The organism is Niallia sp. Kr1 (genome assembly GCF_050389805.1).
Taxonomy (GTDB): Bacteria; Bacillota; Bacilli; order Bacillales; family Cytobacillaceae; genus Bacillus_BD.
The window spans coordinates 110001-166292 of sequence record NZ_CP130945.1 but is presented as its reverse complement, the minus strand read 5'-3'; the positions used below and the strand labels follow the sequence as shown (position 1 = coordinate 166292).

The 56292-nt window shown below is 38.4% G+C and carries 70 protein-coding genes, 2 rRNA genes and 2 other annotated features (2 of these 74 running past the window's edge); all 72 genes read right to left on the bottom strand.

What is annotated here, in order from left to right; translation table 11 throughout:
- A protein-coding gene (locus tag Q5760_RS00865) for an ATP-binding protein (RefSeq protein ID WP_428910422.1) crosses the window boundary here: on the bottom strand, positions 1 to 231 show its 5' end (the start). The gene continues 1308 nt to the left of window position 1, outside the view; only the first 231 of its 1539 coding nucleotides appear in the window; its start codon is at positions 229 to 231; its stop codon lies beyond the left edge, outside the window.
- Positions 197 to 589 (bottom strand): ATP-binding protein, encoded by a 393-nt coding sequence (locus Q5760_RS00860; RefSeq protein WP_428910421.1) that lies wholly within the window; start codon positions 587 to 589, stop codon positions 197 to 199. The genes Q5760_RS00865 and Q5760_RS00860 overlap by 35 nt, the downstream gene beginning before the upstream one ends.
- Positions 590 to 771: 182 nt before the next feature.
- A complete protein-coding gene (locus Q5760_RS00855) occupies positions 772 to 1836 on the bottom strand; it encodes a branched-chain amino acid aminotransferase (RefSeq protein ID WP_428910420.1) in 1065 nt (354 codons plus the stop codon).
- Between the two features lie 115 nt (positions 1837 to 1951).
- Positions 1952 to 2833: a LysR family transcriptional regulator gene (locus Q5760_RS00850; protein ID WP_428910419.1), complete on the bottom strand. Its 882-nt coding sequence runs from the start codon at positions 2831 to 2833 to the stop codon at positions 1952 to 1954.
- A 96-nt stretch (positions 2834 to 2929) separates the two neighbouring features.
- Entirely contained in the window at positions 2930 to 3322 is a 393-nt protein-coding gene (gene rpsI, locus Q5760_RS00845; protein ID WP_428910418.1) for a 30S ribosomal protein S9, read from the bottom strand.
- A 21-nt stretch (positions 3323 to 3343) separates the two neighbouring features.
- Complete coding sequence (gene rplM, locus Q5760_RS00840; RefSeq protein WP_428910417.1) at positions 3344 to 3781, bottom strand: 50S ribosomal protein L13; 438 nt, start codon at positions 3779 to 3781, stop codon at positions 3344 to 3346.
- A 198-nt stretch (positions 3782 to 3979) separates the two neighbouring features.
- Positions 3980 to 4726, bottom strand: coding sequence for a tRNA pseudouridine(38-40) synthase TruA (gene truA, locus Q5760_RS00835; protein ID WP_428910416.1), 747 nt, complete (start codon positions 4724 to 4726; stop codon positions 3980 to 3982).
- 12 nt (positions 4727 to 4738) lie between these two features.
- Complete coding sequence (locus tag Q5760_RS00830) at positions 4739 to 5536, bottom strand: energy-coupling factor transporter transmembrane component T family protein (RefSeq protein WP_428910415.1); 798 nt, start codon at positions 5534 to 5536, stop codon at positions 4739 to 4741.
- Positions 5533 to 6402, bottom strand: a complete 870-nt coding sequence (locus tag Q5760_RS00825) for an energy-coupling factor ABC transporter ATP-binding protein (RefSeq protein WP_428910414.1) — start codon at positions 6400 to 6402, stop codon at positions 5533 to 5535. Before Q5760_RS00825 ends, Q5760_RS00830 begins: the two co-directional genes overlap by 4 nt.
- Entirely contained in the window at positions 6378 to 7217 is an 840-nt protein-coding gene (locus tag Q5760_RS00820; protein ID WP_428910413.1) for an energy-coupling factor ABC transporter ATP-binding protein, read from the bottom strand. The genes Q5760_RS00825 and Q5760_RS00820 overlap by 25 nt, the downstream gene beginning before the upstream one ends.
- A gap of 584 nt (positions 7218 to 7801) precedes the next feature.
- Positions 7802 to 8164, bottom strand: a complete 363-nt coding sequence (gene rplQ / locus Q5760_RS00815) for a 50S ribosomal protein L17 (RefSeq protein ID WP_428910412.1) — start codon at positions 8162 to 8164, stop codon at positions 7802 to 7804.
- 53 nt (positions 8165 to 8217) lie between these two features.
- Positions 8218 to 9162 carry a DNA-directed RNA polymerase subunit alpha gene (locus Q5760_RS00810; RefSeq protein WP_428910411.1) on the bottom strand — a complete coding sequence of 315 codons (945 nt, stop codon included), beginning with the start codon at positions 9160 to 9162 and terminating at the stop codon, positions 8218 to 8220.
- 163 nt (positions 9163 to 9325) lie between these two features.
- On the bottom strand, positions 9326 to 9715 hold the full coding sequence (gene rpsK, locus Q5760_RS00805; protein WP_150441760.1) for a 30S ribosomal protein S11: 390 nt from the start codon (positions 9713 to 9715) through the stop codon (positions 9326 to 9328).
- A gap of 21 nt (positions 9716 to 9736) precedes the next feature.
- Positions 9737 to 10102 (bottom strand): 30S ribosomal protein S13, encoded by a 366-nt coding sequence (gene rpsM, locus Q5760_RS00800; RefSeq protein WP_428910410.1) that lies wholly within the window; start codon positions 10100 to 10102, stop codon positions 9737 to 9739.
- Between the two features lie 23 nt (positions 10103 to 10125).
- Positions 10126 to 10239 carry a 50S ribosomal protein L36 gene (gene rpmJ, locus Q5760_RS00795; protein ID WP_003156543.1) on the bottom strand — a complete coding sequence of 38 codons (114 nt, stop codon included), beginning with the start codon at positions 10237 to 10239 and terminating at the stop codon, positions 10126 to 10128.
- Positions 10240 to 10277: 38 nt separating this feature from the next.
- Entirely contained in the window at positions 10278 to 10496 is a 219-nt protein-coding gene (gene infA / locus Q5760_RS00790; protein WP_019244399.1) for a translation initiation factor IF-1, read from the bottom strand.
- Positions 10497 to 10703: 207 nt separating this feature from the next.
- On the bottom strand, positions 10704 to 11357 hold the full coding sequence (locus Q5760_RS00785; RefSeq protein WP_428910409.1) for an adenylate kinase: 654 nt from the start codon (positions 11355 to 11357) through the stop codon (positions 10704 to 10706).
- A gap of 53 nt (positions 11358 to 11410) precedes the next feature.
- Positions 11411 to 12706, bottom strand: coding sequence for a preprotein translocase subunit SecY (gene secY, locus Q5760_RS00780; protein WP_428910408.1), 1296 nt, complete (start codon positions 12704 to 12706; stop codon positions 11411 to 11413).
- Positions 12706 to 13146, bottom strand: coding sequence for a 50S ribosomal protein L15 (rplO, locus tag Q5760_RS00775; RefSeq protein ID WP_428910407.1), 441 nt, complete (start codon positions 13144 to 13146; stop codon positions 12706 to 12708). The genes secY and rplO overlap by 1 nt, the downstream gene beginning before the upstream one ends.
- Before the next feature lie 31 nt (positions 13147 to 13177).
- Positions 13178 to 13360, bottom strand: coding sequence for a 50S ribosomal protein L30 (gene rpmD / locus Q5760_RS00770; RefSeq protein WP_428910406.1), 183 nt, complete (start codon positions 13358 to 13360; stop codon positions 13178 to 13180).
- A gap of 14 nt (positions 13361 to 13374) precedes the next feature.
- A complete protein-coding gene (gene rpsE, locus Q5760_RS00765; protein WP_428910405.1) occupies positions 13375 to 13875 on the bottom strand; it encodes a 30S ribosomal protein S5 in 501 nt (166 codons plus the stop codon).
- A 24-nt stretch (positions 13876 to 13899) separates the two neighbouring features.
- Positions 13900 to 14262 carry a 50S ribosomal protein L18 gene (gene rplR, locus Q5760_RS00760; protein WP_428910404.1) on the bottom strand — a complete coding sequence of 121 codons (363 nt, stop codon included), beginning with the start codon at positions 14260 to 14262 and terminating at the stop codon, positions 13900 to 13902.
- A gap of 34 nt (positions 14263 to 14296) precedes the next feature.
- Entirely contained in the window at positions 14297 to 14833 is a 537-nt protein-coding gene (gene rplF / locus Q5760_RS00755) for a 50S ribosomal protein L6 (protein WP_428910403.1), read from the bottom strand.
- Positions 14834 to 14863: 30 nt separating this feature from the next.
- Positions 14864 to 15262: a 30S ribosomal protein S8 gene (gene rpsH / locus Q5760_RS00750; RefSeq protein ID WP_428910402.1), complete on the bottom strand. Its 399-nt coding sequence runs from the start codon at positions 15260 to 15262 to the stop codon at positions 14864 to 14866.
- Between the two features lie 29 nt (positions 15263 to 15291).
- Positions 15292 to 15477: a 30S ribosomal protein S14 gene (gene rpsN, locus Q5760_RS00745; protein WP_428910401.1), complete on the bottom strand. Its 186-nt coding sequence runs from the start codon at positions 15475 to 15477 to the stop codon at positions 15292 to 15294.
- Between the two features lie 24 nt (positions 15478 to 15501).
- Positions 15502 to 16041 carry a 50S ribosomal protein L5 gene (rplE, locus tag Q5760_RS00740; protein WP_428910400.1) on the bottom strand — a complete coding sequence of 180 codons (540 nt, stop codon included), beginning with the start codon at positions 16039 to 16041 and terminating at the stop codon, positions 15502 to 15504.
- A 26-nt stretch (positions 16042 to 16067) separates the two neighbouring features.
- Positions 16068 to 16379: a 50S ribosomal protein L24 gene (gene rplX / locus Q5760_RS00735; RefSeq protein ID WP_428910399.1), complete on the bottom strand. Its 312-nt coding sequence runs from the start codon at positions 16377 to 16379 to the stop codon at positions 16068 to 16070.
- A 34-nt stretch (positions 16380 to 16413) separates the two neighbouring features.
- The gene (gene rplN / locus Q5760_RS00730) at positions 16414 to 16782 is read right to left on the bottom strand and encodes a 50S ribosomal protein L14 (protein ID WP_428910398.1); all 369 of its coding nucleotides are present in this window, start codon (positions 16780 to 16782) and stop codon (positions 16414 to 16416) included.
- A gap of 39 nt (positions 16783 to 16821) precedes the next feature.
- Positions 16822 to 17085 (bottom strand): 30S ribosomal protein S17, encoded by a 264-nt coding sequence (gene rpsQ, locus Q5760_RS00725; protein ID WP_428910397.1) that lies wholly within the window; start codon positions 17083 to 17085, stop codon positions 16822 to 16824.
- A gap of 18 nt (positions 17086 to 17103) precedes the next feature.
- On the bottom strand, positions 17104 to 17307 hold the full coding sequence (gene rpmC, locus Q5760_RS00720) for a 50S ribosomal protein L29 (RefSeq protein WP_428910396.1): 204 nt from the start codon (positions 17305 to 17307) through the stop codon (positions 17104 to 17106).
- Positions 17297 to 17731 (bottom strand): 50S ribosomal protein L16, encoded by a 435-nt coding sequence (gene rplP / locus Q5760_RS00715; RefSeq protein WP_428910395.1) that lies wholly within the window; start codon positions 17729 to 17731, stop codon positions 17297 to 17299. Before rplP ends, rpmC begins: the two co-directional genes overlap by 11 nt.
- A gap of 1 nt (position 17732) precedes the next feature.
- The gene (gene rpsC / locus Q5760_RS00710) at positions 17733 to 18389 is read right to left on the bottom strand and encodes a 30S ribosomal protein S3 (RefSeq protein ID WP_428910394.1); all 657 of its coding nucleotides are present in this window, start codon (positions 18387 to 18389) and stop codon (positions 17733 to 17735) included.
- A 3-nt stretch (positions 18390 to 18392) separates the two neighbouring features.
- Positions 18393 to 18734: a 50S ribosomal protein L22 gene (gene rplV, locus Q5760_RS00705; protein WP_428910393.1), complete on the bottom strand. Its 342-nt coding sequence runs from the start codon at positions 18732 to 18734 to the stop codon at positions 18393 to 18395.
- An 18-nt stretch (positions 18735 to 18752) separates the two neighbouring features.
- Positions 18753 to 19031 (bottom strand): 30S ribosomal protein S19, encoded by a 279-nt coding sequence (gene rpsS, locus Q5760_RS00700; RefSeq protein ID WP_428910392.1) that lies wholly within the window; start codon positions 19029 to 19031, stop codon positions 18753 to 18755.
- A gap of 60 nt (positions 19032 to 19091) precedes the next feature.
- On the bottom strand, positions 19092 to 19922 hold the full coding sequence (rplB, locus tag Q5760_RS00695; RefSeq protein WP_428910391.1) for a 50S ribosomal protein L2: 831 nt from the start codon (positions 19920 to 19922) through the stop codon (positions 19092 to 19094).
- Between the two features lie 28 nt (positions 19923 to 19950).
- The gene (gene rplW / locus Q5760_RS00690) at positions 19951 to 20235 is read right to left on the bottom strand and encodes a 50S ribosomal protein L23 (protein ID WP_428910390.1); all 285 of its coding nucleotides are present in this window, start codon (positions 20233 to 20235) and stop codon (positions 19951 to 19953) included.
- Complete coding sequence (rplD, locus tag Q5760_RS00685) at positions 20235 to 20858, bottom strand: 50S ribosomal protein L4 (protein WP_428910389.1); 624 nt, start codon at positions 20856 to 20858, stop codon at positions 20235 to 20237. The genes rplW and rplD overlap by 1 nt, the downstream gene beginning before the upstream one ends.
- 26 nt (positions 20859 to 20884) lie before the next feature.
- Positions 20885 to 21514: a 50S ribosomal protein L3 gene (rplC, locus tag Q5760_RS00680; protein WP_428910388.1), complete on the bottom strand. Its 630-nt coding sequence runs from the start codon at positions 21512 to 21514 to the stop codon at positions 20885 to 20887.
- A gap of 44 nt (positions 21515 to 21558) precedes the next feature.
- On the bottom strand, positions 21559 to 21867 hold the full coding sequence (rpsJ, locus tag Q5760_RS00675; RefSeq protein ID WP_428910387.1) for a 30S ribosomal protein S10: 309 nt from the start codon (positions 21865 to 21867) through the stop codon (positions 21559 to 21561).
- Positions 21868 to 22238: 371 nt separating this feature from the next.
- Positions 22239 to 23426 (bottom strand): elongation factor Tu, encoded by a 1188-nt coding sequence (gene tuf, locus Q5760_RS00670; RefSeq protein WP_428910386.1) that lies wholly within the window; start codon positions 23424 to 23426, stop codon positions 22239 to 22241.
- Positions 23427 to 23545: 119 nt separating this feature from the next.
- On the bottom strand, positions 23546 to 25624 hold the full coding sequence (gene fusA / locus Q5760_RS00665) for an elongation factor G (RefSeq protein WP_428910385.1): 2079 nt from the start codon (positions 25622 to 25624) through the stop codon (positions 23546 to 23548).
- A 59-nt stretch (positions 25625 to 25683) separates the two neighbouring features.
- Positions 25684 to 26154, bottom strand: a complete 471-nt coding sequence (rpsG, locus tag Q5760_RS00660; protein WP_428910384.1) for a 30S ribosomal protein S7 — start codon at positions 26152 to 26154, stop codon at positions 25684 to 25686.
- A gap of 38 nt (positions 26155 to 26192) precedes the next feature.
- The gene (gene rpsL / locus Q5760_RS00655) at positions 26193 to 26615 is read right to left on the bottom strand and encodes a 30S ribosomal protein S12 (RefSeq protein ID WP_428910383.1); all 423 of its coding nucleotides are present in this window, start codon (positions 26613 to 26615) and stop codon (positions 26193 to 26195) included.
- Between the two features lie 96 nt (positions 26616 to 26711).
- Entirely contained in the window at positions 26712 to 26963 is a 252-nt protein-coding gene (locus Q5760_RS00650) for a 50S ribosomal protein L7ae-like protein (protein WP_428910382.1), read from the bottom strand.
- 132 nt (positions 26964 to 27095) lie between these two features.
- The gene (rpoC, locus tag Q5760_RS00645) at positions 27096 to 30695 is read right to left on the bottom strand and encodes a DNA-directed RNA polymerase subunit beta' (protein WP_428910381.1); all 3600 of its coding nucleotides are present in this window, start codon (positions 30693 to 30695) and stop codon (positions 27096 to 27098) included.
- Between the two features lie 125 nt (positions 30696 to 30820).
- Positions 30821 to 34378, bottom strand: a complete 3558-nt coding sequence (gene rpoB, locus Q5760_RS00640; protein WP_428910380.1) for a DNA-directed RNA polymerase subunit beta — start codon at positions 34376 to 34378, stop codon at positions 30821 to 30823.
- 308 nt (positions 34379 to 34686) lie between these two features.
- Positions 34687 to 35289: a class I SAM-dependent methyltransferase gene (locus Q5760_RS00635; protein WP_428910379.1), complete on the bottom strand. Its 603-nt coding sequence runs from the start codon at positions 35287 to 35289 to the stop codon at positions 34687 to 34689.
- Positions 35290 to 35401: 112 nt separating this feature from the next.
- Positions 35402 to 35764, bottom strand: coding sequence for a 50S ribosomal protein L7/L12 (gene rplL, locus Q5760_RS00630; protein ID WP_428910378.1), 363 nt, complete (start codon positions 35762 to 35764; stop codon positions 35402 to 35404).
- Positions 35765 to 35808: 44 nt separating this feature from the next.
- Complete coding sequence (gene rplJ, locus Q5760_RS00625; RefSeq protein WP_428910377.1) at positions 35809 to 36312, bottom strand: 50S ribosomal protein L10; 504 nt, start codon at positions 36310 to 36312, stop codon at positions 35809 to 35811.
- Between the two features lie 35 nt (positions 36313 to 36347).
- Positions 36348 to 36501, bottom strand: a sequence feature (ribosomal protein L10 leader region).
- A gap of 233 nt (positions 36502 to 36734) precedes the next feature.
- Positions 36735 to 37424, bottom strand: coding sequence for a 50S ribosomal protein L1 (rplA, locus tag Q5760_RS00620; RefSeq protein ID WP_428910376.1), 690 nt, complete (start codon positions 37422 to 37424; stop codon positions 36735 to 36737).
- Between the two features lie 123 nt (positions 37425 to 37547).
- Entirely contained in the window at positions 37548 to 37973 is a 426-nt protein-coding gene (gene rplK / locus Q5760_RS00615) for a 50S ribosomal protein L11 (protein ID WP_428910375.1), read from the bottom strand.
- 181 nt (positions 37974 to 38154) lie between these two features.
- Positions 38155 to 38688, bottom strand: a complete 534-nt coding sequence (gene nusG / locus Q5760_RS00610; protein ID WP_428910374.1) for a transcription termination/antitermination protein NusG — start codon at positions 38686 to 38688, stop codon at positions 38155 to 38157.
- Positions 38689 to 38873: 185 nt separating this feature from the next.
- Complete coding sequence (secE, locus tag Q5760_RS00605) at positions 38874 to 39056, bottom strand: preprotein translocase subunit SecE (RefSeq protein ID WP_428910373.1); 183 nt, start codon at positions 39054 to 39056, stop codon at positions 38874 to 38876.
- Between the two features lie 54 nt (positions 39057 to 39110).
- Positions 39111 to 39254 carry a 50S ribosomal protein L33 gene (rpmG, locus tag Q5760_RS00600; protein WP_428910372.1) on the bottom strand — a complete coding sequence of 48 codons (144 nt, stop codon included), beginning with the start codon at positions 39252 to 39254 and terminating at the stop codon, positions 39111 to 39113.
- A gap of 77 nt (positions 39255 to 39331) precedes the next feature.
- Positions 39332 to 40018, bottom strand: coding sequence for an RNA polymerase sporulation sigma factor SigH (gene sigH / locus Q5760_RS00595; RefSeq protein ID WP_428912466.1), 687 nt, complete (start codon positions 40016 to 40018; stop codon positions 39332 to 39334).
- A 46-nt stretch (positions 40019 to 40064) separates the two neighbouring features.
- The gene (locus tag Q5760_RS00590; RefSeq protein WP_428910371.1) at positions 40065 to 40571 is read right to left on the bottom strand and encodes an NYN domain-containing protein; all 507 of its coding nucleotides are present in this window, start codon (positions 40569 to 40571) and stop codon (positions 40065 to 40067) included.
- A 2-nt stretch (positions 40572 to 40573) separates the two neighbouring features.
- Positions 40574 to 41317: a 23S rRNA (guanosine(2251)-2'-O)-methyltransferase RlmB gene (gene rlmB / locus Q5760_RS00585; protein WP_428910370.1), complete on the bottom strand. Its 744-nt coding sequence runs from the start codon at positions 41315 to 41317 to the stop codon at positions 40574 to 40576.
- Between the two features lies 1 nt (position 41318).
- Positions 41319 to 41738, bottom strand: coding sequence for a Mini-ribonuclease 3 (locus tag Q5760_RS00580; RefSeq protein WP_428910369.1), 420 nt, complete (start codon positions 41736 to 41738; stop codon positions 41319 to 41321).
- A gap of 3 nt (positions 41739 to 41741) precedes the next feature.
- Positions 41742 to 43139 carry a cysteine--tRNA ligase gene (gene cysS / locus Q5760_RS00575; RefSeq protein ID WP_428910368.1) on the bottom strand — a complete coding sequence of 466 codons (1398 nt, stop codon included), beginning with the start codon at positions 43137 to 43139 and terminating at the stop codon, positions 41742 to 41744.
- Positions 43120 to 43791 carry a serine O-acetyltransferase EpsC gene (gene epsC / locus Q5760_RS00570; protein ID WP_428910367.1) on the bottom strand — a complete coding sequence of 224 codons (672 nt, stop codon included), beginning with the start codon at positions 43789 to 43791 and terminating at the stop codon, positions 43120 to 43122. The genes cysS and epsC overlap by 20 nt, the downstream gene beginning before the upstream one ends.
- A 393-nt stretch (positions 43792 to 44184) precedes the next feature.
- Positions 44185 to 44409: a binding site (T-box leader), on the bottom strand.
- A gap of 45 nt (positions 44410 to 44454) precedes the next feature.
- Positions 44455 to 45909 (bottom strand): glutamate--tRNA ligase, encoded by a 1455-nt coding sequence (gltX, locus tag Q5760_RS00565; RefSeq protein WP_428910366.1) that lies wholly within the window; start codon positions 45907 to 45909, stop codon positions 44455 to 44457.
- Between the two features lie 41 nt (positions 45910 to 45950).
- Entirely contained in the window at positions 45951 to 46427 is a 477-nt protein-coding gene (ispF, locus tag Q5760_RS00560) for a 2-C-methyl-D-erythritol 2,4-cyclodiphosphate synthase (protein WP_428910365.1), read from the bottom strand.
- Between the two features lie 20 nt (positions 46428 to 46447).
- On the bottom strand, positions 46448 to 47134 hold the full coding sequence (gene ispD / locus Q5760_RS00555) for a 2-C-methyl-D-erythritol 4-phosphate cytidylyltransferase (protein ID WP_428910364.1): 687 nt from the start codon (positions 47132 to 47134) through the stop codon (positions 46448 to 46450).
- A gap of 25 nt (positions 47135 to 47159) precedes the next feature.
- Positions 47160 to 48242 carry a PIN/TRAM domain-containing protein gene (locus tag Q5760_RS00550; protein WP_428910363.1) on the bottom strand — a complete coding sequence of 361 codons (1083 nt, stop codon included), beginning with the start codon at positions 48240 to 48242 and terminating at the stop codon, positions 47160 to 47162.
- 222 nt (positions 48243 to 48464) lie between these two features.
- Positions 48465 to 49508 carry a DNA integrity scanning diadenylate cyclase DisA gene (disA, locus tag Q5760_RS00545; protein ID WP_428912465.1) on the bottom strand — a complete coding sequence of 348 codons (1044 nt, stop codon included), beginning with the start codon at positions 49506 to 49508 and terminating at the stop codon, positions 48465 to 48467.
- A 34-nt stretch (positions 49509 to 49542) separates the two neighbouring features.
- A complete protein-coding gene (radA, locus tag Q5760_RS00540) occupies positions 49543 to 50919 on the bottom strand; it encodes a DNA repair protein RadA (protein ID WP_428910362.1) in 1377 nt (458 codons plus the stop codon).
- Between the two features lie 165 nt (positions 50920 to 51084).
- The gene (clpC, locus tag Q5760_RS00535; RefSeq protein WP_428910361.1) at positions 51085 to 53535 is read right to left on the bottom strand and encodes an ATP-dependent protease ATP-binding subunit ClpC; all 2451 of its coding nucleotides are present in this window, start codon (positions 53533 to 53535) and stop codon (positions 51085 to 51087) included.
- A gap of 20 nt (positions 53536 to 53555) precedes the next feature.
- The gene (locus Q5760_RS00530) at positions 53556 to 54626 is read right to left on the bottom strand and encodes a protein arginine kinase (RefSeq protein WP_428910360.1); all 1071 of its coding nucleotides are present in this window, start codon (positions 54624 to 54626) and stop codon (positions 53556 to 53558) included.
- 1 nt (position 54627) lies between these two features.
- On the bottom strand, positions 54628 to 55173 hold the full coding sequence (locus Q5760_RS00525) for a UvrB/UvrC motif-containing protein (RefSeq protein WP_428910359.1): 546 nt from the start codon (positions 55171 to 55173) through the stop codon (positions 54628 to 54630).
- Positions 55174 to 55193: 20 nt separating this feature from the next.
- Entirely contained in the window at positions 55194 to 55655 is a 462-nt protein-coding gene (locus tag Q5760_RS00520; protein ID WP_428910358.1) for a CtsR family transcriptional regulator, read from the bottom strand.
- A gap of 345 nt (positions 55656 to 56000) precedes the next feature.
- Positions 56001 to 56116: ribosomal RNA gene (rrf, locus tag Q5760_RS00515) — 5S ribosomal RNA — on the bottom strand.
- 73 nt (positions 56117 to 56189) lie between these two features.
- A 23S ribosomal RNA gene (locus Q5760_RS00510) occupies positions 56190 to 56292 on the bottom strand; it runs 2833 nt beyond the window's last position.

The window sequence follows — 56292 nt, the reverse complement described above, 5'->3', positions numbered from 1 at the left end:
TTTAGACACATTGAGTAGATTCTGCATCGTTAATAACGCACGTTCCAACTCTTCTACTGCAATGTCTATGTAATCATGAGGATTTTCCTCCTTTAATAAATCAAGAAAACCTTTTACAGCTGTTAGGGGATTTCTAACTTCGTGGGCAATGCCTGCTGCTATTTGCCCGACTGCTGCTAATCGATCCAGTGTAATATCATCCGAATTTTTTCCCTTTCCATTTAACTGCAATGATCTTCGTCCCTTCTTTAGAAGTATCTATGGTGAATTCATCCATTAATCTCTTAGCCCCTAACAAGCCAAGTCCAAGACCTTTTTGAGAATAAACCTTATGCCCCTGCAAAATTCGTTCCAATTGGTCAATCCCTTTGCCTCGATCCTCAACCACGATCCTAATCCCTCTTGTCCCAATGGCTTCAAACTTTACAATTCCAATTGTACCAGAGTGGTCTAAAATATTTTGGGTAAGCTCTGACACCGCAACAATGATCTTTTGCATGTCCACATTAGAAAAATCAAGAGACTTAGCCAATAAACGAATAGAATTAATCGCAATGCGAATATCATTTTCAGACTTTATTACAACCATTTTTAACATGCATATATTATAAAGCATTTTAACCTTATTTTGGAATAATTTTTACAATATTTAAACATTTTCTATTTTCCAAATACTAACAGACTGATGATTTAAATGGTACATAACAATCACAAATAATTTCTGAGATATAAAAATACCCTCTCCACATAAAGTGAAAAGAGCACTAAAGTTTATAATTTGACGGTCCAACCAAATGAATCTTCTACTGTACCATATTGAATGCCAGTTAATGTTTCATAAAGCATTTGAGTTACTTCTCCCATTTCTCCTTGGTTAATGAGGATTTTTTCGTTCTTCCATTTTAATTCACCAATTGGTGAAATGACTGCTGCTGTTCCTGTGCCAAACGCTTCTTGAAGTGTTCCCTTATGATAAGCGTCTACAACCTCATCAATAGAAATGCGACGCTCCTCGATTGGGATATTTTTTGATTGCAACAATTGAATCATCGAATCTCGTGTTATGCCTGCTAGAATACTGCCGTTTAACTCAGGGGTTACGATCGTTCCATTTATTTTGAAAAAGATGTTCATACTCCCCACCTCTTCCACGTAACGATTTTCTTTCCCATCTAACCATAATGTTTGAGAATATCCACCCTTATTCGCTAGCTCTTGTCCTTTCAAGCTTGAAGCATAGTTACCGGCTGTTTTCGCTCCCCCCGTTCCTCCAGGGACAGCACGAACATAATGCTCCTCAACTAGAATTTTAACTGGTAAAATTCCTTCTTTATAATAAGAACCTACTGGACACATAATCATAATAAATTGGAAACTCTTCGAAGAAGCCACCCCTAAGCACGGATCTGTGGCGATGATAAATGGACGAATATATAAAGAGGTTCCTGGTTCATTCGGAATCCATTCACGATCTACAGCAATTAATTTCTTAAGAGCTTCTAATGCAAGAGCTTCATTAATTACTGGAATGCATAAGCGATCATTTGATGAATTCAAGCGTTTAAAGTTACTTTCTGGTCGAAATAATTGGACTTGATTTTCTTTTGTTATATACGCCTTTAATCCCTCAAATACCGTTTGACCATAATGGAACACTTTTGCCGCTGGGTCTAAGGAAATGGATTGATACGGAATAATGCGCGGGTCATACCAGCCTTTTCCTTCTGTATAATCTACGATAAACATATGATCAGTGAAAAAATTTCCAAACCCTAGTTTGTTAGCAGCAGGTTTCTCTTTTTTATTTGCAGTAAATTCTATTTTAATATTTAACATAGTGAAAGCCCCCATGAATTACGTTTTCAAAAAAGAATGAATCATTTGTATTCATTCTACTCATGGTATTTTAATTCGTAAAATATATATAAACTATAAATACTATGCACAAAAGTTATAGTAACTTTAACTGTATATACTGAATGAACTCCCGTGCTGCAAAGGAAAGATATTTATTCTTTCGATAAATGAGCACTAACTCCCACTCAATAAGGGGTTCGGAAATAGAAATCGCATGAATCTTCCGATTGTTAAATCGGCTAACCATCGATCTAGGAATTAACGAAATGCCTATTTTGCTTGCTACCATTTCACCGATTAAATCCCACATTGAGCTTTTATAAGTAACAATTGGCTGGAATCCTGACTGCATACATGCCTGTGTGACAACATCATGAAGGACATAGTCCTCGGTTAAGAGGATAAAGGACTCGTCTTTTAAATCTGACAAACGTACAGCCTCTCGATCGACGAGTTCATGGTCACGGTCAACAAGGACCACTAGTTCTTCAGATAACAAGGGAAGCGTTTCAAAAAGCTGAGAATTAGCCGGACGGACGGTTATTCCTAAGTCGATTTCACCTTGTTCAACCATATGGTTTAGTTGTTTAGCACTATATTCGAGCATTTTGATTTCGATTTCTGGATACTCCATCTTAAATCCAGCAAGTACATTAGGAAAAAGTAATACTCCCGTTGTCGGCATGAGCCCTAACTTGATTGTTCCTTTTTTAACTTGAACCAGTTCATTGATAGAACTATAAACATCTTCGACTGATTGCAAAATTTTTACCGCTTGTTCATAAACAAGGACTCCAGCATCCGTTAATTTAATTTGCCTCTCTGAACGATCTAATAATGTGACATTCAATTCCTCTTCAAGACTCTTGATCATCTTACTAATAGATGGCTGTGAAACAAGTAAAATTTGTGAGGCTTTTGTAAAATTTCTTTGTTTGGCGACTTCCACAAAATATTTAAGGTGTAGAATATCCATTTTATAACTCCCTCAATTTATAGGATTCATTATGTTTCATTATAAACATAAAAAAGGCTCTTTCCACATAAAGTGAAAAGAGCCTTGTAATAATAATTAACGCTTTGAGAACTGAGGAGCTCTACGTGCGCCTTTAAGACCGTATTTCTTACGTTCTTTCATACGTGGGTCACGAGTTAAGAACCCAGCGCGTTTTAAAGTTGGACGGTATTCTGGATCAGCTTGAAGTAACGCACGAGCGATACCATGGCGAATTGCGCCAGCTTGACCAGTGTAGCCACCACCATTAACATTTACAAGCACATCATAGCTGCCAAGAGTTTCAGTAGCTACTAAAGGTTGTCTTACAACCTCACGTAATGCTTCGAATGGGATATAGTCGTTAACGTCACGACCATTGATAATAACTTTGCCATCGCCTGGTACTAAGCGTACACGAGCAACGGAACTTTTACGACGACCAGTACCGATATATTGAACTTGTGCCAAGATAATAACCTCCTTTATAAATTATCCACGAAGTTCGTAAACTTCAGGTTGTTGTGCTTGATGCGGATGTTCGCTTCCAGCATATACGTGCAATTTTTTACCAATTTGACGTCCAAGAGAGTTCTTAGGAAGCATGCCTTTAATTGCTTGTTCTAACATTCTTTCAGGGTAGTTAGTACGCATTTCAAGAGCCGTTCTTTGTCTTAAACCGCCTGGATGTCCAGTGTGACGATAGTAAATTTTATCATGTAATTTATTACCTGTTAATTGGATTTTAGAAGCATTTAAAAGAATAACATGATCACCAGTGTCAACATGTGGTGTGTAAGTTGGTTTATGTTTACCACGTAGAATTGATGCAACTTCAGTAGCTAGACGACCTAAAGTTTTGCCTTCAGCATCAATCACGTACCATTTACGCTCAATATTTTGGGCATTTGCCATAAATGTTGTACGCATGAGTTTCCCTCCTATAATTAGCATTTCATTAATTTAATTTCTTACGTTCATTTCAATCTCATATTTAATCACAATAAGTTCCGGGGCTTATCGTGGGATTAAAAATCATACCATATAATAATAAATCCTCCAGTGCACAATGTCAAGAAAATGTTACACCAGGTTTAGTTGTTTTATAAAAAGCTTTGCAGTTCAGCTTTAATCACTCTCATAATGGACTTTCCACAAGTACAAACCATGAGGTGGTGCTGTTTTTCCAGCTTGATTGCGGTCCTTTGCATGAAGGATTTCCAGCATTTCTTCTGGTTTTCTGAGTCCTCTTCCAACTTCTAAAAGAGTACCGACTAAAATTCGTACCATATTGTAAAGAAAGCCATTGCCGACGAATCGAAACATGAGTGTGTCTTCATCTTCAACAATTTCAATCTCTTTGATGGTTCGGATACGATCCTCTACTTCAGTCTTCGCTGAGCAAAAACTTGTAAAGTCATGAGTTCCCATTAAATGATGGGCAGCCTCCTGTATTGAATCCTTATCTAATTCATAAGAATAATGGTATTGATAGTTTCGCGAAAATGGATCTTTTAATGCTGTTCGCTTTATAAAATAACGATATTCTTTTCCTTTTGCATCAAAGCGGGCATGGAAAGATCGGTGAATTTTCTCCACCTTTATAACAGAAATATCCTCTGGTAATTGACTTTGAAGTGCCATTCGCCATTTATTATCTGGAATGATTAATGGCGAATCAAAGTGAATCACCTGCCCCTTCGCATGTACACCCGCATCAGTTCGACCAGATGCTGTAACTTTAACAGCTTGCCCCTTATGAATCTTCATTAAGGCTGCTTCCATTACACTCTGAACAGTTCTAGCATTTGGCTGTATTTGATAACCTGAAAACAAAGTACCATCATAGCTTATCGTACATTTATACCGCTGCATCTATAAACCTCATTATGTTCTAAATATAATTAGCAATACCGTTACGGCCAGTAGTAACATTATCATCAGGGTGTCGGAGAAACCCCAACTTAATTGACGATATTTCGTTCTTCCCTCACCGCCGCGGTAGCCTCTTGCCTCCATGGCCACAGCCAATTCTTCGGCCCGTTTAAAGGAACTAATAAATAAAGGAATAAGAAGAGGAATGATAGCTTTGAGACGATCCTTTATAGGTCCACTTGTAAATTCAACCCCACGCGCACTTTGAGCTTTCATTATAATATCTGTTTCTTGCATAAGCGTCGGAATAAAACGCAGAGCAATAGACATCATTAAAGCCAGTTCGTGAACAGGAAATTTCACTTTTTTCAGTGGTGCTAACAGATACTCAATTCCATCTGTAATTTCAATCGGTGTTGTCGTCAAGGTTAATAAGGATGTTACTAAAATCAACAAAAAGAACCGTAACGAAATAAAAACCCCTTGCCTTACGCCCTCTTCATGAATTTTAAACCATCCCCACTCTACCAAGACATCCCCTTCACGAGTAAAAAACAGATGAATAAGCAAGGTAAAGAGTACTAGCCATAAGACAGGCAAAAGACCATTAATAATAAAGCGAAATGGAACTTTCGAAAAAGCAATCATCAAGAGAGTATAGGCTAGTAAAATCCCATACGTAAGTACATTATTTGCAAGAAATACAATAATGACAAATAAAAAGATGATGATTAACTTTGATCTTGGATCCATTCGGTGTAGTAGTGAGTCAACTGGAACATAGCGGCCTAAAATCATTTTATCCATCATTTTGGCACACCTCTTTTCAGGCTCTCAGCTACAGCCTCTGCTAACTGTTCAGTTGTTAGGCAAATCCGATTTAATTTTGTATGGAAAGCTTCTTCAAACCTTATTTGAAAGCGAATGACGTCAGGTACATCTAATCCCATTTCTATTAAGCCTTCTGGATGAGCAAAAATTTCCTCTGGGGTCCCTTTTTTGTAGACTTCGCCTTTATGCATAATGACAATTTGATCGGCATACCTAGCCGCATCCTCCATGCTATGTGTTACGAGAATCGTCGTTAAACCATTATCCTTATGAAGCCCATAAAACATATTCATAATTTCTTTCCGACCTCTTGGATCAAGACCTGCTGTCGGCTCATCTAATACAATCACGTCAGGTTCCATCGCTAGAACACCCGCAATGGCGACCCGTCTCATTTGCCCACCAGAAAGATCAAATGGAGATTTCTGCAAGAGTTCTTCAGGTAATCCAACCTGCTTTATCGCTTCCCTAGCCCTGCGTTTAGCTTCCTCTTCTGAAACTCCAAAGTTCATGGGACCGAAACAAATATCCTTTTCAACGGTTTCCTCAAATAACTGATGTTCAGGGAATTGAAAGACAATTCCTACCTTCTGACGTACCTTTTTTAAATCCTTTGGTTTAACTCCTGCCTTAATCTCTGTGTCACCGATAACGACCTTCCCTTTTGTTGGTCGTAATAAAGCATTTAAATGCTGAAGCACAGTCGACTTCCCAGAACCAGTATGTCCGATAATGGAAAGATACGTTCCCTCAGGAATATCAAAGGATACATTTAGTAAGGCAAGTCTTTCAAACGGAGTATTTACTTGATAACGAAATTCTACCTGTTGAAGTGAGATGTCCATAACTCTGCCACCAACTCTTCTTCTGTTAAGTAGGGCTTTTCAAGATTAAGGCCCTTTTCTTTTAATAGTTTGCTCATTTTTACAGGGAAAGGCATATCAAGCCCTAATGAAATCAATTCTTCATCCAATAGAAAAATTTCTTCTGGCGTTCCTTCACGGTATAACTTTCCTTTATTCATGACAATAATTCGATCTGCCTTTGCGGCTTCTTCTAGATCATGTGTAATGGAAATAACCGTCATCTGATGATCAGCCTTTAATTCCCTTACCGTGTTTAATACTTCTTCCCTTCCACGTGGGTCAAGCATGGATGTCGCTTCATCTAAGATAATAACTTGCGGTCTCAGAGCGATAACACCCGCAATCGCAACTCTTTGCTTTTGACCACCAGAAAGATTATAAGGTTCTGAATTTAAGAAACTCCCCATCTGTACTTTTTCAAGGGCAGATTCCACTCTTGGGACCATCTCTTCTCTTGGAATTCCATTATTCTCAAGCGCAAAAGCAACATCATCCTGTACGGTTGCTCCGACAAATTGATTATCTGGATTTTGAAATACCATCCCTACCTGTTTTCGAATGTCCCAAACTGTGTCATGAGTTAATAGAATTCCATTAACATGGATGGATCCCTGTTGTGGAAATTGTATCCCATTTAAAAGCTTAGCCAATGTCGATTTCCCTGAACCATTATGACCCACAATGGCCAGCCATTCAGAATGATATACTTCCAATGAAACATCATCAAGTGCAGGGGCTGATTGTCCATCATACTGGTAGGTTATATTTTGTATTTGTATTAGAGGCTTCTGCATGCTAGTCCTCCCCTCGGCTATAATCTAACTAACCTATTGAGCTCTTAACTCTTTGCATTCAATATCTTGTTAAAAAAAATACCCGCCAATTGGCGAGCTTTGAAATTGTGAGCAACCGGAATAGCCGATTTACCTATTATGAACTGAATGAATTCAGATCGAATTATACAGTTGGTAAACTGCTAACTTCTTTGAATTGCCCCAATATCATTGCCCTAAAAGAAAAGTTAGCATTAGAAATCATGACCTCGCTTGTATAAGCAAAGGACTACGACTTTCCCATACTTTACTCCTGAAAAAGAAAAAAATGCAAAAAAGCCTGCGCCCTTCTCACATCAACAAAATGCAATATTGTGAGAAGGCGCATGAGCTAAACGAGACATGTCATCGCTGTGTTAGAATTTAAATAACACAGGAAATAATGAAGCACATTATTACCATCCACTTATCGAAGGGATAATGGGGGACATGCTCATCATAACACTCTTTTTTGGCTGAGAGATTCTCTTCTCCCCTACGTTTTTAAAAAAAGGGCATCGAACACAACTGTCCATATGCCCTTGTTGTTTCATACTACTGTCCGATTATACAAGCTCAATGATAACCATTGGAGCTCCGTCTCCACGACGAGGACCCATTTTCATAATGCGAGTATATCCGCCTTGACGTTCTTCGTAACGTGGTGCAATATCACTGAATAGCTTTTGTAGTGCGTCTTGGTTCGTTTCAACATCTGCTACTTCATTACGAATAAAAGCTGCAGCTTGACGACGAGCATGAAGATCGCCACGTTTACCTAAAGTAATCATTTTTTCAACTACAGAGCGTAATTCTTTCGCACGAGTTTCAGTTGTTTGAATGCGCTCATTAATAATTAAGTCAGTAGCTAAATCACGTAGCATTGCTTTACGTTGTGAGCTAGTACGTCCTAACTTTCTGTATCCCATGAAAGTTTCCCTCCTTTTTTGAAGTTAGTTAGTAAACCAGGTAGTGAAAAGAATCAATCGTCTTTTCTTAAGCCTAGTCCGAGTTCTTCTAGTTTGTTTTTTACTTCTTCAAGAGATTTTCTACCAAGGTTTCGTACTTTCATCATATCTTCTTCAGTTTTATTTGCTAATTCCTGAACAGTATTGATTCCCGCACGTTTTAGGCAGTTATAAGAACGAACAGAAAGATCTAATTCTTCAATTGTCATTTCAAGAACTTTTTCTTTTTGATCTTCTTCTTTTTCAACCATAATCTCAGCATGTTGAGCTTCGTCAGTCAATCCAACAAAGATATTTAAATGCTCTGTTAAAATCTTTGCACCAAGAGCAATTGCATCTTGTGGACCTGTACTGCCATCTGTCCAAACATCAAATGTTAACTTATCAAAGTTTGTTAATTGCCCAACACGGGTATTTTCAACTTGATAAGAAACACGTGAAACTGGAGTATAAATAGAATCGATAGGAATGACACCAATCGGCTGGTCTTCCCTTTTGTTTTGATCTGCTGGAGTATATCCTCTTCCGCGTCGAGCAGTGAGTCGCATACGTAAATGACCATTTGATGAGAGTGTTGCAATGTGAAGATCTGGATTTAGAATTTCAACATCACTGTCATGGGTTACATCGGATGCTCTTACAACACCTTCACCCTGTACATCAATTTCTAGAGTCTTTTCTTCATCAGAATAGATTTTTAGTGCCATTTTCTTAATGTTCAAGATGATTGTAGTTACATCTTCAACTACACCTTCAATTGTAGAGAATTCATGAAGAACCCCATCAATTTGAATAGATGTTACAGCAGCGCCAGGGAGTGAGGATAATAATATACGACGTAAGGAGTTACCTAATGTAGTACCATATCCACGCTCAAGTGGTTCCACGACGAACTTCCCGTACTTGACATCATCGCTGATCTCAATCGTTTCGATTTTTGGTTTTTCTATTTCGATCATCAAAATATACCCTCCTTCAAAACGTCGAAACCTCGGCTAGGTCTTAACCGAAATTCCCCCAGTATACATTCCTATTGTCAGATTACTGGATAATTATTCCGTATATATCATAACTTGTATCATAACCCATTATAGACAATGTTACAAATTCTATACAGAAAAATTACACACGACGACGTTTTGGTGGACGGCAACCATTATGAGGAACAGGTGTAACGTCTTTAATTGCAGTTACTTCTAAACCAGCTGCTTGAAGAGCACGAATTGCTGCTTCACGACCAGCACCAGGTCCTTTTACTGTAACTTCTAAAGTTTTCATTCCATGTTCCATTGAAGCCTTAGCAGCTGTTTCTGCTGCCATTTGTGCAGCGAATGGAGTTGATTTACGAGAACCTTTAAATCCTAAAGCACCTGCACTTGACCATGAAAGAGCGTTCCCATGTACGTCAGTGATCGTTACAATTGTATTGTTAAAAGTTGAACGGATATGTGCAACTCCTGATTCTATATTCTTTTTCACACGACGTTTACGTGTATTTGTTTTACGAGCCATTTATATAACCTCCTTTACCGATTATTTCTTCTTGTTCGCAACAGTCTTACGAGGACCTTTACGAGTACGAGCGTTGTTTTTAGTATTTTGTCCACGAACAGGTAAACCACGACGGTGACGAAGACCGCGGTAACAACCGATTTCCATTAGACGTTTGATGTTAAGGGAAACTTCACGACGAAGGTCACCTTCTACTTTCAATTTGTCAATGATGTCACGGATTTTATTTAATTCGTCTTCAGTTAAATCACGAACACGAGTATCTTCAGAAACACCAGCCTCAGCTAAAACTTGTTGAGCTGTCTTTTTACCAATTCCATAGATGTAAGTTAAAGAGATAACAATACGTTTTTCACGTGGAATATCTACACCAGCAATACGTGCCATTAAATATGCGCACCTCCTTCTATTTATCCTTGTTTTTGTTTATGTTTAGGGTTTTCGCAGATAACCATAACTTTGCCTTTTCTACGAATAACTTTACATTTTTCGCAGATCGGTTTTACTGATGGTCTTACTTTCATTATCCTAACCTCCTTAATAGTACGGAGTGCAATGAGATTTATTTAAAACGGTAAGTAATTCTTCCGCGAGTTAAATCATATGGAGAAAGTTCAACAGTTACTTTATCACCTGGTAGAATACGAATGAAATGCATTCTAATTTTCCCAGATACATGAGCCAAAATGGTGTGACCATTTTCTAGTTCAACTTTAAACATAGCATTTGGTAATGTTTCAGTAACTGTACCCTCTATCTCGATTACATCGTCTTTCGCCACCTGAACACTACTCCCTTCTTTTTTCAAATAGTATCTATTTTAAGGCTTTACCTAAACTGAGCGCAACTTATCCTCATGTAAGTCTTTCCCGAATCTAATTCCCACATACTTCGTGCGCTGGTAAAAAGCCAAATGATTGTGTATACGACTTGAATTTGTGGGAGATGTTCGATAAACGTTCACCTAGTTGATGCGCAAACTTGAGGATCATGCATTCAAGCTCCCAAGTAATTGGTCAAGATCGTCAAAGACTTTGTGAATATCTTGTTGCCCATTGATATTACGTAAATAGCCCTTCGTTTCGTAAAAATCAAGCAATGGTTGTGTTTGCTTTAAGTTTACTTCTAAACGGTTTTGTACGGTTTCTGAATTATCATCTGCACGTTGATACAATTCACCGCCACAACGATCACACACACCAACATTAGCAGGTGGGTTAAAAACAAGATGATAGGTGGAACCACAAGACTTACAAATACGTCTGCCTGTTAAACGCTCCATAAGGATTTCTTTATCCACATCAATGTTTATAACAAAATTTATCTTTTTATTCAAATCAGAAAGGATGTTTTCAAGTGCTTCTGCTTGAGCTACCGTTCTTGGAAAACCATCGAGCAAGAAACCTTTATTGCAATCATCCTTACTCAATCTCTCACGTACAATCCCAATTGTCACTTCATCTGGAACTAAATCCCCTTTATCCATAAAGGATTTAGCTTGTAAACCTAGTTCAGTACCTTCTTTAATTGCAGCACGGAACATATCCCCAGTGGAAATATGAGGGATACCGTATTTTTCAACGATTTTCTCTGCTTGTGTGCCTTTTCCAGCACCAGGGAGTCCCATTAATACTAGATTCATTCGTATTCCCCCTACTTAACTATACGATCAACCTATTAAGGCGATTAGTTTAGTTATTTAATAAATCCTTTATAATGACGCTTTACTAATTGTGATTCCAACTGTTTCATGGTTTCTAGCGCTACACCAATAACAATCAAAAGACTAGTACCACCGATTTGTGCTGATTGTGGAAGTCCAGCAATGGATGTAAATAAAATTGGCAGAATAGCAACCACAGTTAAGAAAATAGCGCCAACAAAGGTTAATCGGTATAGGGTACGAGTTAAATATTTTTGAGTATTAATACCAGGACGAATACCAGGTATATATCCACCTTGCTTTTGTAAGTTCTCTGCTACTTGTTCAGGATTTACCTGAATAAAAGCATAGAAATAAGTAAAAGCAATAATCAATATCGCATAAACAACCATACCAATTGGATGCGTATAATCAAATACTCTTTGAATCCAAAGAGTTACATCATTTTGTTCAAAGAAGGATGCAATCGTTCTTGGAGTTACAATAAACGAAACAGCGAAGATAACTGGAATGACCCCTGCAGCATTTACCTTTAACGGTAAGTGTGTAGATTGACCACCAACAGGATTACGACCTGCCGCCATACGTTTTGCATATTGAATTGGAATTTTTCTTAATGCTTGTTGAACAAAAATGACACCTACAACAATCGCAATAATCGCAATAACAATTAATAGTACAGTAATGATATTAATAAATAAATCATCTCCTGCATTTACAAACCGTTGTGCATATATTTGCTGTATCGTAGTTGGAACTCCTGCAACAATCCCAGCAAAGATGATAATTGAAATCCCATTGCCAACACCTTTAGAGGTGATTTCCTCACCTAACCACATTAAAAATGCAGTTCCAGCTGTTAATACAACGGCAATGATTAGATAAGTACCCACTCCAGGATTCTCGATTAAGGTTCCACCAGCCAAATTGTTAAAACCATATGACATCGCCAATGCTTGAATAAAACCAAGTACAATTGTAAAGTATCGAGTAAATTGAGCCAATTTACGTCTTCCTACTTCACCCTCTTTTGCCCATTCTGTAAACTTTGGTACAACATCCATTTGTAATAATTGAACGATAATGGAAGCTGTAATATATGGCATAATACCCATTGCAAGTATTGAGAAATTATTGAGTGCACCGCCAGCAAATGTATTTAAAACACCAAACACACTTAACTGATCTTGAACCGCAAAAAACTCAGCATTCACATTCGGTACAGGAACGAATGTACCGATGCGAAAGACTATCAACATTAAAAGGGTGAATATGATCTTTCGTCTTATATCACCCACGCGCATAAAATTGGAGATCGTCTGAAACATTAAATCACCTCAGTACTACCGCCAACAGCTTCAATTGCATCTTTAGCTGCTGAAGAGAATTTATGAGCTTTAACAGAAAGTTTTTTCTCAATATTACCTTTTGCAAGGATCTTGATACCAGACTTTTCATTTGAAACAACTCCTGTTTCAATTAATAATTCTGGTGTAACTTCTGTACCCTCTTCAAAGCGGTTAAGAACCTCAAGGTTAACAATTGCAAATTCTTTACGATTGATATTAGTAAAACCACGCTTAGGCAAACGACGGTATAAAGGAGTTTGACCACCTTCGAATCCCATACGAACGCCACCGCCTGAACGAGCATTTTGCCCTTTGTGACCTTTACCAGCCGTTTTACCATTACCAGAACCGATACCACGTCCTTTACGCTTACGCTCATGACGTGCTCCTTCTGCAGGTTTTAATTCATGAAGTTTCATTTTGGCACCTCCTTATTTAAGAAGAATAATCTTATATTTCTTTAACCGTAACTAAGTGAGAAACTTTGTTAATCATTCCGCGAATGGCAGCATTATCCTGCTGTTCAACAGTTTGGTTTAATTTACGTAAACCAAGAGCCTTAACAGTTTCTTTTTGGTCTTGTGTACGACCTATAACACTGCGAGTGAGGGTAATTTGTAATTTATTTGCCATTTGATTTCCCTCCCTTATCCTAACAGTTCTTCTACTGATTTACCACGTAATTTTGCTACGTCTTCAGCACGTTTCATTTGTTTTAAACCATCAATCGTTGCACGGATCATATTAATTGGTGTGTTTGTTCCTAATGATTTAGATAGGATGTCGCCAATACCAGCTAATTCAAGTACCGCACGAACTGGTCCCCCAGCGATAACTCCTGTACCTTCAGCAGCAGGTTTCAGAAGAACTTCACCAGCACCGAAATGTCCGATTACTTCATGTGGTAAAGTAGTACCCACTCTAGGTACTTCAATTAAGTTTTTCTTTGCATCTTCAACCGCTTTACGAATTGCATCAGGTACTTCTTGTGCTTTACCAGTACCGAAGCCAACATGACCGTTTTTATCACCCACTACAACTAGAGCTGTGAAACGGAAACGACGTCCACCCTTAACAACTTTCGCAACACGGTTAACTGTTACTACGCGTTCTTCTAATTCAAGCTTATTTGGATCAATACGACGCATCTTTTTGTGTCCCTCCTTTTTCGATTAAAATTCTAAGCCGTTCTCACGTGCAGCATCTGCTAATGCTTGAACACGTCCATGGTAGAGGTATCCTCCACGGTCAAAAACAACTTCTTTTACACCTTTTTCAACAGCGCGTTTAGCTACAAGTTCACCGACCTTAACAGCAGCATCAGCATTGCCAGTTGTATCAAGATTAATTTCTTTATCTAATGTAGAAGCACTTGCTAAAGTAACTCCGTTCACATCATCAATTAATTGTGCATAAATGTGCTTGTTTGAACGAAACACGTTTAAACGAGGACGAGCAGCGGTACCGCTAAGTTTAGTACGCACACGTGCATGTCTTTTCTTGCGGACAGCATTTTTATCAGCCTTCGTAATCATTGAGGTCACTCCTTTCGTTTAGTCTTAAGCGACATTACTTACCAGTTTTACCTTCTTTACGACGAACATATTCGCCTTCATAACGGATCCCTTTACCTTTATACGGCTCAGGAGGACGTACTTGTCGAATATTAGCTGCTAGTGCACCCACACGCTCTTTATTAATACCCTTAATAACAATTTTTGTATTAGCAGGTACTTCAACTTCAAGACCTTCTTCAGGTTCGAATTCAACAGGGTGAGAGTAACCAACGTTTAATACTAATTTTTTACCTTGTTTTTGAGCACGGTAACCGACACCGATAAGCTCTAAAGATTTTTCGAATCCCTTTGAAACACCTTCAACCATGTTCGCAAGTAGCGCACGAGTTGTTCCGTGAATGGTACGGTGTTCTTTAGAATCAGATGGACGAATCACGTTAATGATATTCTCTTCCATTTTAATTTCGATATCCGGGTTAAAAGTGTTTGAAAGTTCACCTTTAGGCCCTTTAACTGTAACGTCAGAACCGTTAATTGTTACTGTAACTCCAGCTGGAATTTCAATAGGTTTTTTTCCTACGCGAGACATTCATTGCACCTCCATTCATTTAAGACTGTATTACCAAACGTATGCTAATACTTCTCCACCAATTTTCTTTGCACGAGCTTCTTTATCAGAAAGAACTCCTTGAGAAGTAGATACTAATGCGACACCTAAACCATTTAAAACACGTGGTACTTCGTCAGCTTTCGCATAAACACGAAGTCCAGGCTTACTGATTCGTTTTAAACCAGTGATAACACGTTCGTTGCCTTGGCCGTATTTTAAGAAAATGCGGATAATCCCTTGTTTGTTGTCTTCGATATATTCAACGTCACGAACGAAACCTTCACGCTTTAAAATTTCAGCAATTTCTTTTTTAATATTAGAAGCAGGAACTTCTAATTTTTCGTGACGAACCATGTTTGCATTACGAATACGAGTAAGCAAATCTGCAATTGGATCTGTCATGACCATGTTTTTTACCTCCTTCCCAAATTGGGGTTTTACCAGCTAGCTTTTTTAACACCAGGAATTTGCCCTTTGTATGCTAATTCACGGAAACAAATTCTGCAAAGCTTAAATTTACGATATACAGAATGTGGACGACCGCAACGTTCGCAGCGTGTATATTCTTGTACCTTAAATTTAGGTCCGCGTTTTTGTTTCGCAATCATTGACTTTTTAGCCACGTTTTTGCCTCCCTTATTTAGAGATTACTTTTGGAATGGCATACCGATTTGAGTTAATAACTCACGAGCTTCTTCATCAGTATTTGCAGTCGTTACAATAACGATATCCATACCACGTACTTTACTTACTTTATCATAATCAATTTCAGGGAAGATTAATTGTTCCCTAACACCTAATGTATAGTTACCACGGCCATCAAAAGATTTTTTAGATACACCACGGAAGTCACGTACACGAGGAAGAGATATAGATACTAGTTTGTCTAGGAACTCATACATGCGCTCACCACGTAGGGTAACTTTCGCACCAATCGGCATTCCTTCACGAAGACGGAAACCAGCAATAGATTTCTTCGCACGAGTAACTAAAGGTTTTTGACCAGTAATAGTTGCTAACTCTTCAACAGCACTATCAAGTGCCTTAGCATTTTGTACTGCGTCGCCAACACCCATGTTTACAACGATTTTTTCTACTTTTGGAACTTGCATTACAGATTTATAATTAAACTTGCTCACAAGAGCAGGAGTAATTTCTTTAGTGTATTTTTCTCTTAGGCGGTTCATCGATTGTACCTCCCTTCTTTATTTAACTATTTATCTAGAACTTCACCGGATTTTTTTGCATAACGTACTTTTTTACCATCTACAACTTTTACGCCTACACGTGTTGGTTCACCAGATTTTGGATCGATAGGCATAACATTTGATACATGAATAGGTGCTTCTTGGTTGATGATTCCACCTTGTGGATTCACCTGAGACGGCTTAGAGTGTTTCTTAACGATGTTCACACCTTCTACTAGAACACGGTTCTTTTTAGGAAATGAAGCAAGAATAACACCCGTTTTGCCTTTGTCTTTACCAGAGATGACCATAACTTTATCACCTGTTTTTACATGCATCTGTTTGCACCTCCTTAAAGGCTTGATTTTTTAATTATAAAACTTCTGGAGCTAATGAAATGATTTTCATAAAGTTGCTGTCACGTAATTCACGTGCTACTGGTCCGAAGATACGAGTTCCACGAGGACTCTTATCATCACGAATGATTACACATGCATTTTCATCGAAACGAATATACGTACCATCATTACGACGTACACCAGATTTTGTGCGAACTACTACGGCTTTTACAATATCACCTTTTTTGACAACGCCACCTGGTGTTGCTTGTTTCACCGTACAAACGATAATATCACCAATGTTTGCAGTCTTACGACCTGATCCACCAAGTACTTTAATAGTAAGTACCTCACGTGCACCAGAATTGTCTGCGACCTTCAATCTTGATTCCTGTTGAATCATGAATTTTACCTCCCTTCAGGATCAATCAAACCCGGACAATTAAATAATAACTGCTTCTTCTATAACTTCTACAAGACGGAAGCGTTTTGTTGCGGATAATGGGCGAGTTTCCATGATACGTACGATATCGCCTGTTTTAGCAACATTTTGCTCATCATGAGCCTTAAATTTCTTAGAGTATTTTACGCGTTTACCTAATAAAGGGTGTTTTTTATAAGTTTCTACGATAACTGTGATTGTTTTATCCATTTTATCAGAAACAACACGACCAGTGTAAACCTTGCGTTGGTTACGCTCACTCATTTATGAACCTCCTCTTTATTATCGATTATTAACGCCGACTTCTCTTTCACGAATCACGGTTTTCATACGTGCAATTGATTTCCGTACTTCACGAATACGAGCTGTGTTTTCAAGTTGCCCTGTCGCCAATTGAAAGCGTAGATTGAAAAGCTCTTCCTTTAATGATTTAACTTTTTGTTCTATTTCAGCAGTGGTAAGGTCACGAATTTCATTAGCTTTCATTTGATTCACCACCAATTTCTTCTCGTTTTACAAACTTACACTTTATAGGTAGTTTGTGCATAGCAAGACGTAATGCTTCACGTGCAACTTCTTCAGAAACACCGGCAATTTCAAACATTACTTTTCCAGGTTTAACTACTGCTACCCATCCTTCTGGAGCCCCTTTACCGGAACCCATACGTACTTCTAGAGGTTTCGCAGTATATGGTTTGTGTGGGAAAATTTTAATCCAAACCTTACCACCACGTTTCATATAACGTGTCATTGCAATACGGGCAGCTTCAATTTGGCGGTTTGTAATCCAAGAAGCTTCAACAGCTTGTAAGCCGTATTCACCGAAAGTTACTTCAGTGCCGCCTTTCGCTTGACCGCGCATTTTACCACGATGTTGACGACGATACTTTACGCGTTTTGGCAATAACATATTATTTGCCTCCTTCCTCAGTTTTCTTCTTAGTAGGAAGGACTTCTCCTTTATAGATCCATACTTTAACGCCTAATTTACCATACGTTGTATCAGCTTCTGCCGTAGCATAGTCGATATCAGCACGTAAAGTATGAAGAGGAACAGTTCCTTCACTGTAAGATTCAGAGCGGGCGATATCAGCTCCACCTAAACGACCAGATACCATTGTTTTGATACCTTTTGCGCCAGCGCGCATCGCACGTTGAATAACTTGTTTTTGCGCACGACGGAATGATACACGATTTTCAAGTTGACGAGCAATGTTCTCAGCAACTAATTTTGCATCAATGTCAGCCCTTTTAATTTCTAAGATATTAATGTGTACACGTTTGCCCGTTAATGCGTTTAAAGCCTTACGTAGAGCTTCAACTTCAGTACCACCCTTACCGATAACCATTCCTGGTTTAGCAGTGTGGATAGTCACATTTAGACGGTTAGCAGCACGTTCGATTTCAACTTTAGATACTGAAGATTCGCTTAAACGCTTCGTGATATATTCACGTACTTTAAGGTCTTCGTGTAATAGTTCAGCATAGTCTTTACCAGCGTACCATCTAGATTCCCAATCACGGATAACTCCGATACGCAATCCGACTGGATTAACTTTTTGACCCACTAATTATCCCTCCTTCTTTTCTGTTAAAACGATTGTAATATGACTCGTACGTTTATTAATCGCACTAGCACGACCTTGTGCACGTGGGCGGAAACGTTTCATCGTTGGACCCTCGTCAACAAATACTTGAGCAACTACTAAGTTATTTACGTCCATTTCATAATTATGTTCTGCATTTGCCATAGCAGAGTTCAATAATTTTTCTACAATTGGGGAAGCAGCCTTTGGCGTATGTTTTAAAATAGCTACAGCTTCACCAACTTGCTTTCCTCGAATTAAATCTACGACTAATCGAGCTTTACGAGGAGCAATACGGACTGTTCTTGCAACAGCTTTAGCTTGCATTTGAATGCCCTCCTCTCATTAACGTCTAGTTTTCTTATCGTCATTACCATGGCCTTTATATGCACGTGTTGGAGCGAATTCTCCAAGTTTGTGACCAACCATGTCTTCAGTAACATAAACAGGTACATGTTTGCGACCATCATAGACAGCGATAGTGTGTCCAATGAATTGTGGGAAGATCGTTGAGCGACGAGACCAAGTTTTTACAACTTGTTTTCCGTCCGTTTCATTAAGTTTTTCGATCTTTGTCATTAAATGCCCATCAACAAAAGGTCCCTTTTTTAAGCTGCGACCCATAGTACAACCTCCCTTCGTGATTGGTCTACGGTCTCTTCATTGGACCGTAGTATAATCACGTTATTTTTTACGACGACGCACGATAAACTTATCGGATTTCTTGTTCTTCTTACGAGTCTTATATCCAAGAGTTGGTTTACCCCATGGTGACATTGGTGATTTACGTCCGATTGGTGTACGTCCTTCACCACCACCGTGTGGGTGATCATTAGGGTTCATTACAGAACCACGAACAGTTGGACGCTTACCTAACCAGCGAGAACGACCAGCCTTACCGATGTTTACAAGTTCATGTTGTTCGTTGCCTACTTGACCTACAGTTGCACGACATGTAGCAAGAATCATACGAACCTCACCAGAGTTTAGACGTACTAGTACGTATTTACCCTCTTTACCAAGTACTTGTGCAGATGTACCTGCGGAACGTACTAATTGTCCACCTCTACCTGGTTTTAATTCAATGTTATGGATAACTGTACCAACAGGAATGTTTACTAATGGTAGTGCATTCCCTACTTTAATATCCGCATCTGGACCAGATACTACTTCTAAACCTACTTTTAGGTTTTTTGGTGCTAAGATATATCTCTTTTCACCATCTAAATAATGAATCAACGCGATGTTTGCAGAACGATTTGGATCATATTCGATCGTAGCAACGCGTCCTGGTATGCCATCTTTGTCGCGTTTAAAATCGATAATACGATATTGACGTTTATGACCGCCAGCTTGATGACGAACAGTTATTTTACCTTGGTTATTACGGCCGGCTTTTTTGTGTAATGGAGCTAGTAATGACTTTTCTGGTTTGTCTGTTGTAAGTTCAGCAAAGTCAAGGCTAGTCATATTACGTCGACCGTTCGAGGTAGGTTTATACTTTTTAATCGCCATTTTATTCCCTCCTATTCTTGAGTAATTTTTACGCTTCGAAGATTTCGATTTCTTTGCTATCAGCAGTTAATTTAACAATAGCTTTACGACGTTTATTTGTATATCCGCCAAAACGTCCCATACGCTTGAATTTACCTTTGTAGTTCATGATGTTTACTTTTTCAACATCAACACCAAAAATTTCTTCTACTGCATCTTTAACTTGAGTTTTGTTAGCTCTTGTATCGACTTCAAAAGTATATTTCTTTTCTGCCATTAGATCAGTAGAACGTTCAGTAATAACGGGGCGCTTAATGATATCGCGTGCATCCATTATGCAAGCACCTCCTCTACTTTTTGAACTGCATCTTTAGTTATGATTAAACGATCGTGGCTAATCACATCTAATACATTGATACCGTCAGCAGTTAATACAGTTACTCCAGGAATATTACGAGCTGATAATGCTACATTTTCATCTAGGTTAGCTGTAACGATTAACGCTTTAGAATCAACAGAAAGTGCATTTAATACACCTTTAAATTCTTTTGTTTTTGGAGCTTCAAATCCTAAGCTATCTAAAACTAAGATTTTTTCATCTTGTACTTTAGATGATAACGCAGATTTGATCGCTAAGCGACGAACTTTTTTTGGTAATTTATACGCATAGCTTCTTGGTACAGGTCCGAAAACAGTACCGCCTCCACGCCATTGTGGTGATCTTGTTGAACCTTGGCGTGCACGTCCTGTTCCTTTTTGACGCCATGGTTTACGTCCGCCACCACGTACTTCAGAGCGAACTTTTGTTTTGTGAGTGCCTTGTCTTAAAGAAGCTCTTTGTGCAACAATAGCTTCAAAAAGAACATGTTGGTTAGGCTCAATTCCAAAAACAGAATCATTTAGTTCGATTTCGCTCACTTTTGATCCGGTTTGGTTATATAAGTCTACTTTCGCCATTACTAATATCCTCCTTTCTGAGCTAATTATTTCGTTTTAATCGCTGTTTTAATTTTTAATAGAGCTTTTTTAGCGCCTGGTACGTTCCCTTTTACTAAAAGTAGGTTACGTTCTGAATCAACCTTAACGACTTGAAGGTTTTGCACTGTAATTTGTTCTCCACCCATACGACCAGGTAGTTCTTTTCCTTTAAATACGCGGTTTGGAGCAACAGGTCCCATTGAACCAGGACGACGGTGGTAACGTGATCCGTGAGACATAGGTCCACGAGATTGTCCGTGACGTTTGATTGCACCTTGGAATCCTTTACCTTTAGAGATTCCTGTTACATCAATAACATCGCCTTCCGCAAAAATATCAACTTTGACTTCTTGACCAACCTCATATGCATCTAAGTCAACTCCGCGAAATTCGCGAACGAAGCGCTTAGGAGCAGTACTTGCTTTAGCAACGTGACCTTTTTCCGGTTTGTTAGATAACTTTTCGCGTTTGTCTTCAAAACCGATTTGAACAGCTTCATACCCATCAACTTCTGTTGTTTTCTTTTGTAAAACTACGTTATTAGCAACTTCAACAACAGTTACTGGGATAAGATCACCGTTTTCTGCGAATACTTGAGTCATTCCGATCTTTCTTCCTAAGATTCCTTTGGTCATTAGTCACACCTCCTATAATTTTAGATAATGATTATATTTAATAATTAAAGTTTAATTTCAATATCAACGCCAGATGGTAAATCTAAACGCATTAATGAATCAACAGTTTGTGGTGTTGGATTGATGATATCAATCAAACGCTTGTGTGTACGCATCTCAAATTGCTCACGAGAATCTTTGTACTTATGAACCGCACGAAGAACTGTATAAACAGATTTCTCAGTCGGTAAAGGGATCGGACCAGATACAGCTGCACCAGAACGTTTCGCTGTTTCAACGATCTTTTCAGAAGATTGATCAAGGACTCTGTGATCATATGCTTTAAGACGGATACGAATTTTTTGTTTTGCCATTACTTTCCCTCCTTTTCGCCTATTTTCTTAAATAGACATTCTCAGCAGAAATATCCTAACTCACTCGCCATGGCAAAGCGGCCGGGTGTGTCAGCAACCTCCTGCATCATCGCAGTCAAAGACCAACATTGTCTATTATACAAAAAACATAAAGTAATTTCAACAAAAATATTAAAATCCTTTACGCTTAAACACTTTTACTATTATAATGGCTTCCATTACATAATTCAAGTTTTTTTGGGAAATGGAGATAATTTCTTTTAAACACAAAATTTGATTCCTCAATATTTTATTATTAAATCTTAAATGAATAGATAAAAAAAGCAGATGGATCGTCACCCATCTGCTTTTTTATATTTTATAGTAAGAGATTACTCAGTGATTGTAGCAACTGATCCAGCGCCTACTGTACGGCCACCTTCACGAATTGAGAACTTAGTTCCTGCTTCAATAGCGATAGGAGAGATAAGTTCAACAGTCATTTCGATGTTATCGCCAGGCATAACCATTTCAACGCCTTCAGGAAGTTGAATGATTCCAGTTACGTCAGTTGTACGGAAGTAGAACTGAGGACGATAGTTTGAGAAGAATGGAGTATGACGTCCACCTTCTTCTTTTGATAAAACGTAAACTTGTGCTTGGAACTTAGTGTGTGGTGTAATTGAACCTGGCTTTGCTAATACTTGGCCACGTTGGATTTCTTCACGAGCAACCCCACGAAGAAGAGCACCAATGTTATCTCCAGCTTCCGCATAGTCAAGAAGCTTACGGAACATTTCAACACCTGTTACAGTAGTTGATTTTGGCTCATCAGCAAGACCGATGATTTCAATAACGTCTCCAACTTTAACTTGTCCACGCTCAACACGACCTGTAGCAACTGTTCCACGACCTGTGATTGAGAATACGTCCTCAACAGGCATCATGAATGGTTTATCAGTGTCACGAGTTGGGTTTGGAACATACTCATCAACTGCAGCCATTAATTCAAGAATCTTTTCTTCCCATTCTGCTTCGCCTTCAAGAGCTTTAAGAGCAGAACCTTTGATTACAGGAATGTCATCACCTGGGAAGTCATATTCAGAAAGAAGGTCACGAACTTCCATTTCAACTAATTCTAGTAATTCTTCGTCATCAACCATGTCACATTTGTTCATGAATACAACTAGGTAAGGTACACCTACTTGACGAGATAAAAGAATGTGCTCACGAGTTTGTGGCATTGGACCATCAGCAGCAGATACTACTAGGATACCACCGTCCATTTGCGCAGCACCAGTGATCATGTTTTTAACATAGTCAGCGTGTCCTGGGCAGTCAACGTGTGCATAGTGACGGTTTGCAGTTTCATATTCAACGTGTGAAGTATTAATTGTAATACCACGTTCTCTTTCTTCTGGTGCGTTATCGATCATGTCGTAACCTTTTGCTTCACTTCCACCTGCTTTTGCAAGAACTGTTGTGATAGCAGCTGTTAGAGTTGTTTTACCATGGTCAACGTGACCAATTGTACCAATATTTACATGGGGCTTTGAGCGATCAAATTTTTCTTTTGCCATTAGGAAAATCCTCCTTTTAGATATAAAAGTTAAGTATTTTTATATAGGTTGTGGAACGGTTTATTCCACAACCTTAAGCATACATAAGTAGTTATACTTTATATGTTAGGTAAAATCAATTATTCACCTTTATTTTTTTTGATAATTTCTTCAGAAATCGATTTTGGAACTTCTTCATAGTGATCAAAGGTCATAGTGAATACTCCGCGACCTTGAGTACTAGAACGTAATGAAGTTGCATATCCAAACATTTCTGAAAGTGGAACCATTGCTCTTACTACTTGAGCATTACCGCGTGCTTCCATACCTTCAACACGGCCACGGCGAGCTGTAATTTGACCCATGATATCTCCTAGATATTCTTCAGGAATTACAACTTCAACCTTCATGACTGGTTCAAGTATAACTGGATTACACTTTGTTGCTGCATTTTTCAATGCTAATGAAGCAGCCACTTTAAAGGCCATTTCACTTGAGTCAACATCATGGTAAGATCCATCGTATAGTTTCGCTTTAATATCAACAAGTGGGTAACCAGCAAGAACACCACGTTGTAGTGAATCTTCTAGACCTGCTTGTACAGCTGGGATATATTCACGTGGAACAACCCCACCAACAATCGCATTTTCGAATTCGAATCCTTTTCCTTCTTCGTTAGGTGAGAATTCGATCCATACGTGACCATATTGTCCGCGTCCACCAGATTGACGGGCAAACTTACCCTCAACTTGTGCAGTACCACGGAATGTTTCACGGTAAGATACTTGAGGTGCGCCAACGTTTGCTTCTACTTTAAATTCACGCTTCATACGATCAACGAGAATATCTAAGTGAAGCTCACCCATACCAGCAATAATTACTTGTCCAGTTTCCTGGTCAGTATGTGCTCTGAACGTAGGATCTTCCTCTTGTAACTTTTGAAGTGCAGTTGTCATTTTATCTTGATCAGCCTTTGATTTTGGCTCAACAGATAATTCAATAACTGGCTCTGGGAATTCCATTGATTCTAAGATAACAAGATTCTTATCATCACATAGAGTATCACCAGTAGTAGTATCTTTTAAACCTACAGCTGCTGCAATATCCCCTGCATATACTTCAGAGATTTCAGCACGGTGGTTTGCGTGCATTTGTAGAATACGACCTACGCGCTCGCGTTTCCCTTTAGAGGAGTTTTGTACATATGATCCTGATTGAAGTGTACCTGAGTACACACGGAAGAATGTTAACTTACCTACATAAGGGTCTGTCATTACTTTAAATGCTAACGCAGCGAATGGTTCTTCATCACTAGAATGACGTTCAACCACCTCATCAGAATCAGGAAGTGTTCCTTTGATTGCCGCTACGTCAGTCGGTGCTGGTAGATAATCGATTACTGCATCAATCATCAATTGTACACCTTTGTTTTTAAACGCTGATCCACAAAGTACTGGGTAGAATTCTACAGCACAAGTAGCTTTACGGATTGCCGCTTTAAGTTCCTCTACAGTGATTTCTTCACCACCAAGGTACTTTTCCATTAAGTCTTCGTCTACTTCAGCTACAGCTTCTAGTAGTTTTTCACGATGCTCTTCAGCAAGTTCACGATATTCTTCAGGGATTTCAGTGACTTCCATTTCCATACCCATATCGTCTTTATAGATGTCAGCTGTCATATCAACTAGGTCGATAATACCTGTGAATGTATCTTCCGAGCCGATTGGAAGTTGTACTGGATGAGCATTTGCTTGCAAACGATCGCGTAATGTACCTACAGAGTAAAGGAAATCTGCACCTAGTTTATCCATTTTGTTAATGAATACAATACGTGGTACACCGTAAGTTGTTGCTTGTCTCCAAACAGTTTCTGTTTGTGGTTCTACACCTGATTGTGCGTCAAGAACTGTTACAGCTCCATCTAGTACACGTAAAGAACGTTCAACTTCAACAGTGAAGTCTACGTGTCCTGGTGTATCGATAACGTTAATGCGGTGACCTTTCCATGATGCAGTTGTTGCAGCAGATGTAATGGTAATTCCGCGTTCTTGTTCTTGTTCCATCCAGTCCATTTGTGAAGCCCCTTCATGAGTTTCACCAATTTTATGGATTTTACCTGTATAGTAAAGAATACGTTCAGTAGTTGTAGTTTTACCGGCATCGATGTGAGCCATGATGCCGATATTACGAGTTTTTTCTAAGGAGAACTCTCTTGCCATTAGGTTTTTTCTCCTTCCTAATTTATAATAAATTTTTTAAGGAATATAAAGCGTATATTTTACCAACGATAGTGAGCAAATGCTTTATTTGCTTCAGCCATTTTATGTGTATCTTCACGTTTCTTAACAGATGAACCTGTGTTGTTAGCTGCATCAAGGATTTCATTTGCTAAACGTTCTTCCATTGTCTTCTCACCACGTAGACGAGAATAGTTTACTAACCAACGTAAACCAAGTGTAGTACGACGATCAGGACGCACCTCAACTGGTACTTGGTAGTTTGCACCACCTACACGGCGTGCTCTTACTTCAAGAACAGGCATAATGTTTTTTAATGCTGCATCGAATACTTCCATTGGTTCTTTGCCAGTGCGTTCGCGGATAATATCAAACGCTGAATAAAGAATAGCTTGTGATTTACCTCTTTTACCGTCGATCATCATTTTGTTGATTAGACGAGAAACAAGCTTTGAATTATAAATCGGATCTGGTAATACGTCTCTTTTTGCTACAGGACCTTTACGAGGCATTCTTTTTCCTCCTTTCAAGAAAAATTAATTTATCGAGTTTATTTCTTAGCTTCTTTTGGCTTCTTTGTACCGTATTTTGAACGACCTTGCATACGGTTGTTCACTCCAGCAGTATCTAAAGCACCACGAACGATGTGATAACGTACCCCTGGTAAGTCCTTCACACGTCCGCCACGGATTAAAACAACACTGTGTTCTTGAAGATTGTGTCCAATCCCAGGAATGTATGCTGTTACTTCAATACCGTTTGACAAACGTACACGGGCATATTTACGAAGCGCTGAGTTCGGCTTCTTCGGTGTCATTGTACCAACACGAGTACAAACACCGCGTTTTTGTGGTGATGTTAAGTTTGTTTGTGATTTTTTGAAACTATTGTACCCTTTGTTAAGTGCTGGTGATTTTGATTTTTCCGCAAGTGATTTACGTGGCTTGCGTACTAATTGGTTAATTGTAGGCATGATTTTTCCTCCCTTCACTTATTTATATGTCCACACATCCAGGTGGTTCATTTTTTTGCAATAACAAAGTCTTTGCAGACAAAATCCACAAAAACGTCATTTGTTTATTATAGCTACAACTGCTGATCCTACATTAATCCCACACGCCTTGCCTAACTTCTTCTTAGAATCGACATATGTGATCGGAATTTTATTTTCCTTAGCAATATTTGCGACTTGTGACGTTAGCCTAGGATCCGCATCCGTCGCAATCATTACTTCGTTAATATTTCCTGTTTTGATGGCTCTAACAGTCTGCTTTGTTCCTACAAAAATGCTTTTTGCCTGCAATACTTTTTCATAAGACATTCTCATATCCTCCAAAGTATTCAGTAATAAGGAGCACCTAATGAATATTATCACTTTCATTAAATGATGTCAACATTTAATCGATATTTTTTAATCCAGTACCTCTAGATCGAGGTACTGGAGCTTTTTCTATTAATCAACTGTAACTGGATCTTCTGATTCGTCTACATTGACAACAGGTTCGGCACGACGATATCGAGACATACCCGTACCTGCAGGAATCAATTTACCAATGATAACATTTTCCTTCAAACCTAGTAATTCATCACGTTTTCCTTTAATCGCAGCATCGGTAAGAACTCTAGTTGTTTCTTGGAAGGAAGCTGCTGATAAGAATGAATCTGTTTCAAGAGATGCTTTTGTAATACCTAAAAGGACAGGACGACCTGTTGCAGGTACCTTACCGTTAAGCAGCGCTTGTTCGTTGGCATCTGTAAACTGATGAATATCAAGTAGTGTACCTGGTAGTACATCCGTATCACCAGCCTCAATCACACGAATCTTACGTAACATTTGTCGTACCATCACTTCAACGTGTTTATCGCCAATTTCAACACCTTGCATACGGTAAACCTTCTGCACTTCTTTTAGTAGGTATTCTTGAACAGCCATAACATCTTTTACTTTAATCAATTCTTTAGGGTCAATGGAACCTTCTGTTAGTTCTTGACCTCTTTCAACTTGGTCATTTATCGCCACTTTTAGACGTGCTGTATATGGTGCATTATATGTGCGTGTTTCCAACTGACCCTGAATGACGATCTCATGTTGTCTGTCACGACCCTCATTAATGCCTACAACAACACCATCGATTTCAGAGATAACGGATTGACCTTTTGGATTACGTGCTTCAAAGATTTCTTGAATACGAGGTAAACCTTGGGTAATATCGTTTCCAGCAACTCCACCTGTATGGAATGTACGCATCGTTAACTGTGTACCAGGTTCTCCGATTGATTGTGCAGCAATAATACCAACTGCTTCTCCCACTTCAACCTCTTCACCAGTAGCTAAATTACGTCCATAACACTTCTTACATACACCATGACGTGTATTACATGTAAAGGCAGAGCGTATCCACGTTTGTTCAATTCCAGAATCAACAATAACCTTAGCTAAGTCCTCGGTAATTAATTGATTTTCTCCGATGATGACATCCTTCGTTTCTGGGTGCTTAATCGCCTTTCTTGTGTAACGCCCAATTAAACGTTCTTCTAACGATTCAATGATTTCTGTACCATCTTTAAGAGCACTGATTAATAAACCGCGATCTGTTCCGCAGTCGTCTTCACGAACAATTACATCTTGGGCTACATCAACAAGACGTCGAGTTAAGTAACCAGAATCGGCTGTTTTTAGTGCCGTATCTGCAAGCCCTTTACGTGCACCGTGTGTCGAGATAAAGTATTCTAGTACAGTTAACCCTTCACGGAAACTCGAGATAATTGGTAATTCGATAATACGACCAGCTGGGTTGGCCATCAAACCACGCATACCAGCTAACTGCGTAAAGTTAGATGCGTTACCACGGGCACCAGAATCGCTCATCATGAAGATTGGGTTTGTATTTTCTAAGGAATCCATTAGTTTTCCTTGGATGACATCTTTTGCAGCACTCCAAATGGAGATTACGCGATCATAACGCTCGTCCTCAGTAATTAAACCACGTCTGAACTGTTTCATCACGTTATCTACTTTTTTCTGTGCTTCTTCAATGATTTCTGTCTTTTCACCTAATACCACGATATCAGATACCCCAACAGTAATACCTGCCTTCGTTGAGTATCTAAATCCTAAATCCTTCATACGGTCAAGCATTTTGGATGTTTCTGTAATCTTATAACGCTTAAACACTTCTGCAATGATGTTTCCAAGAATCTTCTTCTTGAATGGTGCCACTAAAGGCATTTCTTTAATTGCAGCATGTACGTCCGTACCTGGGTCGACGAAATATTTCGCAGGTGTTTCAACCTCAAGGTTGTGGCTCGTAGGTTCGTTAATATATGGGAATGATTTCGGTAAGATCTCATTAAAAATTAGTTTACCTACCGTTGTAATAAGAAGTTTGCGATTGTATTCTTCCGTAAAGGTTGGATTGTTTAATGAACCGGCTCTGACAGCAACACGAGTATGCAAGTGTACATACCCATTTTGGTATGATAACAGAGCTTCATTAATATCATTAAAGATCGCACCTTCTCCAATAGCGCCTTCTTTTTCAAGAGTTAAATAATAATTACCAAGAACCATATCCTGTGAAGGTGTAACAACCGGCTTTCCATCCTTTGGATTTAGGATGTTTTGAGCAGCTAGCATTAATAGACGTGCTTCTGCTTGTGCCTCTGAAGATAGAGGAACGTGAACAGCCATTTGGTCACCATCAAAGTCCGCATTATATGCCGTACACACTAGAGGATGTAGACGAATCGCCTTTCCTTCTACAAGTGTCGGTTCAAATGCTTGAATACCCAATCTATGCAGAGTTGGAGCACGGTTAAGTAAAACTGGATGTTCTCTAATCACATCTTCTAATACATCCCATACTTCTGGTTGTACTCTTTCAATCTTACGCTTAGCAGATTTGATGTTATGCGCTAAGCCTCTTTCAACTAATTCCTTCATAACAAAAGGTTTAAATAATTCCAAGGCCATGTCTTTTGGAAGACCACATTGGTACATCTTAAGGTTAGGACCAACAACAATAACGGAACGACCAGAATAATCAACACGTTTACCTAAAAGGTTTTGACGGAAACGACCTTGTTTCCCTTTTAACATATGTGATAAAGACTTTAATGGTCTATTACCTGGTCCAGTTACAGGACGTCCACGACGACCGTTATCAATTAATGCATCAACTGCTTCTTGCAGCATCCGCTTTTCATTTTGAACAATAATGCTTGGAGCACCTAAATCAAGCAATCTCTTTAAACGATTATTACGGTTAATCACTCGACGATATAAATCGTTTAAGTCTGACGTAGCAAACCGTCCACCATCTAATTGAACCATTGGTCGAAGTTCTGGTGGAATAACTGGTAAAACATCTAAAACCATCCAAGAAGGTTCATTCCCTGATCCACGGAAGGCTTCGATTACTTCTAGACGTTTAATCGCACGAGTACGACGTTGACCTTGAGCTGATTTCAATTCTTCTTTTAACATGTCGGCTTCTTTTGTTAAGTCTATGTCTGATAGAAGTTTTTTAATCGACTCCGCACCCATTCCAGCATGGAACTTGTTGCCATACTTATCACGATATGCTCGATATTCTTTTTCAGATAAAAGTTGTTTCTTTTCAAGAGTTGTGTCACCTGGATCCGTTACAACATAAGAAGCAAAATAAATGACCTCTTCAAGTGCACGAGGAGACATATCAAGAACAAGTCCCATACGACTAGGGATGCCCTTAAAATACCAAATATGGGAGACAGGAGCAGCTAGTTCAATATGCCCCATCCGTTCACGGCGTACCTTCGCACGAGTAACTTCAACACCGCATCGATCACATACAACACCTTTATAACGAACACGTTTGTACTTACCGCAATGGCATTCCCAATCCTTCTGTGGTCCAAAAATACGTTCACAGAATAAGCCATCTTTTTCCGGTTTTAATGTACGGTAATTAATCGTTTCTGGCTTTTTTACCTCACCATATGACCAAGAACGAATCTTATCTGGTGAAGCCAAGCCAATCTTCATAAACTCAAAATTATTTACATCTATCAAGGGGCCTACCTCCCTTTTCATCTTCGGGTTTTTCCCATATTGCTAATTCTACAAACCACTCATGGAAATCCCCTCCTAAACAGTAAATATTTATAGAGGGGATTTTAAAGTGAACAAGCTTTCAATTATTCGTTTGAGCCAACTTTTTCAGATTCTGCTTCAACAGGTTCAGGGGTCAATGTAAAAGACTCTGCTTGTTGCATTTCATCCTCATCTTCTGTATCTCTCATTTCGATTTCTTCTTCATCACCAGACAGAATCTTAACATCCAAGCCTAAGCTTTGTAGTTCTTTAATTAATACTTTAAAGGATTCTGGAACACCTGGTTCTGGGACATTTTCACCTTTTACAATCGCTTCATACGTTTTCACACGACCAACAACGTCATCTGACTTCACCGTTAAGATCTCTTGTAAAGTATACGCTGCACCATAAGCTTCTAATGCCCAAACTTCCATCTCTCCAAAACGTTGTCCACCAAACTGCGCCTTACCACCAAGCGGTTGCTGTGTAACAAGCGAGTATGGGCCAGTTGAACGAGCATGAAGCTTATCATCAACCATGTGTGCTAGTTTAATCATATACATGATTCCGACTGAAACACGGTTATCAAATGGTTCGCCTGTTCTACCATCATATAAAACGGTCTTAGCATCATGTGCCATTCCAGCTTCTTGAATTGTATCCCATACATCTTCTTCAGTCGCTCCATCAAATACTGGTGAGGCTACATGAATTCCGAGATATCTTGCCGCCATACCCAAATGAAGTTCAAGCACCTGCCCGATATTCATACGGGAAGGAACGCCTAATGGGTTTAACATGATATCAACTGGTGTACCGTCAGGCAAATATGGCATATCTTCTTCCGGCAAAATACGAGAGATAACCCCTTTATTACCGTGTCGTCCAGCCATTTTGTCACCGGCAGAGATTTTACGTTTTTGAACAATATAAACACGAACAAGTTGATTAACTCCTGGTGGAAGTTCATCTCCATCTTCACGATTAAAGACTCTTACATCTAGAACAATTCCGCCGCCACCATGTGGTACACGTAATGACGTATCACGAACTTCTCGTGCTTTTTCTCCAAAAATGGCATGTAAAAGTCGTTCTTCTGCTGTTAACTCAGTTACACCTTTTGGCGTTACTTTCCCAACTAGTAGATCTCCGTCTTTTACCTCTGCACCGATTCGGATAATTCCTCTTTCATCAAGGTTACGAAGGGCATCCTCCCCAACGTTTGGGATATCACGAGTGATTTCTTCTGGTCCTAGTTTTGTATCACGTGATTCTGACTCATATTCTTCAATATGAATAGAAGTGTATACGTCATCCTTTACTAGACGTTCACTCATGATGATAGCATCCTCATAGTTGTAACCATCCCATGTCATAAAGGCAACCAATACATTTCGACCTAAAGCTAACTCTCCAAGCTCCATAGATGGACCGTCTGCAAGGATTTCACCTTTTGTAACATGATCACCTATAGAAACAATAGGTTTCTGATTAAAGCACATTCCATTGTTAGAACGCTTGAATTTTTGTAAACGATATTTATCAAGATCACCTTTAACCGTTTGACCATCCACTTCTTGTATACGACGAACCCATACTTCACGGGCCTCAACATGCTCTACAATACCGTCATGCTTACAAATAACCGCAGCTCCAGAGTCTTTACCAGATACATATTCCATACCTGTTCCAACACGTGGTGCTTCTGGTTGCATGAGCGGCACTGCTTGACGTTGCATGTTTGCTCCCATTAGAGCACGGTTTGAGTCATCGTTTTCTAAGAATGGAATACATGCAGTCGCTGCAGATACAACCTGTTTCGGTGATACATCCATATAATCAATTTTTTCGCGATCAACAGCTGTGTTTTCACCGCGGAAACGAGCTAAAACTTCCTCGTCAAGAAATGATCCATCTTCACCAAGTCGAGCATTTGCCTGTGCCACTACGTAGTTATCTTCTTCATCGGCTGTTAAATAGTCGATATGAGATGTAACTCTTCCTGTTTCAGGATCCACTTTACGGTAAGGAGTCTCAATGAAACCAAATTTATTAACCTTTGCATAAGATGACAATGAGTTAATTAATCCAATGTTTGGACCTTCCGGAGTTTCAATTGGACACATACGACCATAGTGTGAATAGTGAACGTCACGAACTTCCATACCAGCACGTTCACGTGTTAAACCACCTGGTCCTAATGCAGATAAACGTCTTTTATGGGTTAATTCCGCAAGTGGATTGGTTTGATCCATGAATTGTGATAATTGCGAACTTCCGAAGAACTCTTTAATGGACGCAATAACAGGTCGAATATTGATTAATTGTTGTGGTGTAATTGTGTTTGTATCTTGAATGGACATTCTTTCTCTTACAACACGTTCCATCCTTGATAAACCAATACGGAATTGGTTTTGTAATAATTCACCAACAGAACGTAATCGACGATTTCCTAAATGGTCGATATCATCTGTATGACCAACACTATATAATAAGTTAAAGAAGTAGCTGATTGATGCAACAATATCAGCAGGTGATATATGTTTAACTGCGTCTTCAACATAAGCGTTACTAATTACGTTGATGACTTTGTCATCTTCATTTGGTGCATAAATTTTAATAGATTGAAGTAAAACATCTTCATCTAGTACGCCACCATATAAACTTAAATTCTTGAAACCAGCATTTTTTTCTAATGCCGGAATAATCCGATCGAGTGTACGACGATCAAGAATGGTTCCTTTTTCGACGATGATTTCTCCCGTTTCGGAATCAACTAAAGTTTCGGCAATACGGTGCCCAAACAATCTATTCTTGATATGCAATTTTTTATTAATTTTATAACGCCCAACATTCGCTAAATCATATCGTTTTGGATCAAAGAATCTTGAAATTAATAAACTCTTTGCATTTTCTACAGTTGGAGGTTCTCCTGGACGTAGTCGTTCATAAATTTCTAGTAAGGCCTTTTCAGAGCTTTCTGTATTGTCCTTTTCTAACGTATTGCGCAAATACTCATTATCACCAATCAAATCAAGAATTTCTTGATCAGATCCTAGACCTAGAGCACGCAAAAGAACCGTAACTGGCAGTTTCCGAGTACGATCAATTCTTACATACACAACATCCTTAGCGTCTGTTTCATACTCAAGCCATGCTCCACGGTTAGGAATAACAGTAGCTGTATAGCCTCTTTTACCGTTCTTATCCATTTTGGCGCTGTAGTAAACGCTTGGTGAACGCACGAGTTGAGAAACAATAACACGCTCTGCTCCATTAATAACAAATGTGCCTGTTTCGGTCATTAACGGAAAATCACCCATAAAGACATCTTGGTCTTTTACTTCACCTGTTTCCTTATTAACAAGACGTACCTTTACACGTAGCGGTGCTGAATATGTAACATCTCGATCTTTTGATTCCGCAACAGAATATTTTGGTTCGCCAAGACTGTAATCAATAAATTCAAGTGTTAGATTACCAGTAAAATCTTCAATTGGTGAAATATCTGCAAACATTTCACGTAAACCTTCATCAAGAAACCATTGATATGACGCGGTTTGAATTTCAATTAAATTTGGTAATTCTAATACCTCACTGATTCGTGCGTAACTTCTTCGTTGGCGGTGTCGTCCATACTGAACTAGTTGACCTATCAACTGATTCACCCCTCAAATCAAGCGTTATTTGTGAAATTTATTACTATCAAATAGAAAAACAAATGATTTTCATTTCCTTTTCTATATGAACAAAAAGAAAAAGGGTTTTCAAATCCAAAAACCACATTTCCACAATACGACTATTATTTTATCAGTTTCTCCAGCTATACCAATTTTATACAATATGTGTTAAAATTAGCAGATTAGAGAAAATAATCTATTGGCATTTTACAATGCTATCACACTGGTTTGCCCAAGTCAACATTTTTGTTGAAAAACTCCATAAAACATATTGACAAAACAACATTCTATAGTTTTGTTGCTTTAATAATAAAATAACCCTTCTTTTTCACGATCACTTCAACATCCCCAAAAAGACTTGAAAGTTTTTCGATTGTCGAAGGAGCTCCTTGCTTTTTCTGAATCACAACCCATAACTCTCCATTAGGCAAAAGACACTGAGCGCTTTGTTCATAAATCTTGTGTACGGTCTTTTTACCAGCTCGTATTGGTGGATTCGTTAAAATGACTGCAAATTTCTGATCCATTACTGAACTTAAACAATCGCTTTCTATAATAGTAGTGTTTTGAATCCCATTCAAGCCACTATTATCCTTTGCTAGTTGAAGGGCTCTCGCATTCACGTCAACCATATAGACTCTTCGCTCCTCCCAGCTTTTTGCGATCGTTAAGCCGATTGGACCATAACCACAACCTACGTCAAGTATATCACCCTGTAATTCAGGCATTTGAAAGGTTTCTATTAATAATTTAGAACCAAAGTCTATATCGCCTTTTGAGAAAACTCCGTTATCTGTTTTAAAACGAAGCTTTATGTTTCTTAACTCAGCATTCCAATATTTTGGTTCGCTCTCAACATTTTGTGTTCGGGAATAATAATGTTCAGACATGGAATCACCTCCACTCGGAGATACATGTTTTTCACATGTATATTATTTTTGAGGAATAAACTTAGTAGTTATAAAAAAGCCCGCTTACGCAGCGAGCTTTTTAACTAGATTATTACTTAACTTCAACGCCAGCTCCAACTTCTTCAAGTTTAGCTTTAACTTCTTCAGCCTCTTCTTTAGAAACGCCTTCTTTGATTGCTTTTGGAGTGTTGTCAACAAGTTCTTTTGCTTCTTTAAGACCAAGACCAGTGATTTCACGTACCACTTTGATAACCTTGATTTTTTGGTCGCCTGCAGATGCAAGTACAACATCAAATTCAGTTTGCTCTTCAGCAGCAGCACCAGCAGCACCGCCAACAACAGCTACAGGAGCTGCAGCAGTTACTCCGAATTCTTCTTCAATTGCTTTTACTAAGTCGTTTAATTCTAAAACAGTCATATTTTTTACTGCTTCAATGATTTGTTCTTTAGTCATTTTGAATTTCCTCCTAATTTTTGTTTTATATAAGAACGATTAACTTACGCGCCTTGTTCTTCTTTTTGATCTGCAACTGCTTTTGTAGCAAGAGCAAGATTTCTGATAGGTGCTTGAAGCACGCTGAGTAACATAGAAAGTAAACCTTCGCGTGATGGAAGTTCTGCTAAAGCTTTAACTTCTTCAACCGAAGCGATGTTTCCCTCGATTACACCTGCTTTAATTTCTAATGCTTCATGTTTCTTTGCGAATTCATTAATAATTTTAGCTGGAGCAACAACATCTTCTGTACTGAACGCAATTGCGTTAGGACCAGTTAACGCTTCGTTAAGTCCTGTTAATTCAACTGCTTCAGCCGCACGGCGAGTCATAGAGTTTTTGTATACTTTAAACTCGATCCCTGCTTCACGAAGTTGTTTACGAAGTTCAGTCACTTCTGCAACATTTAGTCCACGGTAATCAACAACAACCGTAGATTTACTAGATTTTAATTTATCAGCAATCTCTGTTACGACTTGTTTCTTTTGTTCAATGATTGCACTGCCCATTCTATACACCTCCTGTAAGAATTAATGCATTCATACCGGTCAATAAAATACCTCCACATCAATATAGACATGGAGGTATTTATACAATAGTCGTTTAAAAACGCACGTTAAATATCTATCGTATGAACCTCGGCAGGAAATTAAGCGCACATGCGCACCTACTGTCTACGGTACAAATGTTATTATATTTTTTGCAACAGAATCTATTATATTAACTAGATCCATGTTTGTCAACAACAATTTCAAATTCACTCGTCGAATTTGCGCCAAGATTTTTTCGAGCTCGCTCGAAAACTTCCATTAAAAAATCTGAGCATCCGCCGGAGGCAAATTTCACTCAGTCAATGTTTTAAAATTGACTGAATTTATATAATCTATATTTCATTCATATCCTAAAAATAATAATGGAGCTGAATGAAGTTTTAAACAGATGCTACGTCAATTTTTACGCTAGGTCCCATAGTAGAAGTAATTGCTACATTCTTCATATAAGTCCCTTTAGCAGCAGCTGGTTTTACTTTTTGCATTGTATCGAAAATAGTATTGAAGTTTTCAACTAATTTCTCATCTTCGAAAGAAACCTTACCGATAGGAACATGGATGTTTCCAGCTTTATCAACGCGGTATTCAACTTTACCAGCTTTGATTTCATTAACAGCTTTAGCAACATCAAAAGTAACAGTACCCGTCTTAGGGTTTGGCATTAAACCTTTAGGTCCTAATACACGACCAAGTTTACCAACTTCACCCATCATGTCTGGTGTAGCTACGATTACATCAAATTCAAACCAACCTTGAGTGATTTTATTGATATATTCGCTATCACCTACATAATCAGCTCCAGCAGCTTCTGCCTCTTTCGCTTTTTCACCTTTAGCAAATACTAATACTTTTTGTGTTTTACCAGTTCCATTAGGAAGAACGACTGCACCACGAATTTGTTGGTCAGCTTTCTTAGGGTCTACTCCTAAACGGAATGCAACTTCTACAGATGCATCAAATTTTGTGAAGCTTGTTTTCTTCACAAGTTCTACTGCTTCATTTACAGGGTAAAATTTAGTACGATCGATAAGCTTCGCAGCTTCTACATACTTCTTACCTTTTTTAGCCATTATGATTTCCTCCTTGTTTGTGGTTTTAGCGGAATAACCTCCCACGTTAAAAGCACTACATACACAGTAATAAAGGTTGCGAGTGGCTAGCGTGTCCCCCACAACCTTTATTAAGACAATAAATTAGTCTTCGATCGTAATGCCCATGCTGCGTGCAGTACCTTCAACCATACGCATAGCTGCTTCAACACTTGCCGCATTTAAGTCAGGCATTTTTGTTTCAGCAATCTCGCGTACTTTATCACGCTTAACTGTTGCTACTTTATTACGGTTAGGTTGACCTGAACCTGACTCAATTCCAGCTGCTTTTTTAAGAAGTACAGCAGCAGGCGGAGTTTTCGTAATAAATGTAAATGAACGGTCTTCAAATACCGTAATTTCAACCGGAATGATCAATCCAGCTTGTTCAGCTGTACGAGCATTAAACTCCTTACAGAATCCCATGATGTTAACACCCGCTTGACCTAGTGCAGGACCAACTGGTGGAGCTGGATTAGCTTTTGCAGCAGGGATTTGTAATTTAACTACCTTAATTACTTTTTTAGCCACGAGACACACCTCCTTAAGTCCGTGATGTGGTAATAGGGATCCATGTGATTTGAGTCCCTCCCACTCAATCTATCGTCTCTATTAGTTAATAAAGAACTATACCATCGGTTATATCTCATGTTGAGACATACTGACTTTTGAAATGTTACCACTTTTTCTTTCTAATTTCAAGTTCTCCTGATCATATTTTTTCAATTTGTGTATATTCTAATTCGACAGGAGTATCTCGACCGAACATATTTACCAATACTTTTACTTTCGCTTTATCCCTATCGATTTCTTCAATTGGTCCTGTATAATTTGCAAACGGACCTTCTTTTACTTGTACCGTTTCACCAATTTCAAAATCAATATCAACTGGTTTATCCTGAACGCCTAAAAGTTTTAAGATCGATTGAACTTCTTCAGCTAATAGTGGAGTTGGTTTGGATCCAGCCCCAGCTGAACCGACAAATCCAGTTACTCCAGGTGTATTACGTACGACATACCAAGAATCATCTGTCATCACTAATTCTACTAAAACATACCCAGGGAATACTTTGCGTTTTACAACTTTTTTCTTACCGTTCTTAATATCGGTTTCTTCCTCCTCCGGTACGATGACTCGGAAGATTTTATCTTGCATACCCATAGACTCAACACGCTTTTCTAGATTGGCCTTAACTTTATTTTCATAACCAGAGTACGTGTGAACTACATACCAGTTCTTTTCCATTCAAGAGGACTAAACGTCCTTCCCTCCCTGCGAAATATTTAAGAAAAGCGAAGTGCTTGGATTTGATTCGCCTAGTTGGACACTTCAAACTAAAAACTTTTCTCCATACAAACCAAAAAACCCGTTACCGGGCTCTTTTGTTGTTTTCCTTTGTTATTTTCCATTATACCATTAGATGGTGGGTGTTATTCAAGAATAAAGCGAATCAAATTCGAAATGCCTAAGTCAATGACTGCGAAAAAGAGTGCAAAGAATACCACGGTTCCAAGAACTGTAAATGTATAACTTGTTAATTCTTTTCGTTTTGGCCAACTCACCTTTCTCATTTCACGTCCAACTTCACGGAAAAAATTCACGATGCGTTGCATTTCTTAACCTCCAAACTCCATACATGAAGTGATTTCTACTATATATAGTACTAGCTACTTTGTTTCTCGGTGGATCGTATGAGATTGGCATTGATCACAATATTTTTTTAATTCTAGACGCTGTGTATCCTGTTTGCTCATGGTTGAGTAATTTCTCGACCCACATTTTGAGCATGCAAGAACTGTTTTTTTTCTCATTTCCGCACCTACTATAGCTCTATTATAACATTAAAAATGTAACATGCCCTTTTTTCTCTGTCAACAACAGCAGGCATTTAAAGGGAAAACTCTCGTACTTCTAAATACCGTTCTAACTTTCTCTTTACTCGTTGAAGAGCATTATCGATCGATTTAACATGGCGATTTAATTCCTCTGATATTTCTTGATAAGATTGTCCATCCAAATACAAAGAAAGGACTTTTCTCTCGAGATCACTTAATAACTCCGCCATCTTCACTTCTATATGATCAAACTCTTCTTGATTTATAATTAATTCTTCAGGGTCTAACACTTTTGCACCTGATATTACATCCATTAATGTTCGGTCTGATTCTTCATCATAGATAGGTTTATCCAACGATACGTAGGAGTTTAGTGGAATATGTTTCTGCCTAGTTGCTGTTTTAATAGCAGTAATAATTTGTCTTGTGATACATAACTCCGCAAACGCCTTAAAAGATGAAAGCTTGTCCTCTTTAAAATCCCGAATCGCTTTGTACAGACCAATCATGCCTTCTTGCACAATATCCTCCCGATCAGCTCCAATTAAAAAATAAGATCGGGCCTTTGCACGCACGAAATTACGATATTTATGAATTAAAAAATCGAGCGCCTCACTGTCGCCCTTGTGTACTAGTTCAATGATTTGTTCATCCTCTAGTTCAATAAAATGGATCTGATCGTCGTTTAGCTTTGTCCCGAAGTATGAATTCAATTCAAGTCCCCCTGACCGCACAAGCATGCTAGCCATATTATACAGCACTTAAATTTCCAGCGTCAACCAATTCTTACTCCCCTCGACGCCATTTTTCAAAAATTTCAGCCATTTCGTCACTTAATAGTATTTTTGAGGGTGGTTTTTCTTCTGTGATATGTTTTACTTTCTTTCCAATAGCTGTTTCAATCGATTCCATTTCAATTAATAATTCTCTTGCAGATTTCCTTAATGCCCCTTGTCCAAAAATAGCCCATTGCTCTGTATAATCAGATGTCGCCACATGAATTTGCGTTTTACGGTTGCTCAATGCAATCGCTAATTTCTCGATCCGCTCATCCGCTGTTTCATTTTCCTTTGTAAAAATAACATCGATTTGGTAATTTTTGTACTTTTTCTCTAGTCCCTGTACTCCATAGGCATCAAAAACGACAATGACTTTGTAACCCGTAAACCCTTGGTATTCAGCCATCTTCTCTACTAACTTATCTCGAGCTTGCGCAAGGTCTTTTTTCTTTAATTCTTGAAGCTGATGCCATGACCCAATAATGTTATAACCATCTACTAGTAAAATGTTCATATTTATCCCTCTAGTGGATACCGTTTTCGATATACTTCATACATCAGTAAAGCCCCTGCAACAGAAGCGTTTAATGATGTAACATGACCAACCATTGGCAATCGAATAAGGAAATCACATTTATCTCGAACAAGTCTTCCCATGCCTTTTCCTTCACTTCCGATCACAAGACCTAATGGCATTTTAGCGTCGAATTGACGATAATCCTGTTTGCCCTTTGCATCTGTTCCAACAATCCAGATGCCTCTCTCTTTCAATTCGTCAATCGTTCTAGCCATATTAGTTACCCGAACAACAGGAATATGTTCGATCGCTCCCGTTGAAGCCTTCGCAACTGTAGCGGTCAGACCCACTGCTCGACGTTTCGGAATAATAATCCCATGTGCACCTGTAGCATCAGCCGTCCTCATAATGGAGCCTAAATTATGAGGGTCTTCTATTTCATCCAATAATAAAAAGAAAGGAACTTCGTTTTTTTGCTCTGCCTTTGCGAATAAGTCATCTATTTCGGAATATTGATAGGCTGCTACCTGTGCTAGGACGCCTTGATGATTTCCCTCTACCATTCCATCTATTTTTTTCTTTGGAACAAATTGCACTAATACATTAGCTTCTTTTGCAAGGTTAATCACTTGCTGCATTTGCCCTCGTCCAGATCCATCAGCAATCCAAATTTTATTAATATCACGCTCTGAACGTAATGCTTCAAGAACTGCATTTTTACCCATAATAAAGTCTTCACTCATATTAATTTCCTCCTTTCACCTGGTCAATGATTTGGAAAGCATGTCTAATAATCGTTTCAAGTCTTTCTTGATTCCCCGCTAAATAAAGGGAACCTATTAAAGCTTCAAAAGCTGTACTGTAGCGGTAGGTTTGTACATCCGTATTTTTTGGGATTGATCCAGACTTTGCATTTCTTCCCCTTTTTAGAATCGCTATTTCCTCTTCAGAGAAAAAATCTTCATCCTTCATTTGATGAAGAATATTAGATTGAGCTTTAGCCGAAACATATCGAGTCGCTTCTTTATGAAGTAGATGGGGCTTTACTTGACCACGCTGTAGTAAATGATATCTCACATAAGTTTCAAGGACAGCATCGCCCATATAAGCCAGGGCGAGACTGTTTAATTGTTTTTCATCTATCTTTTTTGGATAGTGGAGCATGCTTTATCCTCTTTTCCATCTTGTTCCTTGAGGTGTATCCTCTAAAATAATATTTAAATCCTTTAATTGATCACGTATTTCATCAGCTAGTTGGAAATTACGATCTTTACGAGCCTGAATTCTTTTCTGAATCAATTCTTCAATTTCCTCATCAAGCAACTCTTCTTCCTTAATTTGTAATCCTAACACATTTAGCAATTCATCAAATAAAGAAAGGAAGCTATCGATTATTTCCACTGATGTATTCTTTTCTAATAAGTAGCGATTCGCTAAAGTGGATGCCTCAAACAAAACAGATATTGCATTTGCCGTATTAAAATCATCATCCATGACCTTAATAAATGAGTCTCTTAATCCATCGATATCCTTAAGCCATTCTTGATTATTTTCCGTTAAATCTGTGCTTGCTTCTTTACGATGGTTCAGGTTTTGATACGAAGTTTTGATTCTTTCTAATCCAGCTTTTGTATTCTCTAATAGTTCAGCACTATAGTTAATTGGATGACGATAATGAACCGAAAGCATAAATAATCGTAATACTTGCGGATCGACTTCTTTTAAAATATCATGCACTAATACAAAGTTACCAAGGGATTTTGACATTTTTTCGTTATCAATATTAATATAACCATTATGCATCCAATAGCGAGCAAATGGTTTTCCTGTCAAAGCTTCAGATTGTGCAATTTCGTTCTCATGATGCGGGAACGCCAAGTCTTGACCACCTGCATGGATATCAATGGTTTCTCCTAGATATTTCTTCGCCATCGCAGAGCATTCAATATGCCAGCCAGGTCTACCTTGCCCCCATGGACTTTCCCAGTATATTTCCCCTTCTTTAGCGCCTTTCCAGAGAGCAAAATCAAGGGAATCCTTTTTCTTCTCACCTACTGCGATACGTGCACCAATTCGCAGCTCATCAATGGATTGATGAGATAATTTCCCGTATCCTTCGAAGCGTCTTGTATGAAAGTACACATCTCCTTCAGATTCGTAAGCATATCCTTTTTCAATCAAAACCTTAATAAAATCAATAATGATATCCATATTGTCTGTAACACGAGGATGAACATCCGCTTTTTGGCAACCTAGTGCAGACACATCCTCAAAATAAGCCTCAATAAAGCGATCGGCAATCGCAGGCACATCCGTTCCCAATTCATTCGCTACTCGAATTAATTTATCATCAACATCTGTAAAATTAGAAATAAAACGTACATCATAGCCGCGATATTGGAAATATCTCCGTACAGTATCAAACACAATGGCTGGTCTAGCATTTCCGATATGAATATAGTTGTATACGGTAGGACCACAAACATACATTTTGACTTTTCCTTCTTCTAAAGGAATGAAGTCTTCTTTCTTCCTTGTGAGAGTATTATAAATTTGAATAGTCATGGTGCTTTTGGCTCCTTTCCTTCTTTAAGTTTTCTATTTCAAGGTTTAATTTTTCAATAGTAGCTTGCATTTCATTTAAGCGGTCGGCAACTGGGTCTGGTAAATTAGCATGATTTAAATCTTTTTTGACTTTTACACCATCTTGGACAACAATTCGTCCTGGTATGCCTACAATTGTAGAGTTATCTGGTACATCCTGAAGAACAACAGAACCGGCACCTACTTTTGCATTTTCACCAATGGTAATAGCCCCTAATACTTTGGCACCGCTTGAAATTAGCGCATTATCCTTAACCGTTGGATGGCGTTTTCCTTTCTCCTTCCCAGTTCCACCTAAAGTTACCCCTTGATAAATCGTTACATTATCCCCGATTTCACAAGTTTCGCCGATGACAACCCCCATTCCGTGGTCAATAAAAAGTTTCTTACCGATCTTTGCACCTGGATGAATCTCAATTCCAGTGAAGAATCGACTAATCTGTGATACAACACGTGCTAGGAAAAAAAACTTCCTTTTGTGAAGGGCATGTGCGAGTCGATGTGACCAAATGGCGTGAAGTCCTGAATACGTTAGAATCACTTCAAATCGACTGCGAGCTGCTGGATCTTGTTCAAAAATGACATCAATGTCTTCCTTTAAATTCCTAAACATACACTTCCCCTCCATTCATAGAAATGCGCAAGCGCCTTCGGAACAAAAAGCTTTTTGTTCCTGTGAAACATACTCAAGAAGTGATTACTTGAGTGCTCAACTCCGTATGGAATGACTTGCACAGGATATGCAGACATCGACGTTCGCCACAGAACGTGGCGGTCTTAGTCGATGTTCCCATTGAGATAAAGGAAACACGATAAGCATGCTAATGCGAATCGATGTTGACTTATCGTTGGGGAAGAAGCAGGAAGTCCACTAGGAGTCGGCTGCTTACGCTAAATATCAATCTAACTTCAAAAACTTATCTTTCTTAGCTTCTAATATGTTCTGTGCTATATTGACCTAAAAATTGTATGTTTTACGGTACAAAAAAAGCGCCTCTGTCTATACGACAGAGACGCTTTTTTTAGCGCGGTTCCACTCTGTTTAGGTCTCACACTTACAAGACCTCACTCTCCCCATATAACGGTGGTGAACCGCCTGTATCTACTGTAATTTCAAAACAGGACTCTGAGGTGCATTCAGAAAATGAGCGGCTTTAAACCTCTTTCAGCCAATGGAGGTTCTCTCTAACAAAAGCTTCATTTTCTTACTATTTCTCATCAACGTTTTTTCCGAATCTATTTACTTTACTATATTACATTTTTAGGGAATTGTTAATCAAATTAATTGCTTAACCCTTGACTCAACCTTATCTTTCCCTAATAGTTCAATGGTCTTCATCAAATCAGGTCCGTGAATTTGCCCTGTTGCAGCAGCACGGATTGGCATAAACAGTTTTTTCCCTTTATGACCTGTTGACTTCTGAACAGTCTTCACAGCCTTTTTAATTTCTTCAGCCGTAAAGGTCTCTAAATTCCCAACCTCGCTCAAAAAGGCTGTGAGGACTTCTGGTACCTGTTCTTCTGAAAGTACTTCTTTCGCTTCGTCATCCATAACCACTTCATCATTGAAAAAAAGCTTTGAGAGTTCTACGATTTCAGCACCGTAACTCATTCTTTCTTGATTCAAACCAATTAATTCACGAACCCAATGGTCCTCTTGCTCAGAACGATTTTCCTCAATAAGACCTTCTTTAACTAAATGTGGAAGAGTAATATCAATCACACGGTCAAGTTCAAGCTTTTTCATATATTGATTATTCATCCACGCAAGCTTTTGTTTATCAAATAAAGCTGGAGACTTGGAGAGACGTTTACTATCAAAAATCTTAATAAATTCTTCTTTTGAGAAAATCTCTTCCTCACCCTCAGGTGACCAGCCTAATAAAGCAATAAAGTTAAATAAAGCTTCTGGAATATAGCCAAGCTCTTCATATTGCTCAATGAATTGAATAATCGATCCGTCACGCTTGCTGAGTTTTTTACGACTTTCATTTACAATTAACGTCATATGTCCAAAAATAGGTGGTTCCCAGCCAAACGCTTCATAAATCATTAACTGCTTTGGTGTATTCGAAATATGGTCATCACCTCGTAATACATGCGTCATTTCCATGAGATGATCATCAACTGTAACCGCAAAGTTGTAGGTTGGGATACCGTCTTTTTTAACAATTACATGGTCGCCAATTCCATCACTTTCAAAGGAAACATGACCTTTTACCATGTCATCAAATGAATAGATTTTACCCTGTGGGACTTTAAAACGAATACTTGGCTTTCTACCTTCCGCTTCTAGCTTTTCCTGCTCTCCATTTGATAAATGACGGCATTTACCTGAATACTGTGGTGTTTCCCCTTTTGCTATTTGCGCTTCACGTTCTTGCTCTAGTTCTTCCTCTGTACAATAACATTTATAAGCAAGACCTTTTTCTAAAAGTTCATTGTAATACGTTTCATAAATATGGTTTCGTTCAGATTGACGGTATGGACCGTATTCGCCACCAACATCAACCCCCTCATCCCAATCAATTCCTAACCACTTTAAATATTTTAGTTGACTTGCTTCTCCACCTTCAACATTTCGCTTTTGATCGGTGTCTTCAATCCGAATAATAAACTTACCATTTTGATTTCGAGCAAATAAATAATTAAATAAGGCCGTACGTGCATTCCCTATATGCAAAAAACCAGTAGGACTTGGCGCATATCTCACGCGAACTTCTTTTGTCATTGAGGATTCCTCCAAAGGTAAAAAAATTCTTTAATTCAATCTTATCTTTTTTTAAGCAATACGACAGCTTGAGCTGCAATTCCTTCTTCACGACCAGGAAAGCCTAATTTTTCCGTTGTCGTTGCTTTGACGTTAATGCAATCCGGAGTGGTTTCTAAAAGCTCTGCAATTCTCTCAGTCATTTGTCCAATATATGGAGCCATCTTTGGCTTCTGAGCAATAATCGTACAATCTGCGTTTACTAACTCATATCCTCTTTCTTTCACAAGCCCCCATACATGTTGGAGCAAAACACTCGAATCTGCATCCTTAAATTTCGGGTCAGTGTCTGGAAAATGCCTTCCAATATCGCCTTCGCCAATTGCACCTAAACAGGCATCCGTAACCGTATGTAATAATACATCAGCATCAGAATGTCCTTTCAATCCCTTTTCATAGGGGATCGTTATCCCCCCTATAATCAGAGGACGGTTCTCAGCTAACTGATGAACATCAAATCCTTGTCCAATACGAAACATTGAGTCTATCTCCTTTTACTCTATTTACGACTCCGCTTATGTAAAATCGTTTCTGCTACAAATAAATCTTCTGGCGTCGTTAATTTTATATTGTCGTAGTTTCCCTCAACAATTATAACATCATGACCCAATCGTTCAACAAGACTGGCATCATCGGTACCTAAAAAACTCTCTTTCATGGCTGATTGGTGTGCCCTCCGCAAGAGGGGCATACGAAAAGCTTGTGGGGTTTGGACAGCCCACAAGCTAGAACGTTCGACCGTTTCAATCACTTTGTTACCGATGACTTTTTTAACGGTATCTTTTACGGGAACAGCAGGTACAGATGCTCCAGATTCTTCAGCCGCTACAACTAAATCATGGATTAAATCAATATCTACAAAGGGACGGGCCCCATCATGAACCAAGACAATTCCTTCATCTTCTATTGACTGCACTCCATTAAATACACTGTATTGCCGCTCACGACCACCTGTTGTAAAAGCTGTTACCTTCTTAATTCCAAACCGTTTTAAGGAGCGTTGAAATTCATTCTTTTCGTCATCATTAATAACAAGAATGACACCTTCACAATTATCATCCTGTTCAAAGACCTTTAACGTATGAATAAAAATAGGTTCCCCTTTTAATTCTAGAAAAAGTTTGTTTTTCCCTACTCCCATTCTCTTCCCCTGACCTGCTGCAGGGATAATGACTCTATAAGTCATAGCCGAACTCCTATCTTTTCTAGCATTATAATGCTTTTTCTAGTAGTTTCGGTTTTGCAAAGATCATTCGACCTGCAGATGTTTGCAAAACACTCGTCACAAGTACATCAAGATGCTTACCGATATAATTACGTCCTTCTTCTACCACAATCATTGTACCGTCATCTAAATAAGCAATTCCTTGATTATGTTCTTTTCCATCTTTAATGACTTGAACATTCATTTCTTCCCCTGGTAACACGACTGGTTTCACCGCGTTTGCCAAATCGTTAATATTTAAAACCGCTACTTTTTGTAATTCACATACTTTATTTAAGTTAAAGTCGTTCGTTACAACGACACCATTGGTGATTTTAGCCAACTTGACTAGTTTACTGTCCACTTCTTGAATGTCCTCAAAATCACCTTCATAGATTTCAACCTTAATTTTAAGTTCCTTTTGGATTCGATTTAAGATATCTAGACCTCTTCTTCCCCGATTTCTTTTTAACACATCAGAGGAATCCGCAATATGTTGTAATTCAGCTAAAACAAACTGCGGAATCACAATCGTACCTTCTAGAAAGCCAGTCTGACAAATATCTGCAATCCTACCATCGATAATAACACTCGTATCTAGAATCTTCAAACCTTTTTCTGGCGCTTTAGGTGTTTCTTCCTCTACTGATTTCTTCTTTTGTCTTAAAAATAAACCTAGTAACTCTTCTTTCTTTTTGAAACCCACTTGGAAACCTAAATAACCGAATAATAACGTTAAAAGGATCGGAGCTACCGTGTTTAAAATCGGGACAGATATGGCGTTTAGAGCATATCCAATTAAAAAGGCGACAATAAGTCCAAAACCTAGTCCAACGCTACCTGAAATAATGTCTGTGATCGGTGCCCTTACCAAAGATTCCTCAATCCATTTAATAAAATTCACAACATGATCAATCGCCCAGAAAGTAAGTAAATAAAATATAAGAGAGCCCAAAATAACTGATACATATGGATTATTAATTAGAGGAATGTCATTAGTAAATAGTAAATTATAAACATCAGGAATTAAAAATAGACCCAAGGTACCTCCTGTGATAAGGAAACACACTTGAACAATTCGTCTTAACATTCCTTCACCTCCTTCATATTAAGTATTAACATTTTAAACAAATCGAAACCTTCTTTATATATATTTTACTATAAAAATCTCTTTAACACCCATTACAAACACATTAAAAGACATTACAAAACTTGGACATCATGGTAGCATTTCAGTAAATAAAATGTGTTTATTTGTACTTCATTAAAAGGAATAAGTTCATTTTCTTGTAAGCAACCATTAAGGTCCTTTTTAGACATGGCGATCTGCGAGTAATTGGTCTTTCATTAACTTTAAGCCCTCTTTTATTTTTCGAGCTCTTACTTCCCCAATCCCATCTACTTCATCTAATTCCTCAACCGTTGCTTTAATGATGAAAGGAAGTTGTTGGAATTGATCAATCAAATTTTCAATGATGATAAGTGGTAGACGTGAGATTTTACTTAACATTCGATAACCGCGGGGACATTTCAATTCATCTAGATGGATATAACCTTGATAACCTAATTGTTTTAGAATAACATGATCATCTATTATTTCTAAGTGGGATAGCTCCTGAAATTTCTGTAATACTTCATTTTCATTAACCTTTCTAGTTTGAGAATAGTCTTTGATGACCAGCTTAAACTCATTCTCCATATTAGAAAGAAGTTCATTCATTTGTAAGCGAATTAATCGCCCTTCCGTACCTAATTCATTTAAATAGGATAACAATTCATTCTTAATCCTTAATACCATTCTAAAACGCTGAATAACTTGAAGAATGTCATTAAATGTAACAACTTCCTCAAACTCTAATAAACTTAGATTCGATACACTTTGTTCTAAAACAACTTTATATTTTTCAAGTGTCTGTAAGGCTTGATTTGCCTTTGTTAAAATAACCGCTATATCCCTGAGGGCATACTGCAAATGACCTTGATAAAGAGTAATGACATGTCTTCTTTGAGAAATGGCAATGACAAGGTTGCCAGTTTGTTTAGCTACTCTTTCAGCTGTACGATGACGCATTCCCGTTTCAGAGGAAGGAATGGTCGTATCTGGCGTTAATTGTGCATTAGCAATAAGGATTTTATTTCCCACTTCATTTAAAATGATCGCCCCATCCATTTTGGCAAGCTCATATAAGTTACTCGGGGAAAACGAGCAATTAATTTGAAATCCACCATCTACAATATCTTTCACTTTTTCGTTATAGCCTAATACAATAAGTCCTCCTGTATTGGCTCTAAGGACATTTTCTATTCCTTCTCGGATAGGCGTGCCAGGGGCCATAAGGGACAAGATTTTACTCATCGTCTGATCGTAAACCCTTTTATTATCCACAAATTCACCCTCCTAATACAGCTTGTAATGCTTCCTTGACTGTCTTCACTCCAACCAATTGAATTCCATTTGGGGCTTTCCAGCCTCCTATATTATTAGCCGGTAAGATAATTCTTTCAAAACCCAATTTTTCAGCTTCTTGTACACGCTGTTCTATTCTTGAAACCCTTCTTACCTCACCTGTTAATCCAACTTCACCAATAATGCAGTCGGTTGCCTTTGTCGGTTTATCGAGAAAACTTGAAGCAATGCTAATCGCGACTGCTAAATCAATCGCAGGTTCATCTAATTTGACACCTCCTGCAACTTTCAAATACGCATCTTGGTTTTGAAGAAGCATGCCGACTCTTTTTTCTAAAACAGCCATTAATAACGGCACCCGATTATGATCAATTCCAGTTGCCATTCGTCTAGGATTCCCAAAGCTTGTAGGAGAGATTAATGCTTGAATTTCAACAAGAACAGGTCTAGTTCCCTCCATAGAAGCAACAACCGTTGAGCCTGCTGCACCTTGAGAGCGCTCCTCTAAAAACATTTCCGATGGATTCTCAACTTCTTCTAAGCCCGATTCCCTCATTTCAAAAATACCCATTTCGTTAGTAGACCCAAATCGATTTTTGACCGCTCGCAAAATACGATATGTATGATGGCGCTCACCCTCAAAATATAAAACGGTATCTACCATATGCTCCAATATACGAGGACCTGCGATGGAGCCTTCCTTCGTTACATGACCAACAATAAAAATCGCAATCCCTTTTGTTTTTGCAATTCGCATAAGCTCAGCTGTACATTCTCGTACCTGAGACACACTCCCTGCTGCTGAAGTAATTTCTGGATGGTAAATAGTTTGAATGGAATCAATAATGACAAATTCAGGTTTTGACTTTTCAATGGTTAAGCTAATCTCTTCAAGATTTGTTTCAGCATATACCTTTAACTGGTCAGAAGAGACTTCTAACCTTTCCGCTCTTAACTTTGTTTGTCGCAGCGATTCTTCCCCAGAAATATATAGAACCGAATGCTTTTTGTTTGCTAGTTGTGAAGATACTTGAAGTAATAAGGTTGACTTTCCAATTCCAGGGTCTCCTCCAATTAAGACAAGAGAACCTTTTACAATTCCTCCCCCTAATACTCGGTCTAACTCTTTTGAATCCGTATTGATTCTAGGTTCATCAACTATGTCAATAGCTGTTATACTTATAGGCTTTGAGGCAGTTGTCATCCCCTCTGAATGAGCAAAAACTCCTCTTTTTGCCGGGGCTTTTTCCACCTCTTCTACCATTTTATTCCATGCGCCACAACCAGGACATTTCCCCATCCATTTAGGAGACTCATAACCGCATTCCTGACACATAAATTTTGTTTTTCTTTTTGCCATATAACTTCATCACTTTCTGTATTTATCTTGAAAGTATATTATACTCCTTTTACCGATTAAACATGATTAATACGAGTGTTTTCTTCCCTTTTTAAAAAAGGAGTACACGTATTCTTCGTGTACCCCCCTTATGAAAAGTATTATTCTTGTTGTCTGTATGGATAACTAGTTTTGCAGTTGAGACTCAGGAGTTGCTGATGAAGAACGAATAACAAACTCATCATTTTCAACATCAATGGTTACATTTTGCCCTGTTAAAACAGCTCCTTTAAGGAGTTCTTCCGATAAACGGTCCTCAATATGCTTTTGAATCGCTCTGCGAAGTGGTCTTGCTCCGTATTCAGGATCATACCCTTCCTTAGCAATTTTCTCTAAAGCAGCATCTGTTAGTTCTAGAGAAATATCTTGCTCTTTTAATCGTTTAATTAATTGATTAGCTAAAAGAACAACAATTTCTTTCAAATGTTTTTTCTCTAAGGAATGGAACACAATAGTTTCATCTACACGATTTAGGAATTCAGGACGGAATGCTTTTTTCAATTCCTCCATTACTTTTCCTTTCATGTCCTTATATTCTTGTTGAGTGTCATTAATATTAAAGCCAACGTATTTATTTTGTTTTAATGCCGATGCACCAACGTTTGACGTCATAATTACAACCGTATTACGGAAATCAACCGTTCTTCCTTTTGAATCCGTTAATCTTCCATCATCCAATACTTGTAACAGAATATTAAACACGTCTGGATGTGCTTTTTCAATTTCATCTAGTAAAACAACAGAATATGGCTTTCTTCTTACCTTTTCTGTAAGCTGTCCGCCCTCTTCATAGCCTACATATCCTGGCGGTGATCCAACTAAACGAGAAGTTGAGTGTTTTTCCATATACTCTGACATGTCAATACGAATCATTGCATCTTCGTCACCGAACATCGCTTCCGCTAAGGCTCTAGCTAATTCCGTTTTTCCTACCCCTGTTGGTCCTAAGAAGATAAAGGAGCCAATTGGGCGTTTTGGATCTTTTAATCCTGCACGTGCACGGCGAACAGCTTTAGAGATAGCAACAACCGCTTCATCTTGGCCAATAACGCGAGAGTGAAGAATCCCTTCAAGATTTAAAAGTTTATCCGTTTCTGTTTGAGCCAGTCGTGATACAGGAATTCCAGTCCAGCTCGCTACAACGCTTGCTACATCTTCTACTGTGACTTCACTATTTTCCTGACCTTGTTTTTCCTTCCAAGCCTTCTTCGTTTCTTCTAATTGTTCACGAAGACGTTGTTCAGAATCTCTTAGTGAAGCTGCCTTTTCAAATTCCTGACTTTGAACAGCTGCATCTTTTTCTTTGCGGATCTCTTCTAATTTAACTTCTAACTCTTTTAAATCAGGTGGTGTCGTATAAGAACGAAGACGTACTTTTGATCCTGCTTCATCAATTAAATCAATCGCCTTATCTGGAAGGAAACGATCGGAAATATAACGATCCGATAATTTCACAGCTGCTTCAATCGCTTCATCTGTAATAGACACTCGATGATGCGCTTCATAACGATCCCGTAAACCTTTTAGAATTTGAACGGATTCTTCGGCAGTTGGTTCGTCTACCGTAATTGGTTGGAAACGTCTTTCTAAAGCTGCATCTTTTTCAATATATTTTCTATATTCGTCTAACGTTGTGGCACCAATACATTGAAGTTCTCCACGTGCAAGAGATGGCTTAAGGATATTCGATGCATCAATAGCGCCTTCAGCACCACCAGCACCGATTAATGTATGAAGTTCATCAATAAATAAAATGATATTTCCAGCCTGGCGAATTTCATCCATTACCTTTTTCAAACGATCTTCAAACTCTCCACGATATTTCGTACCGGCCACAACTGTACCCATATCTAAGGTCATGACCCGTTTGTTACGTAAAATTTCGGGTACTTCATTTTGAACAATTTGTTGTGCAAGTCCTTCAGCAATCGCTGTTTTACCAACACCAGGTTCCCCAATTAAAACAGGGTTATTTTTGGTACGACGACTTAATACCTCAATTACACGCTGAATCTCTTTACTACGACCAATAACAGGATCTAAACTTCCTTCACGTGCAATTGCGGTTAAGTCACGAGCAAGACTATCAAGAGTAGGGGTATTGGCATTTGTTGTTGATCCGCCTTGATGTGAACCTGATTCATTGCTTCCAAGAAGTTGTAGCACTTGTTGACGAGCTTTATTTAGACTGACACCAAGGTTATTCAATACTCGTGCAGCAACGCCCTCTCCTTCACGGATAAGTCCTAATAAGATATGTTCTGTACCTACATAGGAATGACCCAGTTTACGTGCTTCATCCATGGATAACTCAGTAACCTTTTTTGCTCGTGGGGTATAATGGATCGATCCAGGTGTATCCTGACCTCTTCCAATTAAATCCTCTACCTCTTTTTGGATTTTTTCAGAACTTAGTCCTAGCGCATATAGAGCTTTTGCAGCTATTCCTTCCCCTTCACGAACTAGACCTAATAAAATGTGCTCTGTACCAATATTATTATGACCTAGGCGGATGGCCTCTTCCTGAGCTAAAGCTAATACTTTCTGAGCTCTTTCTGTAAATCGTCCAAACATCATATCCACTTCCTCCCTACTCTTTATAATGTTTTTTCCATATTGAGTCTTTCTCTTATTAAAGAAGCCCGTCGAATATCCCGTTCATTTGGTCTTAATGGACCACCGGCATATTGTTGTAAAAATCCAGGCTGGGTTAATATCATTAATTCATTCAATATATTGCGTGGAATTTCTTTGATATAGCCAATGTCAATGCCCAGTCTTACATCTGATAAGCATTTGGCTGCTTCCTTTGATTCAATAATACGGCTATTCATTAGTACCCCTAGTGAACGAAATACTCGATCTTCAAGCTGAATATTTGAAGTTTTTATTAATGTATCACGAACAGCTCTCTCTTGGGAAACAATTTGACTAACTACACTTTGTAAATCTTCGACAATGTCCTGTTCAGATTTACCTAATGTAATTTGGTTTGAAATTTGAAAGATATTTCCTAATGCTTCGCTGCCTTCGCCATAAATTCCTCTAACCACTAACCCTAATTGATTAATAGCTGGAATAATGCGATTCATTTGATGAGTCATAACAAGTCCTGGAAGATGCATCATAACAGAAGCTCGAAGTCCTGTTCCTACATTAGTCGGACAACTAGTTAAATAACCAAACTTTTCATCATAAGCAAAATCAATTTCTTCTTCAATCCAATCATCTATTTCAAAAGCAGTATTGAGCGCTTCTTGCAATTGTAACCCTGGGTATAAACACTGAATCCTTATATGGTCTTCCTCGTTAATCATAATGCTTACTTCTTCATTTTCGGAGAGTAAACAAGCACCGTGATTCGCATTTTCAGCTAAATGAGGGCTAATGAGATGTTTTTCGACCAATACTCTTTTTTGAAGAGGTTGTAATTCCTCCATCATTAACAAATCCATATTTCCCATTTTCGTATATGGACCTTGTTCAATGCGACTTCTAATGGTTTCAATTACCTGTAAAGCCTCTTCATTTGAATTAAGAAATGAATATTTATATTGGTCAATATTTCTAGCTAAGCGTATTCTAGAACTTAATACAATATCACCATCAGGTCCTTCAGCGCTCATCCAAGAGCTGACCGCTTTATTTAAAAATCTTTCTAATGACAACTTAATTCCCTCCCCCACTAGCATTGTCTAGTTTCTGGTCTAGTAGGCGAATTTCATCTCGAACAAGAGCTGCCTTTTCAAATTCTTCATTGGCAATCAATTGTTGGAGTTGAACTTTTAGTTCCTCAATATTCTTCTTAATATGCATCGTCCCACCAACACGTTTTGGAATCTTTCCGTGATGTGACCAATTTCCTCCATGAAGTCTTTTAAATATAGGTGTTAACTCTTCTTTAAAAGTGGAATAACATTGGGTACAACCAAATCTTCCTACTTTTAAAAATTGATTAAAGGTCATCTTGCAATGACTGCACTGAAGGACCTCTTGTTGTTGGAATGGATTTTGATGCTGTTGAATAGTAGGCTCTATATTAAATAAACCTGCTAGTAAATTATTTATGGAAAAACCAGAAGTGTTATTGAACATGTACATTTCACCTTTTTCTTGTGCACAATGTTCACATAGATGAAACTCTTCCTTTTCACCATTTATAATTTTTGTAAAATGTAGGGTAGCAGGACGTTGATTACACTCCTGACATATCATAAAATCACCTCTTAAGCTCCTCACTTAAATTTTAATGTTTGAAGCATTGCCTTTAACATTCTTGCCCGTAATTCATCACGATGTGGAAGGTCTATATATAAAACCGAACGGTCGATGACACTTAACATGATTCTAGCCTCTCGTTTTGAAATGATTTCTTCCTCTACTAAACGATAAATCACATCTTCAGCACTGCTTTGAGAGAGTCTATCTTTTATTATTTCTATTAGTTGATCGATTAGGTGCGCGTGATCATATGAATGGACCTTCATGATCCGTATATATCCTCCACCGCCACGCTTACTTTCCACCACATAACCTTTTTCTATTGTAAAACGGGTATTTATTACATAGTTAATCTGCGAAGGAACGCATTGGAATTTATCCGCAATTTCGTTACGCTTGATTTCTACTACTTCTCTTTCGCTCATCTCTAGGACTTGTTTTAAGTAGCTTTCAATAATATCTGAGATATTTCTCACCAAGCTTCCTCCCCTCTGACTTTGACTATATTTGACTTTTATTATACATGATTTACTCCTTTGTATGCAAATAATCAGACTCTAATAATTTTGCCATTTTTACAGCTTCTCAAACGTGTGGAGGGCTTATTAATAAAATATGTAGAAGAGAAAATACAAGTGAATCCTATGTAGTAGTATTATATATATTTATTGAATATGTGATCATGATAATTTTTTAATATTTGATTGGTTTTGTGATCATTAAATGAGAGATGAGGATGGAATAAAGATTCAAGGAAAAAATTTGGAAGAAAATTTATCTCTATAACAAAAAAGAGTATCCATTATAGATACTCTTTTTTTGCTTGGCGACGTCCTACTCTCACAGGGGTAAAACCCCAACTACCATCGGCGCTGAGAAGCTTAACTTCCGTGTTCGGGATGGGAACGGGTGTGACCTTCTCGCCATTGTCACCAAACTATATAGATGAGAGATTGTTCTCTCAAAACTAGATAATGCTGAAGAAAGAAATATTGAGTAATGCCTTGTTTTTGGTTAAGTCCTCGACCGATTAGTATTTGTCAGCTCCACATGTCACCATGCTTCCACCTCAAACCTATCAACCTGATCATCTTTCAGGGGTCTTACTAGTTT

What these genes read in the sequence shown, in the direction of transcription:
- sigH (WP_428912466.1), bottom strand. Translation starts at nt 40,018, where the DNA reads ATGCTTGTGCGGTCAGGGGGACTTGAATTGAATTCATACTTCGGGACA.
- rpsE (WP_428910405.1), bottom strand. Translation starts at nt 13,875, where the DNA reads ATGCGTCGTATTGATCCAAATAAGCTTGAATTAGAAGAACGCGTAGTA.
- rplP (WP_428910395.1), bottom strand. Translation starts at nt 17,731, where the DNA reads ATGTTATTGCCAAAACGCGTAAAGTATCGTCGTCAACATCGTGGTAAA.
- rplW (WP_428910390.1), bottom strand. Translation starts at nt 20,235, where the DNA reads ATGGATGCACGCGATATCATTAAGCGCCCCGTTATTACTGAACGTTCT.
- rpsJ (WP_428910387.1), bottom strand. Translation starts at nt 21,867, where the DNA reads ATGGCAAAACAAAAAATTCGTATCCGTCTTAAAGCATATGATCACAGA.
- rplL (WP_428910378.1), bottom strand. Translation starts at nt 35,764, where the DNA reads ATGACTAAAGAACAAATCATTGAAGCAGTAAAAAATATGACTGTTTTA.
- rplD (WP_428910389.1), bottom strand. Translation starts at nt 20,858, where the DNA reads ATGGCGAAAGTAGACTTATATAACCAAACCGGATCAAAAGTGAGCGAA.
- cysS (WP_428910368.1), bottom strand. Translation starts at nt 43,139, where the DNA reads ATGACTATTCAAATTTATAATACTCTCACAAGGAAGAAAGAAGACTTC.
- gltX (WP_428910366.1), bottom strand. Translation starts at nt 45,909, where the DNA reads ATGACAAAAGAAGTTCGCGTGAGATATGCGCCAAGTCCTACTGGTTTT.
- secY (WP_428910408.1), bottom strand. Translation starts at nt 12,706, where the DNA reads ATGTTTCAGACGATCTCCAATTTTATGCGCGTGGGTGATATAAGACGA.
- rpsM (WP_428910410.1), bottom strand. Translation starts at nt 10,102, where the DNA reads ATGGCACGTATTGCTGGTGTAGATATTCCACGTGAAAAACGTATTGTT.
- Q5760_RS00590 (WP_428910371.1), bottom strand. Translation starts at nt 40,571, where the DNA reads ATGAACATTTTACTAGTAGATGGTTATAACATTATTGGGTCATGGCAT.
- rplX (WP_428910399.1), bottom strand. Translation starts at nt 16,379, where the DNA reads ATGCATGTAAAAACAGGTGATAAAGTTATGGTCATCTCTGGTAAAGAC.
- rpsG (WP_428910384.1), bottom strand. Translation starts at nt 26,154, where the DNA reads ATGCCTCGTAAAGGTCCTGTAGCAAAAAGAGACGTATTACCAGATCCG.
- Q5760_RS00820 (WP_428910413.1), bottom strand. Translation starts at nt 7,217, where the DNA reads ATGCAGAAGCCTCTAATACAAATACAAAATATAACCTACCAGTATGAT.
- rplM (WP_428910417.1), bottom strand. Translation starts at nt 3,781, where the DNA reads ATGCGTACAACATTTATGGCAAATGCCCAAAATATTGAGCGTAAATGG.
- rpsH (WP_428910402.1), bottom strand. Translation starts at nt 15,262, where the DNA reads ATGGTCATGACAGATCCAATTGCAGATTTGCTTACTCGTATTCGTAAT.
- radA (WP_428910362.1), bottom strand. Translation starts at nt 50,919, where the DNA reads ATGGCAAAAAGAAAAACAAAATTTATGTGTCAGGAATGCGGTTATGAG.
- Q5760_RS00860 (WP_428910421.1), bottom strand. Translation starts at nt 589, where the DNA reads ATGGTTGTAATAAAGTCTGAAAATGATATTCGCATTGCGATTAATTCT.
- Q5760_RS00810 (WP_428910411.1), bottom strand. Translation starts at nt 9,162, where the DNA reads ATGATCGAAATAGAAAAACCAAAAATCGAAACGATTGAGATCAGCGAT.
- rpmC (WP_428910396.1), bottom strand. Translation starts at nt 17,307, where the DNA reads ATGAAAGCTAATGAAATTCGTGACCTTACCACTGCTGAAATAGAACAA.
- rplC (WP_428910388.1), bottom strand. Translation starts at nt 21,514, where the DNA reads ATGACCAAAGGAATCTTAGGAAGAAAGATCGGAATGACTCAAGTATTC.
- rlmB (WP_428910370.1), bottom strand. Translation starts at nt 41,317, where the DNA reads ATGAGTGAAGACTTTATTATGGGTAAAAATGCAGTTCTTGAAGCATTA.
- rpmD (WP_428910406.1), bottom strand. Translation starts at nt 13,360, where the DNA reads ATGGCAAATAAATTACAAATTACCCTCACTCGCAGTGTTATAGGTCGT.
- Q5760_RS00850 (WP_428910419.1), bottom strand. Translation starts at nt 2,833, where the DNA reads ATGGATATTCTACACCTTAAATATTTTGTGGAAGTCGCCAAACAAAGA.
- rplN (WP_428910398.1), bottom strand. Translation starts at nt 16,782, where the DNA reads ATGATTCAACAGGAATCAAGATTGAAGGTCGCAGACAATTCTGGTGCA.
- disA (WP_428912465.1), bottom strand. Translation starts at nt 49,508, where the DNA reads ATGAGTAAAATCTTGTCCCTTATGGCCCCTGGCACGCCTATCCGAGAA.
- Q5760_RS00785 (WP_428910409.1), bottom strand. Translation starts at nt 11,357, where the DNA reads ATGAATCTAGTATTAATGGGACTCCCTGGTGCTGGAAAAGGCACACAA.
- rpsK (WP_150441760.1), bottom strand. Translation starts at nt 9,715, where the DNA reads ATGGCTCGTAAAACAAATACACGTAAACGTCGTGTGAAAAAGAATATA.
- rpmG (WP_428910372.1), bottom strand. Translation starts at nt 39,254, where the DNA reads ATGAGAAAAAAAACAGTTCTTGCATGCTCAAAATGTGGGTCGAGAAAT.
- rplQ (WP_428910412.1), bottom strand. Translation starts at nt 8,164, where the DNA reads ATGGGATACAGAAAGTTAGGACGTACTAGCTCACAACGTAAAGCAATG.
- Q5760_RS00550 (WP_428910363.1), bottom strand. Translation starts at nt 48,242, where the DNA reads ATGTTAAGACGAATTGTTCAAGTGTGTTTCCTTATCACAGGAGGTACC.
- rpsL (WP_428910383.1), bottom strand. Translation starts at nt 26,615, where the DNA reads ATGCCTACAATTAACCAATTAGTACGCAAGCCACGTAAATCACTTGCG.
- rplV (WP_428910393.1), bottom strand. Translation starts at nt 18,734, where the DNA reads ATGCAAGCTAAAGCTGTTGCAAGAACAGTCCGTATTGCTCCTCGTAAA.
- Q5760_RS00525 (WP_428910359.1), bottom strand. Translation starts at nt 55,173, where the DNA reads ATGATATGTCAGGAGTGTAATCAACGTCCTGCTACCCTACATTTTACA.
- rplF (WP_428910403.1), bottom strand. Translation starts at nt 14,833, where the DNA reads ATGTCTCGCGTAGGAAAAAAACCTATTGAAATTCCAGCTGGAGTTACA.
- Q5760_RS00635 (WP_428910379.1), bottom strand. Translation starts at nt 35,289, where the DNA reads ATGTCTGAACATTATTATTCCCGAACACAAAATGTTGAGAGCGAACCA.
- rplA (WP_428910376.1), bottom strand. Translation starts at nt 37,424, where the DNA reads ATGGCTAAAAAAGGTAAGAAGTATGTAGAAGCTGCGAAGCTTATCGAT.
- rplJ (WP_428910377.1), bottom strand. Translation starts at nt 36,312, where the DNA reads ATGGGCAGTGCAATCATTGAACAAAAGAAACAAGTCGTAACAGAGATT.
- rpmJ (WP_003156543.1), bottom strand. Translation starts at nt 10,239, where the DNA reads ATGAAAGTAAGACCATCAGTAAAACCGATCTGCGAAAAATGTAAAGTT.
- rplE (WP_428910400.1), bottom strand. Translation starts at nt 16,041, where the DNA reads ATGAACCGCCTAAGAGAAAAATACACTAAAGAAATTACTCCTGCTCTT.
- rplB (WP_428910391.1), bottom strand. Translation starts at nt 19,922, where the DNA reads ATGGCGATTAAAAAGTATAAACCTACCTCGAACGGTCGACGTAATATG.
- secE (WP_428910373.1), bottom strand. Translation starts at nt 39,056, where the DNA reads ATGCAACGCATCGTGAATTTTTTCCGTGAAGTTGGACGTGAAATGAGA.
- rpsS (WP_428910392.1), bottom strand. Translation starts at nt 19,031, where the DNA reads ATGGGTCGCAGCTTAAAAAAGGGACCTTTTGTTGATGGGCATTTAATG.
- rplR (WP_428910404.1), bottom strand. Translation starts at nt 14,262, where the DNA reads ATGATTACGAAGGCTGATAAAAATGCTGTCCGCAAGAAAAGACATGCA.
- tuf (WP_428910386.1), bottom strand. Translation starts at nt 23,426, where the DNA reads ATGGCAAAAGAAAAATTTGATCGCTCAAAGCCCCATGTAAATATTGGT.
- clpC (WP_428910361.1), bottom strand. Translation starts at nt 53,535, where the DNA reads ATGATGTTTGGACGATTTACAGAAAGAGCTCAGAAAGTATTAGCTTTA.
- Q5760_RS00580 (WP_428910369.1), bottom strand. Translation starts at nt 41,738, where the DNA reads ATGCTCCACTATCCAAAAAAGATAGATGAAAAACAATTAAACAGTCTC.
- epsC (WP_428910367.1), bottom strand. Translation starts at nt 43,791, where the DNA reads ATGTTTAGGAATTTAAAGGAAGACATTGATGTCATTTTTGAACAAGAT.
- Q5760_RS00830 (WP_428910415.1), bottom strand. Translation starts at nt 5,536, where the DNA reads ATGATGGATAAAATGATTTTAGGCCGCTATGTTCCAGTTGACTCACTA.
- Q5760_RS00855 (WP_428910420.1), bottom strand. Translation starts at nt 1,836, where the DNA reads ATGTTAAATATTAAAATAGAATTTACTGCAAATAAAAAAGAGAAACCT.
- truA (WP_428910416.1), bottom strand. Translation starts at nt 4,726, where the DNA reads ATGCAGCGGTATAAATGTACGATAAGCTATGATGGTACTTTGTTTTCA.
- nusG (WP_428910374.1), bottom strand. Translation starts at nt 38,688, where the DNA reads ATGGAAAAGAACTGGTATGTAGTTCACACGTACTCTGGTTATGAAAAT.
- Q5760_RS00825 (WP_428910414.1), bottom strand. Translation starts at nt 6,402, where the DNA reads ATGGACATCTCACTTCAACAGGTAGAATTTCGTTATCAAGTAAATACT.
- ispD (WP_428910364.1), bottom strand. Translation starts at nt 47,134, where the DNA reads ATGACTTATAGAGTCATTATCCCTGCAGCAGGTCAGGGGAAGAGAATG.
- rpsQ (WP_428910397.1), bottom strand. Translation starts at nt 17,085, where the DNA reads ATGAGTGAGCGTAACCAACGCAAGGTTTACACTGGTCGTGTTGTTTCT.
- Q5760_RS00650 (WP_428910382.1), bottom strand. Translation starts at nt 26,963, where the DNA reads ATGTCTTATGAAAAAGTATTGCAGGCAAAAAGCATTTTTGTAGGAACA.
- ispF (WP_428910365.1), bottom strand. Translation starts at nt 46,427, where the DNA reads ATGTTTCGTATTGGACAAGGATTTGATGTTCATCAGTTAGCTGAGAAC.
- rplO (WP_428910407.1), bottom strand. Translation starts at nt 13,146, where the DNA reads ATGAAACTTCATGAATTAAAACCTGCAGAAGGAGCACGTCATGAGCGT.
- fusA (WP_428910385.1), bottom strand. Translation starts at nt 25,624, where the DNA reads ATGGCAAGAGAGTTCTCCTTAGAAAAAACTCGTAATATCGGCATCATG.